The 57671-nt window shown below is 56.8% G+C and carries 48 protein-coding genes (1 of these 48 running past the window's edge); 23 read left to right on the forward strand and 25 right to left on the reverse strand.

Features of this window, described 5'->3' with window-relative positions; translation table 11 throughout:
* Nucleotides 1–829: 829 nt before the first annotated feature.
* Nucleotides 830–3253, forward strand: coding sequence for a T9SS type A sorting domain-containing protein (locus IEX74_RS18100; protein WP_188815440.1), 2424 nt, complete (start codon nucleotides 830–832; stop codon nucleotides 3251–3253).
* Nucleotides 3254–3399: 146 nt separating this feature from the next.
* On the opposite strand, the gene IEX74_RS18105 is transcribed toward IEX74_RS18100, so the two are convergent.
* From IEX74_RS18105 to IEX74_RS18145, 9 genes are all read right to left on the reverse strand, one after another.
* The gene (locus tag IEX74_RS18105) at nucleotides 3400–4359 is read right to left on the reverse strand and encodes a transketolase family protein (RefSeq protein ID WP_188815441.1); all 960 of its coding nucleotides are present in this window, start codon (nucleotides 4357–4359) and stop codon (nucleotides 3400–3402) included.
* 43 nt (nucleotides 4360–4402) lie between these two features.
* Nucleotides 4403–5128 (reverse strand): phytanoyl-CoA dioxygenase family protein, encoded by a 726-nt coding sequence (locus IEX74_RS18110; RefSeq protein WP_188815442.1) that lies wholly within the window; start codon nucleotides 5126–5128, stop codon nucleotides 4403–4405.
* A 62-nt stretch (nucleotides 5129–5190) separates the two neighbouring features.
* The gene (locus tag IEX74_RS18115; protein ID WP_188815443.1) at nucleotides 5191–6588 is read right to left on the reverse strand and encodes a vWA domain-containing protein; all 1398 of its coding nucleotides are present in this window, start codon (nucleotides 6586–6588) and stop codon (nucleotides 5191–5193) included.
* A 200-nt stretch (nucleotides 6589–6788) separates the two neighbouring features.
* A complete protein-coding gene (locus IEX74_RS18120; protein ID WP_188815444.1) occupies nucleotides 6789–7694 on the reverse strand; it encodes a transketolase in 906 nt (301 codons plus the stop codon).
* Nucleotides 7695–7849: 155 nt separating this feature from the next.
* The gene (locus IEX74_RS18125) at nucleotides 7850–9313 is read right to left on the reverse strand and encodes an MFS transporter (RefSeq protein WP_229755364.1); all 1464 of its coding nucleotides are present in this window, start codon (nucleotides 9311–9313) and stop codon (nucleotides 7850–7852) included.
* Nucleotides 9314–9467: 154 nt separating this feature from the next.
* Complete coding sequence (gene bcp / locus IEX74_RS18130; RefSeq protein ID WP_188815445.1) at nucleotides 9468–9914, reverse strand: thioredoxin-dependent thiol peroxidase; 447 nt, start codon at nucleotides 9912–9914, stop codon at nucleotides 9468–9470.
* 176 nt (nucleotides 9915–10090) lie between these two features.
* Nucleotides 10091–10648, reverse strand: a complete 558-nt coding sequence (locus IEX74_RS18135; protein WP_188815446.1) for a lipocalin family protein — start codon at nucleotides 10646–10648, stop codon at nucleotides 10091–10093.
* 317 nt (nucleotides 10649–10965) lie between these two features.
* Complete coding sequence (locus IEX74_RS18140) at nucleotides 10966–12996, reverse strand: M23 family metallopeptidase (protein ID WP_188815447.1); 2031 nt, start codon at nucleotides 12994–12996, stop codon at nucleotides 10966–10968.
* A 7-nt stretch (nucleotides 12997–13003) separates the two neighbouring features.
* Complete coding sequence (locus IEX74_RS18145) at nucleotides 13004–13618, reverse strand: fumarylacetoacetate hydrolase family protein (protein ID WP_188815448.1); 615 nt, start codon at nucleotides 13616–13618, stop codon at nucleotides 13004–13006.
* A gap of 339 nt (nucleotides 13619–13957) precedes the next feature.
* On the opposite strand from IEX74_RS18145, the gene IEX74_RS18150 reads away from it, so the two are divergent.
* A complete protein-coding gene (locus IEX74_RS18150) occupies nucleotides 13958–14749 on the forward strand; it encodes a M48 family metallopeptidase (protein ID WP_188815449.1) in 792 nt (263 codons plus the stop codon).
* A 26-nt stretch (nucleotides 14750–14775) separates the two neighbouring features.
* Complete coding sequence (locus IEX74_RS18155) at nucleotides 14776–15348, forward strand: hypothetical protein (protein WP_188815450.1); 573 nt, start codon at nucleotides 14776–14778, stop codon at nucleotides 15346–15348.
* A 150-nt stretch (nucleotides 15349–15498) separates the two neighbouring features.
* On the opposite strand, the gene IEX74_RS18160 is transcribed toward IEX74_RS18155, so the two are convergent.
* The gene (locus IEX74_RS18160) at nucleotides 15499–16881 is read right to left on the reverse strand and encodes a UDP-N-acetylmuramate--L-alanine ligase (RefSeq protein ID WP_188815451.1); all 1383 of its coding nucleotides are present in this window, start codon (nucleotides 16879–16881) and stop codon (nucleotides 15499–15501) included.
* Between the two features lie 225 nt (nucleotides 16882–17106).
* Here IEX74_RS18160 and dnaB point away from each other — a divergent pair, with 225 nt between their 5' ends.
* The 3 genes from dnaB to ygiD all read left to right on the forward strand — a co-directional run bounded on the left by dnaB (nucleotide 17107) and on the right by ygiD (nucleotide 21428).
* Entirely contained in the window at nucleotides 17107–19746 is a 2640-nt protein-coding gene (gene dnaB / locus IEX74_RS18165; protein WP_188815452.1) for a replicative DNA helicase, read from the forward strand.
* A gap of 131 nt (nucleotides 19747–19877) precedes the next feature.
* Entirely contained in the window at nucleotides 19878–20459 is a 582-nt protein-coding gene (locus IEX74_RS18170; protein WP_188815453.1) for a Crp/Fnr family transcriptional regulator, read from the forward strand.
* 138 nt (nucleotides 20460–20597) lie between these two features.
* Entirely contained in the window at nucleotides 20598–21428 is an 831-nt protein-coding gene (ygiD, locus tag IEX74_RS18175) for a 4,5-DOPA-extradiol-dioxygenase (protein ID WP_188815454.1), read from the forward strand.
* A 174-nt stretch (nucleotides 21429–21602) separates the two neighbouring features.
* On the opposite strand, the gene IEX74_RS18180 is transcribed toward ygiD, so the two are convergent.
* Complete coding sequence (locus IEX74_RS18180) at nucleotides 21603–23528, reverse strand: rhamnogalacturonan lyase (protein WP_188815455.1); 1926 nt, start codon at nucleotides 23526–23528, stop codon at nucleotides 21603–21605.
* Between the two features lie 159 nt (nucleotides 23529–23687).
* The gene (locus IEX74_RS18185) at nucleotides 23688–25259 is read right to left on the reverse strand and encodes a rhamnogalacturonidase (RefSeq protein ID WP_188815456.1); all 1572 of its coding nucleotides are present in this window, start codon (nucleotides 25257–25259) and stop codon (nucleotides 23688–23690) included.
* A gap of 71 nt (nucleotides 25260–25330) precedes the next feature.
* On the opposite strand from IEX74_RS18185, the gene IEX74_RS18190 reads away from it, so the two are divergent.
* The 4 genes from IEX74_RS18190 to IEX74_RS18205 all read left to right on the forward strand — a co-directional run bounded on the left by IEX74_RS18190 (nucleotide 25331) and on the right by IEX74_RS18205 (nucleotide 29781).
* Complete coding sequence (locus tag IEX74_RS18190) at nucleotides 25331–25513, forward strand: hypothetical protein (protein WP_188815457.1); 183 nt, start codon at nucleotides 25331–25333, stop codon at nucleotides 25511–25513.
* A 30-nt stretch (nucleotides 25514–25543) separates the two neighbouring features.
* Nucleotides 25544–26590, forward strand: a complete 1047-nt coding sequence (locus IEX74_RS18195) for an acetamidase/formamidase family protein (RefSeq protein ID WP_188815458.1) — start codon at nucleotides 25544–25546, stop codon at nucleotides 26588–26590.
* Nucleotides 26591–26773: 183 nt separating this feature from the next.
* Entirely contained in the window at nucleotides 26774–29236 is a 2463-nt protein-coding gene (locus tag IEX74_RS18200) for a M1 family aminopeptidase (protein WP_188815459.1), read from the forward strand.
* Between the two features lie 197 nt (nucleotides 29237–29433).
* Nucleotides 29434–29781 (forward strand): hypothetical protein, encoded by a 348-nt coding sequence (locus IEX74_RS18205; protein WP_188815460.1) that lies wholly within the window; start codon nucleotides 29434–29436, stop codon nucleotides 29779–29781.
* A gap of 109 nt (nucleotides 29782–29890) precedes the next feature.
* Here IEX74_RS18205 and IEX74_RS18210 read toward each other — a convergent pair whose 3' ends face one another.
* Nucleotides 29891–30331, reverse strand: a complete 441-nt coding sequence (locus IEX74_RS18210) for a winged helix-turn-helix transcriptional regulator (protein ID WP_188815461.1) — start codon at nucleotides 30329–30331, stop codon at nucleotides 29891–29893.
* Between the two features lie 99 nt (nucleotides 30332–30430).
* On the opposite strand from IEX74_RS18210, the gene IEX74_RS18215 reads away from it, so the two are divergent.
* The 3 genes from IEX74_RS18215 to IEX74_RS18225 all read left to right on the forward strand — a co-directional run bounded on the left by IEX74_RS18215 (nucleotide 30431) and on the right by IEX74_RS18225 (nucleotide 35442).
* Entirely contained in the window at nucleotides 30431–31291 is an 861-nt protein-coding gene (locus tag IEX74_RS18215) for an SDR family oxidoreductase (protein ID WP_188815462.1), read from the forward strand.
* Between the two features lie 488 nt (nucleotides 31292–31779).
* Nucleotides 31780–34410, forward strand: a complete 2631-nt coding sequence (locus tag IEX74_RS18220) for an MGH1-like glycoside hydrolase domain-containing protein (RefSeq protein WP_188815463.1) — start codon at nucleotides 31780–31782, stop codon at nucleotides 34408–34410.
* Between the two features lie 249 nt (nucleotides 34411–34659).
* On the forward strand, nucleotides 34660–35442 hold the full coding sequence (locus IEX74_RS18225) for a S1/P1 nuclease (protein WP_188815464.1): 783 nt from the start codon (nucleotides 34660–34662) through the stop codon (nucleotides 35440–35442).
* A gap of 75 nt (nucleotides 35443–35517) precedes the next feature.
* On the opposite strand, the gene IEX74_RS18230 is transcribed toward IEX74_RS18225, so the two are convergent.
* The gene (locus tag IEX74_RS18230) at nucleotides 35518–35715 is read right to left on the reverse strand and encodes a hypothetical protein (RefSeq protein WP_188815465.1); all 198 of its coding nucleotides are present in this window, start codon (nucleotides 35713–35715) and stop codon (nucleotides 35518–35520) included.
* A gap of 268 nt (nucleotides 35716–35983) precedes the next feature.
* Here IEX74_RS18230 and IEX74_RS18235 point away from each other — a divergent pair, with 268 nt between their 5' ends.
* Nucleotides 35984–36691: a dienelactone hydrolase family protein gene (locus IEX74_RS18235; protein ID WP_188815466.1), complete on the forward strand. Its 708-nt coding sequence runs from the start codon at nucleotides 35984–35986 to the stop codon at nucleotides 36689–36691.
* An 85-nt stretch (nucleotides 36692–36776) separates the two neighbouring features.
* On the opposite strand, the gene IEX74_RS18240 is transcribed toward IEX74_RS18235, so the two are convergent.
* From IEX74_RS18240 to IEX74_RS18270, 7 genes are all read right to left on the reverse strand, one after another.
* Nucleotides 36777–37226, reverse strand: a complete 450-nt coding sequence (locus tag IEX74_RS18240) for an ankyrin repeat domain-containing protein (protein WP_188815467.1) — start codon at nucleotides 37224–37226, stop codon at nucleotides 36777–36779.
* Nucleotides 37227–37399: 173 nt separating this feature from the next.
* Nucleotides 37400–37990, reverse strand: a complete 591-nt coding sequence (locus IEX74_RS18245) for a DUF4202 domain-containing protein (protein ID WP_188815468.1) — start codon at nucleotides 37988–37990, stop codon at nucleotides 37400–37402.
* Between the two features lie 143 nt (nucleotides 37991–38133).
* A complete protein-coding gene (locus tag IEX74_RS18250; protein ID WP_188815469.1) occupies nucleotides 38134–39201 on the reverse strand; it encodes a bile acid:sodium symporter family protein in 1068 nt (355 codons plus the stop codon).
* 107 nt (nucleotides 39202–39308) lie between these two features.
* On the reverse strand, nucleotides 39309–39608 hold the full coding sequence (locus IEX74_RS18255; protein ID WP_188815470.1) for a DUF3861 domain-containing protein: 300 nt from the start codon (nucleotides 39606–39608) through the stop codon (nucleotides 39309–39311).
* A gap of 42 nt (nucleotides 39609–39650) precedes the next feature.
* Nucleotides 39651–40922, reverse strand: a complete 1272-nt coding sequence (locus IEX74_RS18260) for a PepSY-associated TM helix domain-containing protein (RefSeq protein ID WP_188815471.1) — start codon at nucleotides 40920–40922, stop codon at nucleotides 39651–39653.
* 113 nt (nucleotides 40923–41035) lie between these two features.
* Nucleotides 41036–43609: a TonB-dependent receptor gene (locus IEX74_RS18265; protein WP_188815472.1), complete on the reverse strand. Its 2574-nt coding sequence runs from the start codon at nucleotides 43607–43609 to the stop codon at nucleotides 41036–41038.
* A 194-nt stretch (nucleotides 43610–43803) separates the two neighbouring features.
* A complete protein-coding gene (locus IEX74_RS18270) occupies nucleotides 43804–44841 on the reverse strand; it encodes an LLM class flavin-dependent oxidoreductase (RefSeq protein WP_188815473.1) in 1038 nt (345 codons plus the stop codon).
* A 346-nt stretch (nucleotides 44842–45187) separates the two neighbouring features.
* On the opposite strand from IEX74_RS18270, the gene IEX74_RS18275 reads away from it, so the two are divergent.
* Nucleotides 45188–45952: a sulfite exporter TauE/SafE family protein gene (locus IEX74_RS18275; RefSeq protein ID WP_188815474.1), complete on the forward strand. Its 765-nt coding sequence runs from the start codon at nucleotides 45188–45190 to the stop codon at nucleotides 45950–45952.
* A 255-nt stretch (nucleotides 45953–46207) separates the two neighbouring features.
* Here the strand turns inward: IEX74_RS18275 and IEX74_RS18280 are convergent, their stop codons facing one another.
* On the reverse strand, nucleotides 46208–46702 hold the full coding sequence (locus IEX74_RS18280) for a DUF4890 domain-containing protein (RefSeq protein ID WP_188815475.1): 495 nt from the start codon (nucleotides 46700–46702) through the stop codon (nucleotides 46208–46210).
* A gap of 193 nt (nucleotides 46703–46895) precedes the next feature.
* Here IEX74_RS18280 and IEX74_RS18285 point away from each other — a divergent pair, with 193 nt between their 5' ends.
* The 8 genes from IEX74_RS18285 (at nucleotide 46896) to IEX74_RS18320 (ending at nucleotide 52183) form a co-directional block, all read left to right on the forward strand.
* The gene (locus IEX74_RS18285) at nucleotides 46896–47930 is read left to right on the forward strand and encodes an SDR family NAD(P)-dependent oxidoreductase (RefSeq protein WP_188815476.1); all 1035 of its coding nucleotides are present in this window, start codon (nucleotides 46896–46898) and stop codon (nucleotides 47928–47930) included.
* A 191-nt stretch (nucleotides 47931–48121) separates the two neighbouring features.
* Nucleotides 48122–48862, forward strand: coding sequence for a prolipoprotein diacylglyceryl transferase (locus IEX74_RS18290; protein ID WP_188815477.1), 741 nt, complete (start codon nucleotides 48122–48124; stop codon nucleotides 48860–48862).
* 43 nt (nucleotides 48863–48905) lie between these two features.
* Nucleotides 48906–49256, forward strand: coding sequence for a hypothetical protein (locus IEX74_RS18295; RefSeq protein ID WP_188815478.1), 351 nt, complete (start codon nucleotides 48906–48908; stop codon nucleotides 49254–49256).
* A gap of 24 nt (nucleotides 49257–49280) precedes the next feature.
* Entirely contained in the window at nucleotides 49281–49817 is a 537-nt protein-coding gene (locus IEX74_RS18300; protein ID WP_188815479.1) for a hypothetical protein, read from the forward strand.
* 60 nt (nucleotides 49818–49877) lie between these two features.
* Complete coding sequence (locus IEX74_RS18305) at nucleotides 49878–51278, forward strand: radical SAM protein (RefSeq protein WP_188815480.1); 1401 nt, start codon at nucleotides 49878–49880, stop codon at nucleotides 51276–51278.
* Nucleotides 51275–51553, forward strand: a complete 279-nt coding sequence (locus IEX74_RS18310; protein ID WP_188815481.1) for a hypothetical protein — start codon at nucleotides 51275–51277, stop codon at nucleotides 51551–51553. The genes IEX74_RS18305 and IEX74_RS18310 overlap by 4 nt, the downstream gene beginning before the upstream one ends.
* 20 nt (nucleotides 51554–51573) lie before the next feature.
* On the forward strand, nucleotides 51574–51852 hold the full coding sequence (locus tag IEX74_RS18315) for a hypothetical protein (protein ID WP_188815482.1): 279 nt from the start codon (nucleotides 51574–51576) through the stop codon (nucleotides 51850–51852).
* Between the two features lie 64 nt (nucleotides 51853–51916).
* Complete coding sequence (locus IEX74_RS18320) at nucleotides 51917–52183, forward strand: hypothetical protein (RefSeq protein ID WP_188815483.1); 267 nt, start codon at nucleotides 51917–51919, stop codon at nucleotides 52181–52183.
* A 41-nt stretch (nucleotides 52184–52224) separates the two neighbouring features.
* Here IEX74_RS18320 and mutM read toward each other — a convergent pair whose 3' ends face one another.
* The 3 genes from mutM to IEX74_RS18335 form a co-directional block, all read right to left on the reverse strand.
* A complete protein-coding gene (mutM, locus tag IEX74_RS18325; RefSeq protein WP_188815484.1) occupies nucleotides 52225–53058 on the reverse strand; it encodes a DNA-formamidopyrimidine glycosylase in 834 nt (277 codons plus the stop codon).
* 308 nt (nucleotides 53059–53366) lie between these two features.
* Nucleotides 53367–54260: a PhzF family phenazine biosynthesis protein gene (locus IEX74_RS18330; RefSeq protein ID WP_188815485.1), complete on the reverse strand. Its 894-nt coding sequence runs from the start codon at nucleotides 54258–54260 to the stop codon at nucleotides 53367–53369.
* 138 nt (nucleotides 54261–54398) lie between these two features.
* Nucleotides 54399–57671: the 3' portion of a PKD domain-containing protein gene (locus tag IEX74_RS18335; protein WP_188815486.1), read on the reverse strand. Its footprint extends 420 nt past the window's final position; only the last 3273 of its 3693 coding nucleotides appear in the window; its start codon lies beyond the right edge, outside the window; the stop codon is at nucleotides 54399–54401.

Consider the following 57671-nt stretch of genomic DNA (forward strand, 5'->3'; position numbering starts at 1 on the left):
ACCGCCGACACTCCGCACTAGGCTACCGCTCACCGCACCAATTCGAACTTGACTGCCAGATTAACTTATCTTAGCCAGCTGTCCGTTTTTACTGGACCACCCCACTAAGCTCGATAAGCTGCTGATTACGAAATCGAACGCTATCAATACAGGCCTCGGAGCAGGCAGTATTTGCGGCACGGTTACCGGAAACACTACCAGCCTGGCTAACACCGGTATTGAAGTTTATCCGAACTCAGCCAGTGATAGAATCAACATTAGGCTAGGTGCCAATCAGCTGAATGTAAGAAGATGACCTAGGTTGCGGACTGTTGGGCTACTTGAATGGGAAATAAACAATTGTATTATTCTGCTTTGTAAGAGCACCTTCTGAGTCTAAGAGTCAAAAACAGAAGTGAATCTAACAGAAGGGTAAAAGGTACAATAAGTTGTCATTGCTGTAGCTACAATCGTTTCCGGAAACGATTTCGGTACTTTAGTTTCTGCCTTTCTGTAAGAATAGCTAGCTCTACTTTAAGTAGCTGTTATCTTCCAAATAAAATGGCTCAGGGAGCTTATGAGAGCAGACCTAGCTTGCATAATACATGTTGATGATCCGGAGCATTGTAATTGTACTTTCATCGGAAACGTTTGCGAAATCCATTGCGTACCGATTATAGCCTGCCATTTGCGGACCTTTTGCGGAAATGAACTTACTGACAATTTCTCCTTCACTTCCTAATAGCATACCCGCCTATGAGTTCAGCCTCCTAACTGCCACACCTAGTCACGCCATTTGATTTTGTAGCCTTGCGCTACCAGTTGTTTAACATCACTCATTAACCAAAAAATGAAAGCAAAAAATACGCTTCTAGCTCTTTTGCTAAGCAGTGTTGGTCTGAACGTATTTGCCCAAGCGCCTCCTCTGGTGTACACGGTTGAAAATACGGGAGGAAGCTGCACCGCTCCTCCGCTGCCGACCTTCGAGCAACTACCGACTATCCAGCCCCTGACGGACCCCTTTATGTGGTCGGATGGCCGCGGACGCTCGACTAACTTCAGCGACTGGGAGTGCCGGCGCAACGAAATCAAAGCCGAGATTGAGAACTACGAAATCGGCCGGCGACCAAGCCGTCCTCAAACCATCACGGCCAGCTACGTTCCCGGTACGACGGCCGGCACCGGCACGCTGACGGTGAACGTGACGGTAAACGGCAAAACGCTGACCTTGACCTCGGCGGTGGCATTGCCCACCAGCGGTACGGGGCCGTTCCCGGCTATCATTGGTATGAACAGCGCCTCAGGCAGTGTGCCAGCCACGGTATTTACCAGCCGCAACGTTGCTCGCATCACTTTCAGCCACAACAACGTCACGACGTATGGTAATCCATCATTAAACGACCCCTACTACCAGCTGTATCCAGATCAGAACCTGGAGAACTCCGGACAGTATGCGGCTTGGTCGTGGGGGGTGAGCCGCCTGATCGATGGTCTGGAGCTGGTGCAAGCTAGCTTGCCCATCGACCTGAAGCACATCGGTGTGACGGGCTGCTCGTACGCGGGTAAGATGGCCTTGTTCTCCGGCGCCATGGACGAGCGCATTGCCCTGACCATTGCTCAGGAGTCTGGTGGGGGTGGTGCGCCGGCCTGGCGTGTGTCCGAGACCCTCGGGGCCGTGGAAAAGCTAGGTGCCACGGATTACCGCTGGTTTAAGGATGACATGAAGCGGTTCTCCGAAGCCAATGTAGCCAAGCTGCCGGAAGATCACCACGAGTTGATGGCCATGATTGCCCCGCGTGCGTTGCTGGTGACGGGCAATACCGACTTTGAGTGGCTGGCGAACCCTTCCGCGTATGTGTCAGCCAGAGCTGCGCACGAGGTGTGGAAGACCTTCGGCATTGGAGACCGGTTTGGCTTCTACATTGATGGTGGACACGGCCACTGCGCCATCCCCGCTACCCAGCAGCCCGCCGTGGAGGCTTTCGTCGACAAGTTCCTGCTCGGTAACACGACTGTGAATACTAACATCACCACGAACCCGTATCCTGGGTTGTATTACCAGCGCTGGTTTAAGTGGTGGGGCACCAATAATCCCGTTTTACCGGCGGAGCCTATTGGTAAAAGAACATGGCTGGAGGCCGAATGCGCCACGGTAGGCTCTGGCTGGAGTGTACGGTCAGGCAATGATGCTTCTAACGGCAAGTATGTGCAGGTACAAAGCGGTTTAAATAGCCCAACAACAGCACCTACTAATACATCTTCTTACCTAGTAATGCCATTTACAGCGGATAGTACCGCCGTTTATAATTTTGTTGCCAGGCAAAATGTTCCCGTCGGGGAAGACTATGGCTACTGGCTAAAAATTGATAATGGTGAATTTCAAAGTGTAACGAGTGAATTGGCAACGAACGGTGGGTTCGAAAGTGGGACTGGGAATACGTTGACGGGCTGGAGTGTTCTCAACGGAGGATCTGCCATTAGCGCTACTACTGTGCCTGCTGAGGTTCATAGCGGGAGCCGCGCAATGAAAGCGGTTAACGCTACTGCACAAACCGACTTTTGGAGATTACAAGTGACAAGTTTAGGAATTCCGACCACTATTGGTAAGCAGTATACAATTTCGTATTGGGTAAAAGCCCTTGCGCCAAATGGTTCGATCAGGATTTCTACCGGAACTAGCAATTCCCAGTTCCAGCCAGACCAAACCATCGGTACTGAGTGGCAGAAGGTTTCCTGGACCATAACGGCAAACATCGCTACTACTACCTTCTTGTTCGATATGGCCAAGGTAGCCAACACCTATTACATTGATGATGTCAGCATAAAAGAAGTAAATACAGGAAGCGGTTGGAACTGGATAAAGTTAAGAGAGGCTTCTCTTGCCGCAGGACCGCACACGCTAACCGTTGCTTACAATGCAGGTGGCGGCACGAAACTAGACAAGATGGTAGTTGCCACTTCCTTAGCTTCCATTAGCGACTTAGGTGGTACTGCTGCCACCTGCACCGTTACCGGCAACGCTACCAGTGTAGCAGCCAATGGCATCGACGTTTATCCGAACCCTGCTCAAGACAAAATCAACATCAAGCTAGGTGCTAACCAGCTCAATGTGAAGAGCATCGAGGTAGTAGATGTAGTGGGCCGAGTTATGTCGCGGGTGAATGTAGGCAAGCAGACCACGCTGAGCATTCCAAGCAATCAGCTGAAGCCGGGCGTTTACATGGTTCGCTTCAAAGGCGACACGACCACAACCCAACGCGTCGTTATTCAATAGTCCGTCAATTGGAAAAGCCCCGCTACGGTGGGGCTTTTTTACAGGACATCGGCTATTTATTAACGCCAGAATAAATAAACCCCGGCTGCTGCAAAGCGGCCGGGGTTTATTCGTTTAGAACCTAGGTTGTACAACCTAGGTCTGGCTTACTTCTGCTTGCGGGCCAGCACTTTCTCCACGGCCGCTACGATGGCCGCTTCGTTCAGCTTATACTTTTCCATGAGCTGCTCGGGGGTGCCGCTTTCGCCGAAAGAGTCGTTCACACCAACCATTTCCAGCGGCAGCGGCTCCTCGCGGGCCAGCAGCTGCGCGATGCTGTCGCCGAGGCCGCCGTTGAGCTGGTGCTCCTCCGCCGACACCACACAGCGCGTCTTGCGCACCGATTGCAGAATGGCTTCCGCATCTAAGGGCTTAATGGTGTGAATGTTGATGATTTCGGCATCGATGCCCTTCTCAGCCAGCAGCTTGCCGGCTAGGATGGCCTTCCACACCAAGTGGCCGGTGGCGAAAATGCTCACGTCGGCGCCTTCGTTGAGCAGCACGGCTTTGCCGATTTCAAACTTCTGGTCGGCGGGGGTGAAGTTGGGCACTACGGGGCGGCCGAAGCGCAGGTACACCGGGCCTTCGTGGTCGGCAATGGCGATGGTAGCGGCTTTGGTCTGGTTGAAGTCGCAGGGGTTGATGACCGTCATATGGGGCAGCATCTTCATCATACCTAGGTCCTCCAGAATCTGGTGGGTAGCGCCGTCCTCACCGAGGGTCACGCCAGCGTGCGAAGCGCAGATTTTCACGTTCTTACCCGAGTAGGCAATGCTCTGCCGAATCTGGTCGTACACGCGGCCCGTGCTGAAGTTGGCGAAGGTGCCCGTAAACGGGATTTTGCCGCCGATGGTCATGCCAGCAGCCAGGCCCATCATGTTGGCCTCAGCAATACCTACCTGGAAAAAACGCTCAGGGAAGTCTTTCTTAAAGGCATCCATCTTAAGCGAGCCGGTGAGGTCAGCGCACAGAGCCACTACGTCGGGGTTGGATTTGCCTAGCTCGTGCAAGCCGGCGCCAAAGCCGGAACGGGTATCTTTTAATTCGGAGTAAGGGAAGTCTTTCATTAAAATCAGGTAGGGACTAAAGGTCTTTGTAGGAGAGATTGGATTAAGCAAGAGCTAGCCGCTCACGCCATTGTAAACCATAGGGCAAGTCGAGCGACGAAAACTCTAGGTGAATGACACGGCGTGGCCGCAAGCTTGTGCTGCGATTAGAGGCATGCAAGGTCAATGGCTTCATCAACATCACACCGCCAGCAGGTACAGCGCACGATACCGCGTCAGCTGTATAAGCTGGTAATTCAGTGGCTGGGATGGCACCGTGCTGATGCGAACCGGGTACTACTTTCAATGCGCCATTCGTGGCATCACAATCATCAAGATGCAGGCGAATGGTGCAGATGCCTTCGGAAATAGCTCGTGGGGGCTGCACCGAAATGTCGCCTTTCTTGTCTGTCCAGGGGCCAAATTCTGGAGCACTTAAGCGTTCATTCACGCTTATCATCAAATCCTGATGCCAGGCTACCAACCAGTTCGACTGAGCCGGCTTATCAAAGTAAATGGCTTTGGTAAGGTGAGGCGTAGTAGGAAATAGTGTTGCTAGTAGCTGCCGGAGCTTGGGAGTAAATAGCAGCGCCTGTAAATTGGGTATCTCGCTGAGCAAGTTCCTAATGGCGAACAGATCTTGAGTACGGCGGAAGTTACTGGAAGTAGCCTCCGCTGCAGAGATGGTCCGCAATAGCTGCTCTACTTCGCTGAGGCTGAATACTTCAGGCAATACGGCACAACCTTGCGTTGCTAGCTGAGTAGCAGCACCTGCCAGATCATCGGCCACTAACGGCACTAAGCTAGGTAGCGTAGGAAGTGTTGAAGTCGAAGGGGCAGTTGGCTGTGACATTATTTCGTAAACATGCTCACCGACGTCGTTTGGCCGGAGCGGATGGTGAAGTTGCGCGTGTCGGTGAACTTGCTGCCGGTGCTGGTTTTCGTGCGGAAGACCAAGCGGTAGGCGCCGGGCTGCATCGGTAGGTTTATCTTACTACTGGCTTCGGGGAGGTTGTAAATCCAGGTTTGCGATTCGTCGTCGTTGAGGCGGTAGATGCTGCCGTAGCCTTTCAGATCCGTCACGATGTTGAGCGTGCCGGGTGCGTCGTAGGTCACGGTGGTTTCCTGGCCTTGCTTGATGGTGATGCGGCGCGTGATGCGAGGCAGCGTGAGCAACTCCACTTCGTAGTTGCCGGCCAGCAGCTTTTGCTTCGTGCCGAAGGGCAGGGCCACGACCGTCGCCGGATTACCCGCGGCCCGCACAACTGCCTGCACCTTGCCGTAAGGGTTCGGCGTGAGGTTCGGCGATTGAAGACCTAGGGTGCCCTGCGGCGTCTTGTAAGTTAGCACGTTGGCTTTGCCAGGGCGGATAGCTAGGTTCTGCTGTCGTACCGGCGGCACCGTGTTGATAACCAGATCGTAACTCTGCAACGCGTCGATGTCGAGCACGTCGGGTTTGCCTTGGGCGTCGCGGTAGTGCACGTAATTGTACTCGGGCTGCTCGGTCACGTTGTTCACGAAGGTCATGTTCACGTTGCTTTCCACGGGGCGGCCGCTTTCGTCGGTCAGGTTCACGCTCACGGTTGTTTTCTGGAGCGTTTGGGTGATGACGTTGTCGAGCACCGAGCGGAAGGTTTTCACATCGGCCGCGTTGTAGTACTGACCCAGGCATTCGAGCTGCTTGCCAAACTCCTTTTCCGCTCCAATGCCAATCACGAACGGCTTCAAAAACACCCGCTTGCGCTGCAATGCCAGGGAAGTCGCACACGGGTCACCTTTGCACGACTCTAACCCGTCGGTTATAAGAATCAGTACGTTACGCGCCGTGCGGTCAGCCGGAAAGTCGCCGGCCGACTGCTGAAGCGAGTAAGTGATGGGCGTGTTGCCACGACCCTGCACCGTCTGGAGCTTCTTCTTGATAGCCGCCGCATTCCGCGCCCCAAAAGGCACTTCCAGCTTCGAATCCTCGCAGTTGTTCTCCTTGGCCTCGTGCAGGTGGCCGTACACGCGCAGACCTAGCTCCAGATTGGGGTAGGTGTTGAGCGAATCGGCCATCTTGGCGAGCAGACTTTTGGCTACTTCCATGCGCGGCCGCCCTTCCCACGGCGCATTCATCGAACCCGACGCATCGAGCAGAAACAGAATGCGCGTGGTGCGCGGCTTTTCCTGCGGCGCTTTTTGGGCGCGTAAGGATGTGGTTAGCAGAAAGATGCCGAGCAGTAACCAGTAAGAGCGTACCTGTTGAAGCATACGAGTGGCCTCACCATCGACGCTCTCTCCAAAAAAGGAAAAGCCTGACGAGCTTCGAATTGGCGAGTTTTGAAGAAGGTTGACCGATGACAACGAGGCTCTGCTCCAAATTCTTATAAATCTGAGCTAACCTAGGTGCAACTTACATAACAGGTCAAACTCCGTAGCCTTCTCTACTAGCGCATCAGCTAACAGGTTGATTAATAGTCGCTGGCTTCTTCTACGCTCAGTTGCTGCAAGGCTTTTTCGAGCTGCTCGTCATTCGGCGCTACGCCGTGCCACTTGTGCGAGCCCATCATAAAGTCGACACCGAAGCCCATTTGGGTATCCATCAGCACCATGATGGGTTGGCCTTGGCCGGTGAGCTGACGCGCTTCGTTGAGGGTGGCAAGCAGCGTATCGAGGTCATTGCCGTTGGTCGACAGTACTTTCCAGCCGAACGCTTCGAACTTTGCGCGCAGGCTACCTAGGTTCATAATCTCCGACGTAGGGCCGTCAATCTGCTGGCCGTTGTGGTCGATGAACGCAATGAGGTTGTCGACTTTCTTGTGAGCAGCGTACATTGTGGCTTCCCAAATCTGGCCTTCGTCCAGCTCGCCGTCGCCCATGAGCACGTACACAAGACGGTCGTCCTGGTTAAGCTTCTTGGCTTGCGCCGCGCCGATGGCCACGCTCAGCCCCTGACCCAGGGAGCCGGATGCCACCCGAATACCGGGCAGATGCTCGTGGGTGGCCGGGTGACCTTGCAAGCGCGAGTTGAGCTTACGGAACGTGGCTAGCTCGCTCACCGGGAAGTAGCCCGAGCGCGCCAGCACCGAATACAGCGTGGCCGACAAGTGACCATTGGAAAGGAAGAACAGGTCTTCGCCGGCACCACTCATCTGAAAATCAGGGTTGTGCTTCATCACCCGGAAGTAGAGAGCTACCAACAGATCGGTGCAGCCCAGCGAGCCGCCGGGGTGGCCGGAGTTGACCGCGTGCACCATGCGCACGATGTCGCGCCGCACTTGGGCGGCAATTTGTTTCAGCTCGGCCACGGACCTTTCGGGGTGGGCCGCCTGGGTTTCGGGAGTTACGTTAGCAGTAAGGGACGTGTCCTGCGACATAGGGTAAAGAATAGGTTAAGCGGCAAAGGTAGGGTTCTGCTAATAGCAAAAAAGTGGGTTAAATAAGCTGAACTATCACAATCGATTGCACAAAAGGAATATGAAATAGAATCATAGAAACGCGCCACGGCACATCCCCGCGCTTACAACAGTACCTAGGCTGTCGCTGGTTGCGCCGTCGTTTTATCGAAAGGTGCCGACTCCTTCGTTGCACCGCGTGAGAAGGAGATAATAGCACCTAACAGCACTAAGCCGCTCATTACTAAGTAAGCGTAATGCATGCCAAGTACCTGCGCTTCCACGTTTTCTGGGGCTAGGTTGTGTGTCAGGGCGTAGCGGTTGCGGGTGCTGTACCACACCGCGGCCGCCACGGCAATGCCCACCACAAAACCTAGGTTGCGCATAAAAGCTAGCAAGCTGCTTGCCACGCCGCGCTGCGCCAAGGGTGCGGCATTCAGGGCGCTGCTGCTGTTAGGCGACTGAAACAAGCCGAAGCCGGCACTAATTAGAGCGCTGCGCCACACCACGTTTTGCCAGCCCCAATCGGGCTGCAGACGCGAGAACATGAAGTAGCCAAAAGCAGCCAGCAGCAGGCCGCTGGTCGAAATCCATCGGGCGTTGATTTTGTCTGACAAATAGCCGCCGAGTGGAGCTACCATGCTAAGTGTCAGCGGGCCGGCTAGCAACACTATTCCGGCGCGTTGGGGGGTGAAGTGCAGAAGCTGTTGGAGGAAGAACGGGATGATGAACAAGTTGGCACCCGAAGCCACAAAGCCTAGGAGCGCGGCGAATATGGCTGCCGTGTACGGATAAACGCGGAATAGCTCCAGCCGCAGCATGGGCTCTTTAACCCGTGCTTCCCAAAAAAGAAAGGCCGCGAGCAGCACAACACCGCTTCCGACTAACCCCAGCACCAGCGGATGATCCCAACCGTACTGCGGCTCGGGGCCGAAATCCAGGCCAACAAGCAGCGTCACGACACCTACCAGGAAAAGGCCAGCGCCCACAAGGTCGAAGGCTTGGTTGGGCTGTTTGGTGCTTGGGGGCAGCACCGTCCAGGCGCGCCAGATGCCGATTAGGCCAATTGGTACATTCACGAAAAAGATACTCGACCAGCCAAAGCGACCTAGGAGTAACCCGCCAATAACAGGCCCTGCACTGCTGCCCGCTGCCACGATGGTCCCGATCAGACCTAGGGCCCGACCGCGCTCCTGCGGAATGAAGGTGTCGCTGATGATGGCGGGCGCGATGGCAAAAATCATGGAGGCACCTAGCCCCTGAATAACCCGGAAGCAGACCAACGACCAGTTGTTCCAGGCTAGACCGCACAGCAAGGAGCCGCCCACGAACACGGCAAAACCGGTGATGTACAGCTGCCGACGCCCTACTAAGTCCGATAACTTGCCCATAATCAACAAGGTGCTCGTAGTGGCCAGCAGGTAGCTGAGCACGATCCACTCAACACTGTCGCCGGCTTGCAGCTCCCGCCGGATGGTGGGCAGGGCAATGTTGACGATGCTGCTATCGAGCGTGGCCATGAACGTGCCGAAGGCTAGGGTGCCTAGCACCATCCATTTGTTAGGCGCCGAGGTAGGAGGGGAGGCAGGGGTTTCGGGCACTGGTAAGAGCAAGAATAGTTGGGGATGAAAACGCACGGTCATCCTGACGAAGAAAGGACCTAGGGCCAGTTGAACGAGTCGTTGTTACGAAGTTGCTCAACTGGCCCTAGGTCCTTCCTTCGTTAGGATGACCGTCAGTACGGGTAAAACCTAGCTAGAGTAGCTGCGCCGCGTGATTTTTTGTGTCTACTTTCTCGATGATCTTCTCGATAACGCCTTGTTCGTCAATCAGGAAGGTGGTGCGCATAGTGCCCATGTACTTGCGGCCGTACATTGATTTCTCCTGCCAAACGCCGTAGGCTTCCACAATCTTTTTATCGGTATCGACCAGCAGCGGGAAAGGCAGCTCGTACTTGAGCGCAAACTTCTTGTGCGACTTTTCACCGTCGACGCTCACGCCGAGTACTTGTACGTTCTTGGCGGTCAGCTCTTCGCGGTGGTCGCGCAGGTTGCAGGCTTGGGCGGTGCAGCCGGGCGTGTCGTCTTTGGGATAGAAATAGAGCGCTATTTTCTGGCCGCGCAGATCGGCGAGGCGGATCAGGTTACCATCTTGGTCTAGGGCTTCAAAGTCGGGAGCGGGGTTGCCGGCGTGGAGTTGCATAAAGGGAAGGTAGCGCGGGCTTGTGCTTCGCGTATTGTTGAACAAAGTGGGCGCAAAGCTAACGCCCGTTTGTCATTCCGAGTAGCGCGAGAAATCTGGGCTACAACCTAGGTTGGCTAACCCAGATTCCTCGTCTCTGCTTGATGCGCAGAATGCTCGGAATGACAACCTACAACCTAGGCTTCTTCGCCTACGGGCTGACCCGTAAAAATCAGGTTCTCCACCGGGAAACCTAGGTCGTGGGCCTTGGCAATGAGCCGGTCGCGGATGGACCGCTCCAGCTGCGGCGTGCGGCTGAGCACCCACAGGTACTTGCGGCTTGGCTCACCCACCACGGCAAAGCGGTAGTTGGGGTCAAGCTCCAGAATCCAGTAGTCGCCCTCAAAAGGCCAGAAAAAGCTGACTTTCAGCTTGGCATTCGTTTGTTTATCAACGACGCGGGCCACGCCTTTGACGGTGTCTGCCGGGCCGTTTACATCGCCCTTGTGGCAGGTGTTGAACACGTCCACCTTGCCATCGGGTCGCAGGCGGTACGAAGCCGTAACATGCTCGCAATTCTTCTCAAACCGCGCGGGCAGACGGGCAATTTCGTACCACACGCCCATGTAGCGCTTCAAATCAACGTGCGGCACCACCGGCAGCGCAGCCCGACGGGCTTTCGAGTAAATCAGAGCGGAAGTAGCAACTACAGCCGTAGCAGCGGCAGCAACCAGAACGGGACGGCGAGGTTTCATAGGGCAAATAGTGGATGTACGCGCTTATACGAGATAAGCTCAACTCTTGCCATAATTTAAGTTGTCTGTCGTCCTGAGCTTGCCAAGGACTTCCCTCTGATCAGCGAAAAGCTTTATTTCAAACACAAAGCTCTTAATTAACTGCTTAGGTTCATTAAGAGCTTTGTGTTTAGAAAGGCTCTTGGGCAGTCAAGGCGCGGGTGCCGTAGGAACGCGCCACGGCGCGTTCGTCGTTGAACGATGCCGCTTCGCACCTCCTGCGCACACGTCGCCCAGACCAGAACGCGCCGTGGCGCGTTCCTACGGCACCCGCGCCTTTAAATCCTGAACCGCAGCACTTTCTTATTGCCGGCCTGGTCAGTGAGGTGCAACTCGGCGTCGCCGGCCAGCGGCACGGTGTGGTCCTGCTTATCGGTGAAGAGCGTCGCGTTCTTGTATTCGTAGCGGAGCATGCGCCATTGCCCGTTCACCAGCAAGCGGTAGCTCGCCAGCCCCGAAAGGTTGTCGCCGACCACAAACGTGACACCCGCCGCCGATTTGCTCACCAACCGCGCCGAGGGCGGAATGGTATCGGTGAGAATGCGGAACGAGCCGAAGGTTTTGATCGGGGCCGTAATTTGGTTGCCGTCCCACTTGCCGCCCTGGTAGATGCGGCCGCCGCGTGCATTGATCATGTACACGGCCGAGCGTTCTTTGTCTACGATTTCCTCGTTGGGTTTCAACGTCATACGCAGCGCCTCAAACAGCGGCGTGCGCGTGCTCTGGATCGTCCAGAGGCCTTCCTTGTAGCTGGTTTGCAGATACAGCGTGTCGAAGAGCGTGCGCGGTCCGAAAGCTAGGTTCAGCACATTGTTGGAGAAGGCAAACTCCTGCCCGGCCGGTATCATCGCTTGCCGATTGAAGCGTTGCGCCACGCGGCCGAAGCGTAAGGAATCGGGTAAGCCAGCGCGTAAATCGTAGAGGTACACGTTCTGACTCTGCACGGTGTAGCTAGGTTTTACCTCCAGCCGCCGACCGTCGCGCAGCAGTGTCAGGTTGCCACTTTGGCGTGTCGTGTCGGGGTCAGCTGCGAAAACCTTCAGAATGTTGCGCGTAATCTCGTAGCGTAGAGCCGGTTGGCGCACCGCCGCGCTGCGGGTTTTGTAATATGTCGGCTGCTGCCCACGGAGCACAAAGCGCAGCGGTGTGCTGTTGCCGTAAGAGTCGAGCAAGTTGACTTCCACGGCGTACAGCTTGCCATCTTCTACCCGCAGCTTGCCTTTCGTGAGGCCGGTGGTGTAGATCGGCAGGGTATTGCCATCGTCCACGAACAGCTTTTCCAGCGTCCGGCCATTGGTGTGCTGCCACTCGTAGTCGACATGGTCGGAAATCGTGCGCGTGTCGCTAAATGGCACACCATCAATCACATACTGATACGTCGGTTGGCCGTTCACGCGCACTTCCACGCGCTGCAAGCCGTTGCGGTTCCAGGCCGTGTCGAAGCGGTCGAAGCCCTGCACCTGCAAGCCAATCGTGCCGAAGCAGTTAATGGTATCGGGCCAGATAACCGGTACGCCCGGCCCCACGGCTTGCTTGGGCGTCAATACGGCCTTGTCGAAGCGGCCATTCACCCGCGCATCAATGCTGAGCGGCTCGACGGCAAAAGCCTGAATAGTAGGCGCTACGTGGTCCTGAATTTCGTCGAAGCCGCCCCACTGCAAGGGGTTGAGCTGCGCGTCGTGGGCGTCGCGCACTTCCCAATGTAGGTGCGGCCCGCCCGAGCCACCCGTGTTACCTGATAAGGCAACCAGGTCGCCGCGTTTTATCGGGAACTGGTCTTTGGAAAAGAACAGCTCCAATTCGAAGGTTTGCTTCTCATATTGCTTCTGCCGCATCTGATCGGCCACCGGACCTAGGAAGCGGTTGAGGTGACCGTACACCGTCGTCAGCCCATTCGGGTGTGTGATATACAGCACGTTACCGTAGCCGAAGCTCGACTGCTTCATGCGCGAAATGTAGCCATCAGCGGCCGCATACACCGGCAAATCCACCCGACCGTCGGTCTTGATGTCGAGGCCGCCGTGGAAGTGGTTGGGGCGCAGCTCACCCATGCTGCCAGCCAGGTAGTTCGGCTTGCCCGGCTTAATGGGAAACAGGAAGTAGCCCTTCTCCACGTTGGGGTGCGTGGGTGGGCCAGCTTCTTGCCCCGCAGTGCCGGCGCCGCCAGACCTAGCCTTACTAGCCTTAGTGAGGTCCTCCGGTGGTTCCTGGGCGCCAAAAGGTACGGGGCGCAGGCCAGTCGTGGTGAAGAGCAGCATGGCGCCCACGGCTAGCTTATTCAGGGAAAGAACTCGTACGCGAACTGACAAAAGCAACTTATTTAACCGCAACATCCAACAACTTCTCGTCCTCAATATACCCCGTCAACTGGTCGCCAATCTGAACCGGACCCACGCCGCTGGGTGTGCCCGTAAAAATTAAATCGCCCATTTTCAGCGTGATAAAACGCGAAATGTACGAGATAATTGCCGCGAACGGGTGCAGCATCAGGCTGGAGTTGCCCTGCTGGCGCACCTGCCCGTTCACCTCTAGCCGGAAGTTAATGTTACCTAGGTCCGCGAAATCAGAAACAGGCTTGAAGGTGGTAGAGAGCGGGGCTGAGCCGTCGAAGCCTTTGGCCAGCTCCCACGGTAAACCCTTGCCTTTGAGCTTACTTTGCAGGTCGCGGGCCGTGAAATCGATACCCAGGCCGATGGCGTCGAAGTAGGTGTGCGCAAACTTCTCCTCGATGTTCTTGCCGTTCTTGCTGATGCGCAATACCAGCTCGATTTCGTGGTGAATATCCTGCGAAAAATCGGGGTAGAAGAACGGCTGGTTGCGTTGCAGCAGCGCCGTATCGGGCTTGGCGAAGATGACGGGCGCGTCAGGCGTTTCGTTCTGAAGTTCGGCAATGTGTTCGGCGTAGTTGCGGCCGATGCAGAGTATTTTCATCTGATGAGTTTCGTGCTTAGTGCTTGGTGCTTAGTGCCTAGGCTTTGAGCAGGGTGTTTAGAAGCCACTACAGAGAAATTCCTGCGTTCTATCATTCTAAGCACTAACCACCAAGCACTAAGCACTAAACTGCCGCCAAAGTAACGGTTAATTCGCGGCCTGAAAAGGTAAAAACCTGGCCTACGCGTGCTACTTCCATGCGGTTGCCGGGATTGGCATATAGGAAATTAAACATTTTACCCAGCGCTCGTCGTATAGCTTATTAGCGCTAGGCTAGGGTGCTTTGGATTAGAATCGACCTAGCTCTGGCGACATCTCTCCAAAGTCTTTCTCCTCACTATGTTCAAGAAAATCCTCTTAGCCAGCTCCTTACTGATTGCCGCTGGCTGTACTACCGTTCCCATCACCGGCCGTCGTCAGCTCAGCTTAGTCTCTGATAGCGAAATGCTGACGCTCAGCACGCAGGAATACCAGAAAACGCTGAGCGAAAGCAAGCTCTCCTCCAACGCCACTCAGACGGCCATGGTGAAGCGGGTGGGCCAACGTATTCAGCACGCCGTGGAAGAATACATGGCGCAAACCAACAATAGCAGCCAGCTCGCCGGCTACCAGTGGGAATTTAACCTCGTGGAAGACAAGCAGGTGAATGCCTGGTGCATGCCCGGCGGCAAAGTGGTGGTGTACACGGGCATTCTCCCGATTACGCAGGACGAGAATGGCTTGGCTGTAGTACTCGGCCACGAAATTTCGCACGCGGTAGCCAAGCACGGCAGCGAGCGAATGAGCGATCAGCTTATTGCGCAGTACGGTGGCGCAGCGTTGCAAACCGTGACGGGCGCTAATCCATCAGTAGCCGGCAACATGCTCATGACGGCTGTAGGCGCCGGCTCGCAGCTAGGTTTGTTGCATTTTAGCCGCCAGCAGGAAAGCGAGGCCGACCACCTAGGTCTGATTTTCATGGCAATGGCCGGCTACAATCCGCAGACCGCTGTTTCATTCTGGCAGCGCATGGCGGCTCAGAGCCAGGGCGGCACGCCGGCCTTCCTTTCCGATCACCCCGCTGACGCCCAGCGTATTGCCGACATTCAGCGCTTGATGCCGGAAGCGCAGAAATACTACAAGGCCCGCTAGTGGACCTTGTTCTTTGTAGAACGCTGATGAAAATCTCTAACTCCGTAGCGCGCTTTGTACTGCTTGCCGGCCTAGGTTTGGGAGGGCTGCTCACGGCCTGCGAAACCAGCAAGCACGGCTTCCCCGAGAAAAGCATGCCCGCCGAAGACCCGGATGCTGCTGCGAACCAGCGCAAGCGCGAAGCCGTGAGCAAGCAGGTCGCCACCATCAACGAGGGCAAAGTGGAATACCTAGTGCCGCGCAATCAGCTGGCTACGGCCTTCATCCGGCTGTTCGGCGATGGGACGGTGGTCGATAAAACGTCGATTCAGAAGGTGCAGGAAAGCAAGAAAGACAAGCCCATGTACTACCTGGTGGGCGTGGGACTGCGCAACGGCATGTACCGGGCCATGGCGCTGCCGCTGCAATCGTCTTCCGACAACAGCTTGTACCTGAGTTCCAACGCCGAACGTTATATCCTGACTAGTGTGGGCTGTCCGTTTTGTTCGTTTTCCTTTGAGAAGAACCGTATCGTCGGGACAAACTGCGAGGAAAACAGCGGCGGCAGTCGTTGCGATTTAGTCGTGAAAGAGTACAACGAATTTTTCCTCCGCCAATGAACCGCAAATGGATTCTGCGCCTGACCCTGACGGCTCTGGCGCTGCTGCTGACCACCGACAAGCGACGGCCCAAACCGGCAAAGCTGACCGAAGAGAAATAACAAAGGCCCGCGTGAGCGGGCCTTTGCTGCGTTTAGGAAGAAACGTTGCTTACCGAACAACCTCCTCCGCCAGCTTACCTAGGTCTAGTCCGTCGAAGGTGCCTGACGACATCATCAGCAGGTTGGCGTTATCCCAGTTCTGCTGGTGCAGGAAGTCGGCCAGCGCTTTGCTGTCGGTAAATACCTTCAAATCACGCCGCCCGAAAGCAGCTTGCACCGCCTCAGGAGCTAGGGGCGGCAGGCGCTTGTGTTCCAGTACGTGCGGGTTGAAGTACACCACTGCCAAATCGGGCGCGTCGAAGGTGTGGGCGTATTGCGGCAGGAAGGCCGGGTTGAGGCTGCTGAACGTGTGCAGCTCCAGGCAAGCCACCAGCCGGCGTTGCGGAAACTGCTGCTTCAGAGCGGTGGCCGTGGCCTTCAGCTTGGAGGGCGCGTGGGCAAAATCCTTGTACACCACCGAATCCTGACCGGCGCGCACCAGTTCCAGCCGACGAGCGGCGCCTTTGAAGGTAGCAATGGCTTCGTAGAAATCCTTGCCTTTGATGCTCAGCTGCTTGCAGACTTCCCGCGCCGCCGAAATGTTGCGCAGGTTATGTTCGCCAAACACCTGAATCGGCACTTCTTCATCCTTCTTGTTCAGCAGATAGGTGCGCCCTTGTCGGATAACGTGCTCGTGCGGACCGTAGCCGATGTACTTCACATCCGGCGAGCTAGGTACGGTCACGAGCTGCACCTGCTCGTCGTCCTGGTCGTAGATGAGCACGCCGGCTTTGGGCGTCATCTCGGCGAAAATGCGGAACTGCTCACGGTAGTCTTCCTCGGTCGGAAACACGTTGATATGGTCCCAGCTGATGCCGGAAATCACGCCAATGTGGTGCTGATACAGGTGAAACTTCGGCCGCCGGTCGATGGGCGAGGAAAGGTACTCGTCTCCTTCGATGATGATAATGGGAGCGTCATCGGTGAGCTGCACCATCAGGTCGAAGCCTTCGAGCTGGGCGCCCACGGCGTAGTCGAACTTGCGGCCGTGGTAGCGCAACACATGCAGAATCAGCGAGGTAATGCTGGTTTTGCCGTGCGAGCCGCCAATGACGATGCGTTGCTTATCCTTGCTGGCTTCGTAGATGAACTCCGGAAACGAGTACACCCGCAGACCTAGCTCCTGGGCGCGCAGCAACTCGGGGTTGTCGGCGCGGGCGTGCATGCCCACAATCACAGCATCCAAGTCGGCGGTTATTTTCTCGGGGAACCAGCCTTCTGCCGCCGGTAGAATTCCGGCGTTAGCTAGTCGTCCGCGGGCCGGCTCGAATATTTCATCGTCGGAGCCCGTGACCTGCGCCCCGCTGCGGTGCAGGGCCAAAGCTAGGTTGTGCATAATGCTGCCCCCGACGGCAATCAGGTGCAAGCGTTGGAGAGAGGGAAGGGTGGCCATTCGGAAGCGGTAAGCAGGGAAAGGGCCGTAAAGGTAAGAACCGGCAGGCTAGAGTTCGGCTTGCCATTTTGGGAAAAGCACGTCCGGTTTCCGGAATACAGAGTAAAAGCCCAACCTAGGTATTCTAGCAAGATACCGAAAAGAAAGGATTAAGACACGCTGCTAAATCTAAGCCGTAGCCGCTAGCTTTGTGCCCCTTTTGCGTTAGATTTGTTGAGTACCCCTATGAGTGACCGAATGGATGACCGCCTGAAACAATCGGCCTCGCGGGCCAAAGCCACTTGGAACAGCCGCCCGCCCGTGTTGGCCCTGGCTTCGCCTACTGGCAAGCTGCCGCCCCAGGCCCGCGAACTGGAATCGGCCGTGCTAGGCGCGCTGATGCTGGAAAAAGATGCCCTAACTACGGTTATCGATATTCTGAAGCCCCAAAGCTTCTACGACGATAAGCACCAGCGCATCTTCAAGGCCATCCTGAACCTGTTTGATAAGTCGGAACCCATTGATATTCTGACTGTCAACCATGAGTTGCGGGAGATGGGCGAGCTGGAGGCGGCCGGCGGCACGCACTACGTAGCCAACCTCACGTTCAAAGTCAACTCGGCGGCCAACATTGAGTATCACGCCCGCATCATCACCGAAAACGCCATCAAGCGGGAGCTGATTCGCATTGCCAGCGACATCCACCGCGACGCGTTTGAGGATACAACGGACGTATTCAACCTGCTCGACCAAACCGAACAGGCGCTGTTTGAGGTGTCAGAGTCGAACATCCGTAAGAACTTCGACGACATGCGCTCGTTGATGGGCAAGGCCATTAAAGAGCTGGAAGAAAAGAAGAATCAGAAAGATGGCCTCACCGGCGTACCCAGCGGTTTCTCGGCGCTGGATCGGGTAACGAGCGGCTGGCAACCATCTGACTTGGTGATTATTGCGGCTCGCCCCGGCATGGGTAAGTGCCTGGGCAAAGGCACCAAAGTGCTCATGTACGACGGCACCCTTCGCAACGTAGAAGACGTGCAAGCCGGCCAGCTGCTGATGGGCGACGACTCTACGCCGCGCCGGGTGCTGAGCATTGCTCGCGGCCAGGAACGGATGTATTGGGTGCGCCAGAACAAAGCTGAAGACTACCGCGTCAACGAAAGCCACATTCTTTCCCTCAAGCGCAGCCGTAACGAAGGCAAGCACCGCAACGGTGACGTGCTGAATATCACTGTGAAGGAGTGGCTGGCGAAGTCGGAGAAGTTTCGCTCTAGCTACAAGGGCTACAAAGTGCCGGTTGAATTTGCGGAGCAGGAGCTAGCTATTGATCCGTACTTTCTGGGCGTTTGGCTAGGTGATGGTAGCTCCGACAACTGCCGTATTACCGCGCAAGACGAAGAAATCATTTCTTACCTGCACGAGTACGCCGAAGCGCTTGACATGCAAGTGACTGTGGGTGTGGTCGAAAACCGCTGCAACAGCTACGGCATCACGCGTGGTCGGCAGGGCGGGAGCATCGCGCAGTATTCGTTGCAGGATGAATTGCGCCAGCTAGGAGTGCTGGGCGACAAGCATATTCCCCAGCACTACCTGATCAATAGCACTGAGAACCGCCTGCGCCTGCTGGCTGGCCTGATTGACTCAGATGGGCACCTGAACGTGGTCAGCAACGGCTACGAAATCACCCAGAAAAACCAAAAGCTAGCTCGCCAGATTAAGTTTTTGTGCGACTCCCTAGGTTTCCGTACTGCACTCAAGAAGAAGCGCGCGGTTATTACCAGCCGCGGCTACGAGAGCCAAGTGTACCGCGTGCGTTTCTACGGCGACGTAAACCGCATTCCAGTGCGCGTAGAGCGGAAAAAAGCTAATCCGTGGAAGAGCGAAGTTGACTGGCGAATGACCGGCATTTCGGTCGAGTTCGACAAAGAAGACGATTATTACGGCTTTGAAATCGATGGCAACCGGCTGTTCCTTTTGCAGGATATGACGGTGACCCACAACACGGCGTTCGTGGTATCAGCTATGCGCAACGCAGCTGTCGACCACAAAAAGCCGGTGGCTATCTTCTCGCTGGAAATGTCGTCCATTCAGCTCGTCAATCGTCTGATTTCGGCCGAGGCGGAGCTGGATTCGGAGAAGATTAAGAAGGGCAACCTGGCCGATTACGAGTGGGCCCAGCTGAACCACAAGATTTCGTCTTTGTCGTCGGCCCCGATTTTCATTGACGACACGCCGGCGCTGAGCATCCGGGAGCTGCGCACCAAGTGTCGCCGCCTCAAGGCCCACCACGACATCCAGATGATCATCATCGACTACTTGCAGTTGATGACGGGCAACGCGGATGGGGGCAAGGGCGCCGGTAACCGCGAACAGGAAATTGCGTCTATTTCGCGGGCGCTCAAGGGCATAGCCAAAGAACTAAACGTGCCGGTGCTGGCGCTGTCGCAGCTCTCGCGCTCGGTGGAAACCCGCGGCGGCGACAAGAAGCCGCAGCTGAGTGACCTTCGTGAATCGGGTTCTATCGAGCAGGACGCCGATATGGTGGTGTTCTTGTACCGTCCTGAATATTACAAAATTACGGAAGATGAAATGGGTAATCCCACGCAAGGCATGGGTGAGGTTATCATTGCTAAGCACCGAAACGGCTCGCTCGAAACCGTGCAGCTCAAGTTCATCGGCCGCTTCACCAAGTTTGCTGACCTCGACGGCGGCGGTTTCGGTGGCGACGACTTCAATACCGGCGCTTTCCCCACCAGCACCTTCGATGATGACGCGAGTGGCTTCGCGCCTAACACCATCCGCCTAGGTTCGCGCATCAACAACGACACACCGCCGCCCCAAGCCTTTCCACGCAGCAACTTCGGCAACGAAGATCCGCCGTTCTAAAAACCTATTTACAAACGCAAGAAGCGCCCTCGGGAAACCTTTGGGCGCTTTTCTTTTTAACTTCTTTAAAGCCTCAACAGAAGAAAAATAAAACCTAGCTCGTGGTGCCGCACTCGACCAACAGTCTCGCTATGTATGAACGCTTGCGGGCTTATTTTCAGAATAAGCTCGCCATGTCGGAGGCGCAGTTTGAAGCAATCAAGCAAGTACTAACCCCGAAGAGCGTGCGCAAGCATGAGCTGGTAGTTTGGCAAGGCGAAGTTGAGCGGCACGGGGCCTTCGTGGTGAAGGGCTGCTTGCGCAGCTACGTCGTGGCTGATAAAAAAGGGAAGGAGCACATTATCCAGTTTGCGCCGGAGAATTGGTGGATATCGGACCAACATAGTATGTTGCGCGGCTTGCCCGCTATGTTTTCCATTGATGCCGTGGAAGACGCAGAAGTTTTGCTTTTCGGTCCCGACTTCTTTCCGCTGCTGCAAACCCTAGGCTCAGATTTCCAGGCGTTCTTTCACACGCTCTTGCAGAATAGCATGGCCGCCATGCAGCGGCGCTTAATCTCGACGCTCAGCGCCACCGCCGAAGAGCGTTACCTGGAGTTTTTGCAGATGTACCCGACCCTTGTGCAGCGCTTGCCGCAGCGCATGATTGCGGCCTACCTAGGTGTCACACCGGAGTCGTTGAGCCGGATTCGGAAGGAGTTGGCTAGGTCGTAGGCAATGGCTCATTTCTTACCCTACATCAAGGCGCCAGCGTTCCGGTAACGGTAATTTTGTAGGGTAATCAGAAGGATAGCTGGCATGCAACGCAGTTATTTCCTGAAGGTGCTAGTCGCCCTGTCTTTTGCTTCGACCATGAAACTGAATGATTTATATTCCACTGTTACTTCTTTCCGGAAGAGCGACAAGATGCCGGTGCTGTTTGTGGGGCACGGCTCGCCAATGAATGCGCTGGAGGATAACGCCTTCACCCAAACCTTGCAGAACCTAGGTCAGCAGCTGCGGCTCGATCATCCGCCGACGGCTATTCTGGTGGTGTCGGCGCACTGGCTCACGAAGGGTTCGTTTGCTACGCTGAACCCTATGCCCGAAACCATCCACGATTTCGGCGGCTTTCCCCAAGCGTTGTTCGACATGCAGTATCCGGCGCCGGGTTCGCCGGAGCTAGCCCAGCAGCTTATCGATAGGGTGCCCGACGTGCACGGCTCCGACGAATGGGGCCTCGACCACGGCTCCTGGACCATCCTGCACCACTTGTTCCCGAACGCTGACATTCCGGTGTTTCAGCTCAGCCTCGATTACACCAAGCCACTGGCGTATCACTTCGAGCTAGCCCAGCAGCTGCAGTTTCTGCGCGAGCGGGGCGTGCTGATTACTGGTAGCGGCAACATCGTGCACAACCTGCGCCTGAGCGTGCCCAAGCTGATGATGAACGATAATACGCCGCACGACTGGGCAGTGGAGTTCGACTCGTGGGTGAAGAACAAAATTAACCAGCGCGATTTCCGCAGCCTCGTGAACTACCACCAAATCGGCCAGGCTGGCGCCCTATCTGTGCCCACCGTCGACCACTACCTGCCCATGCTCTACAGCCTAGGTGCTACCGATGCGAAGGAGCCAATCAAGCAGGTGTTTGAGGAGGTGTCGTATGGTGGTTTGAGCATGCGCACGTTTATGGCAGGATAGCGCCGACGGTAATAGCAGGAGCAATAGAACGTCATCGTGCGGGCACTCAATAGCCCAGGGTTTAAACCCTGGGCTATGCAGCGGCCTGGCATCAGCAATATCATTTGGGCGCGAAGCGGCAGAGATGCCTCGGCAAGCTCAGCATGACGTTCTGATAAGTTAAAGCTTGATTCTTTATGGAAGCGTCTTCGCCCCCGGCAGTACAATTTTCGGCTGTGGGGGCTTTTTCATGCCAGCACCTAGGTAGAAGCCGGGGTGGGGTGGCTGGTTGTAGCTGGTGTTTTGCCAGGCAATGCTGAGCCGGTATTGCGGGTCGTGCATGAGGGTGTAGAAGCGGTGCTCGGTGGGGATGGTGGTGGAGTAGATGCGGAGCTCGTGGCTGTCGGGGGTGCGCCAGATGACTTCCTCGCGCCAGTCACCCAGGATGTCGGCGCTAAGAGTGGGCGTGGCTTTCGTGCCGTTGTTGGCGACGCAGCCTTCGGCGGTGAGCAGGTTGCGGGTCTCGGCTTTGGTCCAATTCCACTTGTCGATGCGGTTTTTGTCGAGCAGCTCGCGGGTGAGGTCACCGTCCCACCACACCAAGAAGTTGGTGGAAGACGGCGTCTTTTCGGTGATGGTTTTGCCGTGCACGTCGCGCAGGCCGCCGGGGCCGCCCCAGTTCTCAAAACCTAGGTGCGTGGGGTCAATTTCGGCCGCTACACCACGCCCAACGTCCACGCCGGGACTTTGACTGAAGAGAATCTTGCCGGTTTTAGCGTCGAACATGGCCACGCCGGGCGTGTTTAGGGCGAGCGTTTTCTCCTCGCTTTCGTGAATGCCGAATACCTCCAGACCAGGATGCGTCGGGTCCATATCGGTGAGGTGAATGGCGTCGCCGTGGCGCAGGCCGGTGGTGTAGAGGCCCTGGCCGTTGTCGTCCACCGTCATGGCACCCACGCAGATTTCGTCGCGCCCGTCCTGGTCTACGTCGGCGACGGTGAGGTTGTGGTTGGCCATGCCGGAGTACGGATTGCTGCCATCTTTCGAGTCGAAGATCCAGCGCTGGGTGAACTTGCCCTGGCGCCAATCCCAGGCCGACAACACCGTGCGCCCGTACCAGCCGCGCACAAACACCACGCTCGGATGCACGCCATCGAGGTAGGCCACGCAGGCGGTGAAGCGGTCGGGGCGGCCACCGTTGACGTCGTTGCCGCCATTACCCCCGATACCGCCCCAGCCATCGAGCGGGTAGCGGGTGGGCGTGTAGGGCTGAGAAGCCAGGGCCGCACCAGTCAAGCCATCGAACACGGTGAGGTACTCCGGGCCGTCCACGATTTTGCCGTACTTCGGGTCAGTAGCAGAAGCTAGGGTACGCCAATCTTTGTTGGCGTCGCCGATAGGTTTGCCAACGCCGTCGGCAGTGCCATCAGCCGTTTTGCAAACCAGCTCAGCCCGGCCGTCGCCATCGAGGTCATACACCATGAACTGCGTGTAAGCCGCGCCCGAACGGATGTTCTTACCTAGGTTAATACGCCATAACCGCTTGCCTGCCAAGGTGTACGCATCCAGAAACGTCGGGCCAGTAACGCCGGGCTGCGGTGGGTTTTTGCCATTTGATGGGTCCCATTTTAGAATGATTTCGTACTCGCCGTCGCCATCCAGGTCGCCCACGCTGGCGTCGTTGGCGCTGTAGGTGTAGGCGCTACCTAGCTCCTCGCCGGGTGGCGGCACCTGAAGCGGTACGGAGAGGTAAGGCCGCGCCGGCGTATTGGCCGCTAAGGTAAAAGCGGCGCTGGCAGCTTGCTCGGTGCCTTTCAAAACAGGCTTCACGAAGTACGACCTAGGTTCGCTGGCGCTGGCCTTCGTGTCGAAAAAACCAGTGCTCTTCGTGAGCGGCGTGTTATTCAGCTTAACCGGCGCTTGGCTGCCCGTCTTGCGGTACAAGTTGAAAGCAACATCCTCTGGATCAGTACCAAGCAACCGCCAACTGACAAACGTTGAATCGCGCCCTTTCTGAACGGCTATTACGCCTCGACCTAGGTTCTCCATCTGCCGCTGCGCGAAAGTTGGTTGGCTGGCAGAAGCTAGGAGGGTAGCAGCGGAAAGTATAAAGCGTTTCATGAAAGCAGATTGAGAGGAAGTTTTTCCTGATTTAAAGAAAAGAGTACGTCATGCTGAGCTTGCCGAAGCATCTCTACCATATTGCTAACTTCTAATGTCAGCAATGAAGCGGTAGAGATGCTTCGGCAAGCTCAGCATGACGTTCTGAAATATTGCTGATTACAGCTCCGTGTGCGTAGCTTTCTTCACCTTCTTATCCTTCACCGACGTAGACCGCAGCACGCTGAAATCTTCCACCTGATCAAGCACATAGCTAGGTACACCCGCGGCCTTCTTTGTCTTGATGGATTCGAAATCAATCTGTTGCACATCGTTCAGCATGATGGCGGGACGCTGGTCGGGCGTGATGGGGGTGAGGTCGACGTTGCGCACGGTCACGTTTTTGGCGTGGCGAATGAAGAAGCCGTAAGCCGGCAACTCGCCGAACATAACCGGGTCTGGATAGTCTTTCTCCGCTTCGGGCACCTTGAGCTTGGCTTGCGCCGCCGTGCCGCCGCCTGCGTAGTAGATCTTGATATTGCTCAAACTCACGTCCTCAATCGGGTGGCCGGGGATGCCGCTGATGATGGACGCGTACCGAGGGTCGGCGTTGTACACCACGACGTTGCTGATGTTGATGCGGCGCAACGCACCGACCGGCGTACCAGCCGGGCCGCGCATTCGGGCACCTAGGCGCAGGAAAATGGGCGAGCTGGAAAGGTCGCGCATGGTGAGGTTCGTCACGCTGACATCTTCGAGAATGCCGCCATCCACGGTTTCCAAGGCCAGGCCGCGGCAGAACTCGAACACGCAGTTGGAGATGGTCACGTTCTTGAAGCCGCCGTTCGACTCAGTGCCGAACTTGATGCGGCCGGTCACACCGTCGTGGTCGGGCACGAGGTCGGCCTCTTTGCGCTCGTAAGTGCCTTTCAGCAGTGTGCCGCGGTCGTAGCCGCTCACCTGGCAGTTCGTGATGGTCACGTTTTCGGTGGCGCGGGCATAGCCTAGGCCGTAAGAGCTTTTGAGGCAAATGGCATCGTCGAAGGGCGAGTTCACGGTGCAGTTCGACACGCGCACGTTGCGGCAGCAGTCAATATCAAGGCCGTCGCGGTTGGTGTCGATGCGTAGGTTGTCGATGGTCATGTTGTCGACTCCGGTGGCGAGCAGCACGAAGTGGCCGCCATAGAGCACCGTAAAATCGCGCAGCAACACGTTGCGACACAGCTTTAAAGCAATGGTTTTGTTGCCAATGCCGGGCTTGTTGGGCTTCTCGCGCGTCAGGCCCTTGGTGCCGTCGATCATGCCCGGACCTAAGATGGACACGTTTTCCAGGTTCTCGCCCCAGATCAGGCTGTTGTGCCAGTGGCTGTGGCCGAAATCCTGGTATTGGTCCGAAGCGTTGGGCTCGGCCAGGTCGTAGAGGCCCTGACCTAGATTGGGGTCGGCGGCCAGGAGGGTAGCGCCTTGCTCTAAGTAGATGCAAATGTTGCTTTTAAGCCGAATGGAGAACGAAGGATAGGTGCCGGCCGGGAAGTATACCTGCCCACCGCCAGCCGCGGACGCAGCTTCGATGGCGCGGTTGATGGCTGGCGTATCAATGGTTTTTCCGTCGCCCACGGCTCCGTAGGCTTTGATATTGTAGACGGTGGTGGGCGGGGTTTTTAGCGTTTGGGCGGAGAGGCTGGGGGCAAAGCAAAAAAAGCTCAGCAACAGCCAAAGCCTGCAAGGCGAGTAGTTTTTAGAAAGGCTCATTATGTGGTAAGGTGTAGCACAACCGCGTGAGTGGAAAAGCTAGGTTGTGCGTCAATATTAAACGGCTAGGCTTGAACGGGTCTACTGTACTGTGCTGGACTACTGTAGGAACGCGCCGCGCCACGGCGCGTTCGGCACCCGCGCCAACCGAGCCGCCTGAGCGACCTAGGTTAGCGGTGCTGTTTCGTTCAACGATTGAACGCGCCGTGGCGCGTTCCTACAAGCAACGCTACGACCGATCCTCCTGTCTGTAGCTTGATAACGCAAGCTCATCAACCTCCCGCATGAAAAACCGCTACCTGCCGAAAACGACATTCCTGGTTTTAAGCACCTTCGCGCTCCTGACCACCGGCGCGCACGCCCAGCCAAGCAAACCAACCACGCACCAGCTAAAAGTGACGCCTAGCACCGTTGCCTGGGGCTACTACGATGCGGCCGCCAAGCCCGTACTGCGCATCAAATCCGGCGATGCCGTCGACGTGGAAACGCTTATTACCAACAGCCCCACGCGCCTGGAAGGAGCCGGCGTGAAGCCCGAAGACGTCGAGCAGTCGTTGCGCGACATTTACAAAGATGTAACCAACAAAGGCCCCGGCGGCCACATCCTCACCGGCCCGATCTACATCGAAGGCGCGGAGCCGGGCGACGTGCTGGAGGTGCGCATTAGAAAAATCGACCTAGCTATTCCCTATGCTTACAACGCGTTCGGCCCCACCAGCGGCTTCATTCCCGAAGACTTTGGCTACGCCAAAATGAAGATCATTCCGCTGGATAAGAAGAAGAACGTGGCCCATTTCTCACCGGGTATCGACATTCCGTTGCGGCCATTTTTCGGCAGCATGGGCGTGGCGCCACCGCCGGCGTCGGGCCGTGTCAACAGCGCGCCTCCCGGCATTCACGCCGGCAACCTCGATAACAAAGAGCTGGTAGCCGGCACCACGCTCTACATTCCGGTGCACGTGCCGGGCGCCTTGTTTGAAGTAGGCGACGGACACGCCGGCCAAGGCAACGGCGAAGTGGATATCACCGCTTTGGAAACCTCACTGCGCGGCACGCTGGAGTTCATCGTGCGCAAAGACATGCACCTGACCTGGCCCCGCGCCGAAACGCCCACCGCCTACATCTCAATGGGCATCGACGAGGACCTGACGAAAGCGGCCAAGATAGCAGTGCGCGAAATGGTGGATTTTCTGATGAAGGAAAAAGGCCTCTCCCACGACGACGCCTACATGCTGGCCAGCGTCGCCGCCGACCTAGATGCTACGCAGGTAGTCGACGGCACCCGCGGCGCCCACATGATTATCCCGAAAAGCATTTTCAAGAAGAAGTAGGAACGCGCCACGGCGCGTTCAATCGTTGAACGACGCGGCACCGCTAACCTAGGTCACTCAGACGTCTCGATTGGCACGAGCGACGAATGCGCCGTGGCGCGTTCCTACAGCGGTAACGCAGCCAGAACGGTGATATCTAGCTTGCTATGTTACCTTGCCGTGCCAATTGGCTCGCCATATTCCATGAAGAAACTCTGTCTGCTCGTTGTTGCTGCCACGATCGGGGCTTCCGCTTTAGCTCAGCAACCTAGCTCTGCGGCTGCCAGCAGCTACCGCGCCACACCTACCAAAGTCAACGCCCTGGTACACACCAAGCTCGAGGTGCGCTTCGACTACGCCAAGCGCTACCTCTACGGCAAAGAGTGGGTGACGCTCAGGCCGCACGGCTACGCTACCGATTCGTTGCGGCTGGATGCCAAAGGTATGGACATCAAAACCGTAGCCTTGGTGCAGAATGACAAGCAGTTGCCGCTCAAGTACGACTACAACCAACAGCAGCTGCTCATCAACCTAGGTCGAGCGGTGAAGGTAGGGGAGAGCTACACGATTTACCTGGAATATACCGCCAAACCTGATGAGTTGAAGGTACAAGGCAGCGCCGCCATTAGCGACGCCAGAGGCTTGTACTTCATCAATCCCGACAGCACCGTGGCCGGTAAGCCGGTGCAGATCTGGACGCAGGGTGAGTCGGAGTCGAACTCGGCGTGGTTTCCGACCATCGACAAGCCCAACCAGAAAACGACTTCCGAAATCAGCATGACCGTGCCCAGCAAGTACGTCACGCTGAGCAACGGCAAACTCGTGTCGCAAACGCCCGCCGGCGCGGGGCTGCGCACCGATACCTGGAAGATGGATCAGCCGCATGCGCCGTATCTGGTGATGATGGCCGTTGGTGACTTCCGCATCACGAAAGACCAGTGGCGCGGCAAGGAAGTGAGCTACTACCTGGAGCCGCAGTACGCCGCCCAGGCCAAGCAAGTGTTCGGCAAAACACCGCAGATGCTGGAGTTCTTCTCCAAGAAGCTAGGGGTGGAGTTCCCCTGGAATAAGTACTCGCAGATTGTGGTGCGTGACTACGTGAGCGGCGCCATGGAAAACACCACGGCCTCGCTGTTCGGCGAGCAGGCCCAGGGCACCGCCCGCGAGCTGCTCGATTGGGAGTACGCCGGCGTGGAGCGCGAAATTGCCCACGAGCTGTTCCACCATTGGTTTGGCGACTACGTGAGCTGCGAAAGCTGGAGTAACCTGACCGTAAATGAGTCGTTCGCCAACTTCTGCGAAACCATCTGGGCCGAACACGCTTACGGCACCGACGCCGCCGAAGCGCAAGGCTACCGCAGCCTGTCGACGTACTTCCGCAACCCCGCCAACTTCACCAAGCCGCTCGTGCGGTTTCAATACGCCGACAAGGAGGACATGTTCGACGCCGTGACTTATCAGAAAGGCGGCAACATTCTGAACATGCTGCGGGTGTACCTAGGTAACGAGGTGTTCTTCAAAGGCCTAAACTTGTACCTGCGGCAGAATGCCTTTGGCAACGGCGAAGCCCAGCAGCTGCGCCTGGCGCTGGAAGAAGCTTCAGGCCAAGACCTGAACTGGTTTTTCAACCAGTGGTACTACCGCGCCGGCCACCCCATTGTCACCATTGACTACCGCTGGGATGCCGCGCGTAAAATGGAAGAAGTAACCATCAAGCAAACCCAAGCAGGTCAACCGTTTACCTTGCCTTTAAAGGTAGATGTGTACGTGAACGGCAAACCCGAGCGCCACGCCGTGTGGCTGCGCGAGGCCGTAACAACGCTCCAGCTTCCTGCCGCCGCCAAGCCCGATCTGGTGAACGTCGACGCCGAGAAAGTGCTGGTTTGGCAGAAAACCGACAACAAGACCCTGGCCGAGTACGCCTACCAGTACGCCCACGCCCCGCGCTACCTCGACCGACTCGAAGCCTTGAAGGCGAGCAAGGAAAAGCAAACCGACAAGCTAGCTCGCCAAACCATAGTGGCTGGCCTCAGCGACAAGTTTTTCAACATTCGCGTCGCCGCCATCGAAAACCTGGATGTGAAGAACAGCGCCACCCGTAAAGCCGCTGCGCCCACGTTGCAAAAGCTAGCTTTGGCGGATTCGTCGGTGAAAGTGCAGGCGGAAGCGCTAAAAGCGCTGGCTGAGTACAGGAGCAAGCGCTACGAAAAGGTGTTCGCGCAAGCCTTGCGGAGCCAATCGTACGCGGTGCAGGGCGCAGGGCTGGAAGGTCTGGCTGCTATTGACCGGAAGGAAGCGCTGGCCCAAGCCAACGCCCTCGAAGCTGATAGCAAAGGCGCACTTATTCAAGCAATTGTGGGGGTTTATGGGCAGAGTGGCGAAGTCAGCAAGTGGCCCTTTGTACTGGCTCGGTTTGATGCCGGCAGCCCAAACGACCGCTTCAACATGCTGCCAGGTTTCAGTGCCTTGCTAGGTCGGGTGCAGGACCCGGAGGCGTTTGCCCAAGGCGTGCGTCGCATCAAAGACATGGCCGTGAAATACAAGCCATACGGCATAGATAAGCAGCTGCTGCCGCTGCTGGAATCCTTGAAATCGGACAAAGCAGGCAATGCCGCCGCGCAGCAAGTGGTAGAGCAAGCCATGAACGAGATACAGGCGGCGAAGTAGGCAAGAAGGATAAAGTATTAATAGGATTATCGTAATATTGTAGCGTAGATTATTTCACCCTTTTACTTTAAAAATAACTTGTGAAAAAAGTTATATTCTTCTTAGCAGCAGGCTTGTTGCCTGTGTGCGCATCTGCTCAGGCATCTGTTGTCGCAATTACTCGTTTTGCCGGAAATGGTATTACGATAGCCTCGCGTATGCACAACTCAAAAGCTAGGTCGGCTAAACCAGATGCCACGGTGACGCACTTTCGGGCCGGCAACAAGTCCATCCCGCAGAAGCGCACGCCCGAAAATGAAATTCGCGGCCGAGCAGCCGAAGACATCAAAACGCTGGAAGGCTTCCTGGCGGCTGCGCAAACGGCCTATATCCGACCCGAGGAAAAGAACGTGTGCCCCGATCCTTCGTTGGCGCAAGCGCTCATCAACAATATCAAGAAGTTACAGCCTTCGTGGAGTGTGATTCCTTACCAGCAGGAGCTAGGTTTTTACATACAGGAGCAAAAGCGGCGGCAACAGCCCGATCCAGCTACCGTCACGCCGTAAGGTTGCTTCCCAGCTTGGAAAATAAAATAGCCCAGGGCTTCCGCTCTGGGCTATTTTATGCATGACACATGCGTTCTATTAAGTTCGTAATGATCTTAAAGACAATAACTTAATTTTCCACTTCCACCTTCTCCCTGGCTGCAAACGTCTTGCGGGCTTGCGCAATGGCGGGCGCGTGCTGGCTGGCCCAGTTGCCAAACTCAATAACAGCTCCCAGCAAACCATGACCTAGCTCCGTCAGGCGATACTCCACGCGGGGCGGCACCTCGGCGTACACGGTGCGCGTCACGAGGCCGTCTGCTTCCAGCGCGCGCAGCGTCACGGTCAGCATTCGTTGGGAAATGCCGTCGATGCGCTTACGCAACTCATTGAACCGCAGGCTGCCGTCGCTACCTAGGTGCAGGATAGAAAACAACGACCACTTGTCGCCGACGCGGTCCAGAATGTCGCGCACGGGGCAGAGGCCGGGGCCGCTTTCCGGGATGGCGAGGATTTTCTGCGCGGCGGCCGCAATTTTATCTACTTGATTATCAGCGTTAGTTACGTACATGTGCCTTAGGAAGAGAAACATGCCTTCTTGTGCCGGGCACGGGCGGCAAATACCTTTGAGTTACTAAAAGTAACCATTGAAACTTAACCATCCAAGCACATGCTAGCTATTACCGGTGCCACCGGCCACCTTGGCCGCGCTACCATCGAGGCCCTGCTGCCCAAAGTTGCTCCCGATCAGATCGTTGCGCTCGTGCGCGACCCGCAGAAAGCCGCCGACTTCAGTCGGCAAGGTGTGCAGGTGCGCCAAGGCGACTACAACGACCTAGCTTCACTAACGGCCGCTTTCCAAGGTGTTGATACCGTATTGCTCATCTCGGGCGACGACCTGGCGGCTCGCACGCAGCAGCACAAAAACGTGATTGACGCCGCCAAGCAGGCCGGCGCAAAGCACATCATCTACACCAGCGTGGTGAAGCCTTCGCGCACGTCGCACTTCCCCGCCTCGCCCAGCCACGTCGATACGGAAGAATATCTGCTGGCTTCGAGCCTGACGTACACGCTGTTCCGCAATGCGCTCTACCTCGATTTTGTGCCGATGATCGTGGGGCAGGATGCGGTGGAAAGCGGCAAAATCTACTCGGCCGCCGGCGACGGCAAGGTGAGCTACGCGCTCCGCACCGATATTGCCGCGGCGCTAGCGAATGTGCTGACTTCAGCCGGGCACGAAAACCAGACCTACGACATCAGCCTCGGTACTGCATATTCCATTCAGGATGTGGCAACTGCGCTGAGCGAAGTAACAGGCAAAACCATTGAGTACGTGCCGATTTCGAGCGACGACATGGCCGCCGGTATGCGCCAGCACCAAGTGCCCGAGCCGGTCGTGTCGATGATGGTGGGCATGACCGAAGCCATGAAGCAGAACGAGTTCAATGTACCTAGCTCCAATTTGGAGAAGCTGCTCGGCCATAAACCAACCGATCTGAAGCCGTTCCTGACCAGCGTGTACGGGAAGTAAGCCTAGCTGTCATTCCGAGAAAAGCGAGGAAGCTGGGTTTAGCCACCTAGGTTCATTACTCAGATTCCTCGCTTCTCTCGGAATAACAATACCGAGCCCCAGCGGGACGACACCATCGTTTCGGCGACCGGTGTCGTCCCGCTGGGGCTCAGTTCGTTTGTTCCGAGGCGGAGTTTGCTACTTGACGCTCTTGTTTTTATAAAAATCTTAGGATGAGGTAGTAGCTTTTAAAGGAGGTTGCCGCTACGTGCCGGAAGCCGCAAACGCTCGGTAGAAATAATTAACCCTACCTTCACATAGCCGTATTGGCAAACCAAAAACGGCCTGGAAACTACTGCTGAGCTTGCTTTCAGCCTGAATAGCTCGCAAAATCGAACCGACGAAATACAGGCAGCAACCTAGCCTGGCTTCCGTGCTTTACCAGCTCACGAGTCCGGATGCTAGCTGCTCAGGCTAGTTTCCGGACTGCGCGTCCCCACCTACGTTGCATGACACAAGAACAACTACGCTTAGCTGAAACCAAGACCAAAGAAATAAACTGGCAGCGCTTTGGGCCTTATCTCACCGAGCGCCAATGGGGTACCGTGCGCGAAGACTATAGCGCCAACGGCGACGCCTGGAACTACGTGACCCACGAAGCAGCGCGCAGCTATGCCTACCGCTGGGGCGAAGAAGGCATCGGCGGCATCTGCGACCATCGGCAGCTGCTGTGCTTTTCGGTGGCGCTCTGGAACGGGCAGGATCGAATTCTGAAAGAGCGCCTGTTTGGCCTGACCAACAACCAGGGCAACCACGGCGAAGACGTGAAGGAGTGCTACTACTACCTCGACAGCACGCCCACGCACTCCTACATGAAGATGCTCTACAAGTATCCGCAGCGGGAGTTTCCCTACGTGCAGGTGCGCGATGAGAACCTGCGGCGCACCCGCCAGGAGCCGGAGTTTGAGCTGATGGATACGGGTATCTTCGACGATGGCCGCTACTTTGACGTGTTCATTGAGTACGCCAAAGCTGGCCCCGAGGATATTCTGATCAAGATAACGACGCACAACCGTGGCCCGGAAGAAGCGGCCGTGCATGTGCTGCCGCAGCTCTGGTTTCGCAACACCTGGGCCTGGGGCTACGACAGCTACCGCCCGCAGCTCAGCGCGCCCATGCCCGGCATGGTGCAGATTGACGAGCGGGAGCTAGGTCGCTACCATCTCTACTGCGACCAGGCGCCCGACCTGCTTTTTTGCGACAATGACACCAACGGCCCCAAGCTCTACGGCCTCGACCCGGACAGCCATTATTTCAAAGATGGCATCAATGATTACCTCATAGAAGGTAATACGGAAGCCCTCAACCCCGAGCAGCAAGGCACAAAAGCCGCCGCACATTACCCGCTAACAGTGGCGGCAGGCGGCTCCCAGACGGTGTGCCTGCGGCTAAGTAAGGAAGCTCATTTTCAGCCCTTCGCGGATTTTGATGCGCTGTTTGACCAGCGCTTGCAGGAGGCCGACGAGTTCTATGGGTGCATTCAGCAGGAGATAGAAGATGCCGACGCGCGCAACATTCAGCGGCAGGCGTTTGCGGGCATGATGTGGAGCAAGCAGTTCTACTACTACGACGTGTCGCAGTGGCTCGACGGCGACCCGGCCGTGCTGAACCCGCCGCCGCAGCGCCTGAAAGGCCGCAACAGCAACTGGCGCCACCTCTACAACGCCGACATCATCTCGATGCCTGACAAGTGGGAGTACCCCTGGTACGCAGCCTGGGACCTAGCTTTCCACTGCATCTCACTGGCGATGATCGACTCGCAGTTTGCCAAAAGCCAGCTGCGCCTGCTCACCCGCGACTGGTACATGCACCCCAACGGCCAATTGCCGGCCTACGAGTGGGCCCTCGGCGACGTGAACCCGCCTGTCCACGCATGGGCCACCTGGCGCGTGTATCAGATGGACCAGAAGCTCAACGGCGGCCAGGGCGATACGGCTTTTCTGGAATCGGTATTCCACCGGCTTACCCTCAACTTTACGTGGTGGGTGAACCGCAAAGACCGCCACGACCACAACATCTTCGAAGGCGGCTTCCTAGGTTTGGATAATATCGGGGTGTTCGACCGCTCGGCACCGCTGCCCACGGGCGGCTACATCGAGCAGGCCGACGGCACTTCTTGGATGGCCATGTACGCGCTGAATCTGATGCGCATGGCCCTGGAGCTAGCCAAAACCAGCCCCGTGTACCAGGATATTGCCAGCAAGTTCTTCGAGCACTTCCTCTACATCGCCGAGGCCATGACCAAGGTCGGCGACGAAGCTTTCAACCTTTGGGATGAGGAAGATGAGTTCTTCTACGACGTGCTGCACACGCCTGACGATCAGCGGGTAAAGCTGAAGGTGCGCTCCATCGTCGGGCTGATTCCGCTGTTTGCGGTGGAAGTGCTGGATGAGGAATTGCTGGAATCCATGCCCGACTTTAACCGCCGACTGAAGTGGTTTCTCGAAAACCGCCCGCACTTAGCCGAGCTGGTATCGAGGTGGCAAGACCCAGGCAAAGGCGAGCGGCACCTGCTCTCGCTGCTGCGCGGCCACCGCATGAAAAAGCTGCTTCAGCGCATGCTCGACGAAACCGAATTCTTGTCTGATTACGGCATTCGGGCGTTGTCGCGCAGCCACCTGAACAACCCCTATGTGTACCGTACCCTGGAAGCCGACTTCACGGTGAAGTATGTGCCGGGCGAGTCGGAGTCGAGCTTGTTTGGGGGAAATAGCAACTGGCGCGGCCCCATCTGGTTTCCGATTAACTACTTGCTAATCGAGTCATTACAGCGTTTTTACTTCTACTACGACGACTCTTTCCAGGTGGAATACCCCACGGGCTCCGGTGAAATGTATTCGCTGAAAGAAGTGGCAAATGCGCTGTCGGAGCGACTCACGCGGCTGTTCTTGCGCAATGAAGAAGGCGTACGCCCGGCCATGGGCGACAACCCGCTTCTGCAACACGACCCGCATTTCCGTGACTACCTCTGGTTTCACGAGTATTTCCACGGCGAAACTGGCTACGGCCTGGGCGCCATTCATCAAACCGGTTGGACGGGCCTCATTGCCAAGCTATTACAGCCCAACGGCCATGAGTAACTACGTATAAAGAGCTAAAAAGCTAGGTAGGTAAGCTAACGCTAGAAAAGTCGTTGTCATCCTGCCGAAGGAAGGACCTCATCCTGCATAAGCAAGTCGTTGGTATGTCTGACGTTCACGCGTGATAAGGTCCTTCCTTCGGCAGGATGACAACAAGGGAGGTGCGCTTTTTAACCTTCTCGCTTTTAGCTCCTAGGTTATAGCCCTAGCTTTACCCGAATTTTTGTTGCTCTTTACTAAATCCCTCACATGCTCAGAAAATACTGCGCGCTGTTTCTGTTGGCGCTGCTGCCTTTTAGCCTGCGGGCCTGGGGCGTAATGGGTCACCGCACCGTGGCCAAGATTGCCGAGAACCACCTGAAGAAGAAGACCAAACGGCAGATTGCCGCGCTGCTGGGCACCGAAACCGTGCCACTGGTAAGCACCTGGGCCGACGAAGCCCGCTACTCGCCGGAGTACAAAGAGACAGGCCCGTGGCATTTCGTTAATCTGCCGGACGGCCTAGGTTACGAGCAGTTTGCCACCCAGCTCAAGGCCATGACTATCCCGAATGCCTACCTAGCCTTGCAGCAGAATATCCAGATCGTGAAAGACCACACCAAGTCGAAAGACGAGCGAGTGGTGGCGCTTAAGTTCGTCATTCACATCGTGGGCGATGTGCACCAGCCCATGCACATAAGCCGGGCCGAAGACCAGGGCGGCAACAAGATACCCGTCAAATACCAGGGCAAGGACAGCAACCTGCACAGCCTCTGGGATTCGGGCTTGGTTGAATACCAAGGCTTTACTTATAGCGAGATGGCCCAGGCCTACGACCACATCAGCGCTAACCAGATTCAGCAGTGGCAAGCCGCCGATCCGGTGCAGTGGCTGTTCGAGTCGTACCAGATCAGCCAGCAACTTTACGCAGAAGCCGGCAAAAGCACCGATTTCGACTTTCGCTACAACCCCGCACACTTGCCCACCGTGGAGGAGCGCATCACGCAGGCTGGCATCCGCCTGGCTGCCGTACTGAACACTATTTTCAGCTAAACGCGTAGCAAACACAAAAGCTAGGTTACACTCCGCCGTTCCCTCAGAAAGAGCGGCGGAGCTGTTTTAGGCCGGTCACTTTTTGCGGTTTTGTACCATGATTACGGACTCGCCTTTGCCAACAGTGTCGACTTTAGAAGCTTGCCGCTGTTCCGGTGTTTCGGTGTGAGCCGTATGCTCCCAGGTGGCCCAGAAGAGCGCTAGAATTGCCATCACCGCCATCAACACATAGATGACCCGATTCTGCCGTGGAATGATCTCGCTCTGTTTCATTGTCGTACGAGGCTAAGTATTTTTCCTAACGGGTACAAGGCATTGAGGTTATTGCACTTTCGGAAAACAAGCGGGCAAAGTCAGGACCTAGGGTCAGGTTCTTCGCTGCCGCGCTTGGTGGTTAAGTTATCCGCAACTCAAAACAGAGAGCAGGAGTTTAGGTTTACAGCTGACAAGCGCGAACCGAAGGGGCTAGCTCAGTTCCCTTATAGTGACTTGTGACAAAAAACCGCACATAACAACCAACCCCTCAGTACCTAACTCAACTATGAGCTATCCTAATGCTGTGTCGCTACAAGTTAGCGATGGGACCGAAATGCAAGCCTATACGGCTGTTCCGCGCATTGGCGGTCCGTTTCCAGGTATTATTCTGCTTCAGGAAGCCTTTGGCGTCAATCACCACATTCGTAGCATCGCCGACCGGCTGGCTGAGGATGGCTACGTGGTAGTTGCTCCCGAGCTGTTTCACCGCACCGCCGCGCCCGGCACCGAAATTTCGTACTCCGACTTCGCCAGCGCCGCGCCGCACTACCAAGCCATCAAGCCTGAGGGTTTAACTGCTGATTTGCAAGCTGCTCACGCGTGGCTGCTGAACCATGCCGGCGTGATTACCGACAAAATTGGCAGCATTGGCTTCTGCCTGGGTGGGCGTGTGTCATTTCTGGCAAATGCGGTGCTGCCACTGGCCGCGGCAGTTTCGTATTACGGCGGGGGCACGTACCTGCTGAAAGATCGGGCCTCGGAGCTGCACGCCCCGCATCTTTTCTTCTGGGGCGGGCAGGATAAGCACATTCCGCAGACGCAGGTAGCAGAGATAACACAGGCCCTGGATGCGGCCGGCAAACCTTACATCAACACCGTCATTTCCTACGCCGACCACGGCTTCCATTGCGACGAGCGCCCCAGCTACAACCCCGCCGCTGCTCAGGAAGCCTGGGCCTTGACGCTGGCTTTCTTCACCGAAAAGCTGCGCTAACCTAGGTCATTGGAACGCTAAAAAACAAAAGAGCGTCAGGCTAGCATAGCCTGACGCTCTTTTTACGCGGCAACATTACCGTTTGCTACATCTTCTGCTGGAGCAGAGCTACGACGTCTTGCTTACCTGCTTCTTTTGCCAAGGTTAGGGCATCTTTGCCGTCGTCATCCTTGGCCTTTGCGTCGGCGCCGCTGGCGAGCAGCAGTTCCACAATGGCCTTGTGGCCTTTGCCAGCCGCTGCCATCAGCGCCGTAGCTTTGAAGGCATCGGGCTGGTTTACCTGCGCTTTATGCTTGAGCAGGAGCTTTACCACCTCAATATTGCCGCCACCGGCGGCGGTAATCAGGTAGGTAGTCGGAACGCCAGGGACAATTTCGATAGCCGCATTAGGATTAGCACCCGCCGCCAGCAACGGAGCCGCCGCCGCAGCGTTATTTTTCATGATAGCCGCGAACAGCTCCTTGTTTTGGCCCTGCGCCCGGCTGGACAGCGCCAAGCACAAAAGAGCAGCGGTCAATAATATACCTTTCTTCATCTTATAAGAATAAGTCAAATTTCGGGCGAAGTTAAACACAAATGTGAGAACCTGAGTTCTTTATTATGTTCAACTTGTAAACAATAGTCCAAATTGCAGGAGCAAGTTGCAGAGACCAGCTCAGCACCTGAAAGTGTGGGTTGCTTATTAATTAGTCGTTATTATTCTCAAACCTAGCTTAACGCCTTGGCAACCAACGTTCGCGCAAACGGTGGTAAGTTCAATTGCAAGGCTAGATGATGGCCGTGTGGCGTCATCTTGCGCCAGGTCTTTTGTACAATATCTATTACTTTCTCCTCCGGATATTGCTTGGCGAAATCGAGAAAGTAGTATTCCAAAAAAACTAGGCAGATAACGTCTTCCAGCAGCTGCATTTCGGGGTCGGTTTTGAGCTGCTGCTTTTGCAGGAGCTGCTGCACGCGCTGGATGAGGTCGGGTGCGTAGCCCACAGCCTCCAAAATCTGGCCGGCCAGCTCGGCGTGCAGCTTCTTGAGGCTGTTGCGCCATTTGTGATAACCGGCCGTGTCCATCGGAAAGGCATTGCGCGGAATGCTCCAGCGCTGAATGTGCTGACAGCGCGCCGCCAGTTGCAGTGCTTCCGACGCCTCGGGTGCCACGCGGCTCAGACAGGCGCTCATGCGCTGCCCGTACAGCAGCTCCTTTGGAAATGACTGTCCGTCAGCTTTTTCTACATTAGGATCTTCGCTGTTGGCGGCGTCGAATCGTCGGATAGCCTCCTCAAACCTAGCTTGGTCAGTAATCATAGTAGCAAGTGTTTGGGGCAAAGGTAGGTTGTAGCGCGAAGCCTGCGCTTCGCGTGTCGTTGAACGACTGGTACCTAGGTTTTACTAACGTCATCGTTCAACGATGCGCGAAGCGGGAGCTTCGCGCTACATCGTGCTACGACCTAGGTTCCTGTAGTTACAGTAGCCGCTTCCGGGTTGCGCCGACCCTGTGCGCGGGCAATAATGCTGGCAATCAGGATCTGGATGGCGTGATAGAGCATGAGCGGCAGCAGCAAAACGCCGGTAGTTGCCGCGCCAGGAAAGAGCAGGTTGGCCATGACAGTGCCATGCACCAGCGACTTTTTCGAGCCGCAGAAAACAGCCGTGATGCGGTCTTCGGCGCTAAAGCCGAGCAGGCGGCTGAGCAGCGTTACGAGGCCGTAAACCAGGAAGAACAACCCGGCCATGCCCGCGCTCAACGCAAGGATTCCGGCCGCGCTGTATCCTTCAAATACGTGGCGGGCAAAGGACTCGCAAAAGGCCGTGTAGACGATGAGCAGAATCACGAACTGGTCGGAGAGGCGCAGGGCCTTGCTGTGCCGGCCAGCAAATTCGCCCAGGCGGGAGTTGAGCAGCACGCCCGCCACTACTGGCAAAATTACCTGCACCACCAGATCCATGATCAGGCCACCTAGGTTCGCGCCTTCGGTGTTGGTGTGCAGCACCAGGCTCGTCCAGAGCGGCGTGGCCACGATGCCTAACAGGCTGGAAATGCTGGCGTTGAAGATAGCCGCCGGAATGTTGCCCCCCGCAATCGACACCATCACCACCGAGGTGGAAACGGTGGAAGGCAGCGTGGTCAGGAAGAAAATGCTGCTCCAAAGCAGCGGGTTATCTTCGTTATTGAAGAACGGCCGTACGGCCAACGCCAGCAGCGGAAACAACAGAAACGTGGTGAGCTGCACGACCACATGCAGGCGCCAGTTGCGCATCCCTGCCTGTAGCTTTTCCAGACTGAGCCGCAGCCCGTAGAAAAAGAAAATCAGCCCGACGCCAATGGTAGTCAGGCGGTGCCAGGGCACGGGGCTGGCGTAGCTGCCGATGCCAGGTGCCAGGTAAGCCAGCCCGACCACGCCGGCCAGCGCCAGCAGAAACGGATCGAGCCCGACGCGGGCCAGCAAGGTGGTAAAACGGCTTTTAGGAGCGGCCACAGTCGGGGTGGCGGATGTAGTGGAGTCGGCAGTAGGCATGAGCCATCCTACGACGGCAGGCGCGGTGCGGTTGAAAAGCAAACGCGCCGCACAAGGGTTGTAGCTCTCGTGCGGCGCGTTTGCGGGTCAGCAAAGCGGATAGAAATTTACTGCTTGTTCAAGTCTTTCAGCTTCATAATCAGGTCGCGGAAAGGACCGTGGAAGTCAGCGAACAGCGGATTGTCGCGGTAGGCGAGCTGGGCGTTGCTCAACAGCTTGACACCTATGGCAAGAGAGGCCGCATTCTGGGCATCGAGGCCGGAGTTTTGCTGCACCTTTTCCAGAATGTCAAACAGGTTATCGTGGTTGGTGAAGGTATAGGTGAACGGCTCGTGCGGGGTGTGTTCGGCGTTGGCATCCGCCAGGTGCTCCAGCGTGAGGCGGTATTCGTGATTTCGTTTGGCCATTGTAAAAGTACTTGGTAGAAGAGGGTTAGCCCTTGACCTAGGTTATTGCGGCAGCGCCACAGCCAGCTTCTTCTGTTGTTTTTTCTTGCCTTTCTTGAGGCGATTCAACCACAGAAACAAGCCGGTGATGGGGAAGGTTGTGCCCAGCAAACACACGATTACCGCAATAATCTTGGAAGGCAGCCCGAAAATGGCGCCGGTGTGTACGGGCTTGAAGGTGCTGCGCACGCGCATACCTAGGTTGCGGTCGGCGTAGGCTTGCTGCTTAACTATCTCGCCGGAGTGCTGGTCGAGGTAAAGCTCGTCGGAAGCATTTTCGTGAACGGCATCCGGGCTCAGCGTGGCTACCCGGATGGTGGCCGTAGGCTCTTTGGGCAGTTGAATAGCGTACGAAACCGCGTCCGGTACGCGCTGCTTAATCAGGCTATACACTTGGTCGAAGCCGAGCGTAGCGCCGGGCGCCGGGGCAGCGGTGGGAGGCTCGGGGCGCTGCATGGGGGAGTTTGTGACCCAATAAATGCCCTTGTTGAACCACTCAAACGACCACGCCAGTCCCGTGAAGGCAAACACGAACAGGAACAGCGCACTATAAAAACCAAGCACGATGTGGAAGTCGTGGTTGAGACGCTTCCAGCCGGCACCCCACTTCACCGTCAGGCGCTGCTGCATGGCTTTGCGCGTGGCGGGCCACCACAGCACGATGCCGGTAGCCAGGATGACGAGGAAAAACAGCGTGCTCACGCCCACAATCATCTTGCCGACCGCGCTGCCCAGAATGCCCCGGTGCAGGCTGAACATCTTGAAAAAGAACGTGTCGCGGTAGACGTATTGACCCAGCACCGCGCCGGTATAAGGGTTCACGAACACCGTAGGGCCGCCCCGCTCGCCACCACTGCCGCCTTTGCCCTCTTTGCCGCCCGTGCCGCGACCTTCGGCCCGCTGGTGCTCACCTGCACCACTGGCTTGCCCATGTCCTTCGCCACCGGCTGCCCGGCCTTCGCGGCCACCTTCGGCCCCCTTACCGGGGCCACCAGGACCGCCGCCCGCTAGGCTGACTTCTACGCTGCGGGCGGGGTCGGTGTACACTTTCACGCCGGCTACCTTGGCCTTGGGGTCGTTGGTCTGCACTGCCTGCACGAGCTGCTGCAACGGCAGGCGCTGGCTGCCCGGCGCTACGAAGTACCGCTCACGGTGCAGGGCCTGCTCCAGCTCTTTCTCAAACACAAGCACGCCGCCCGTAAAACACACAACGGCAATAACCAGCCCCGAAACCAGGCTGAGATAGAGGTGAATAGTGCGGAAAAATACCTTCATGGGGAAGAGTGACTGAGTGTCTGAGTAACGTGACCTAGGTTTTCGCTGACAACCCACCGAGCAGCAATGTGCCCGGTGGGTTGTCAGAAGGTAATAGAGGTTTCGCTAATTGTCTACAGTTTATAAGACAAAGTAGCCGAGAAGTTGCGCGGCGCGATGGGGTTCACGCTGTTGTCGTCGTGGAGGTTATAGCTCAGCTCGTCGAGGATGTTAGCTAGCTTGAGGCGCACCGAGAAACGCTCGTAGCTGTAGCCCAGCGACGCATCGAACAGCATGTAGTTAGGAATGGAGATAAGCTTGTAGGTATCCGCTGAGGCATTGATAGGCTGACCATTAACGAATGTGCGCGGATTGCGGCCCGCTACTTTGTCGCCTACGTAGTAGCCCGTCACGCCAGCCGTCAGACCACGCAGGAAGGTGTTGTCGTCGAACGAGTTGCTGAAGTTGTAGAACAAGCTCAGGTTAGCGGTATGAGCCGGGTTGTAGCGCAGGCGGCTGCCGTTCTCGTAAATGTTGCTCTTCGTGTAAGCCGTGTTGTTGTAGCTATAGCCCGCAATGAAGGTCCAGCCCAGGTAAGGCTTGCTTTGCACGTCAACTTCCACGCCCTTACTGGTGACCTGGCCAGCCAGTTCCTGTGCACTTGGCAGGTTGGGGTTGTAGTTGGGCGCACCCACCAAAATCGTCTGAACCTGGTTGCTGTTGACGATTTTATAAGCTGTTACGTTGGCCGATAGCAAGCCGTGGAACAGGTCATTCTTGATACCTACTTCGTACTGATCGATCAGGGAAGGCGGCAGAGCATTGCCCTGATTGTCGGTTGAGGTGTTCGACTGGGGCGAGAAGGAGTTGGAGTACGAAGCGAACAGGGAGGTGTTCTTCACCGGCTGGTACACCAGCCCTAGGCGCGGCGAGAAAGCATCATCGTAGCGGCGGTTTTGCTTTACCGTGATGGTCTGCGTGCCGTCGGTTGCTTTCGCGTAGGTATACACGTCGCTGGGCGTCTCTTGGTAGCTCCAACGCAAGCCAACCAGTGCTTTCACTTTATCGCTGAAGCTCAGCAAATCCTGGGCGTAGAACCCGGCGCGGCGCGTGTTGCCCAACGTGCGCTGGTTGTAAGCTAGCTTATCAAAGCCACTGGCGCGGTTGGCCGGAGCCCCTAGCTCTTTGCTGCGGTCCAGAATATTGATCGAGTCGTACGCCTGTGCCGTGTACGACAGGGAGTTAGTATTGTATTGATCGGCATCGGCGCCAACCAACAAGGTATGCCCCAGGAACCCGGTGCGGAAGTTTCCGGTCAGGTCTAGCTCGGCCAGGTAGTAGTTCTCCGCCGTTTTAGAGCGGTTGAGGCTACGCTGCATATCACCATAAAGGCTGGCTTTGGAGTGAGCCGGCGAAACCACGGTAGTACCTCGTCTGATTTCTGGCATGGTGCCGTTGTTGATACCAACAGGCCGCGAGCCACTGCGCTGCTCGTTATCATAGCGCTGGAAGCCGGCTACGCTCCGAATCTGCCAGGTGTCGTTCAGGCGGCTGGTAAGCGTTGCCGTGGCGCTGGTTTGGGTTGTAGCGTTCTTGGCGCCCGGCACGTTCAGGAAGCGGCTACGCGACTCTATGATGTTGTAGTCGATGGCCCCAATGCCAAAGTCGGGCGTGCGGCTGTCGCGCAGGTAGTCGCCTTCCAGCACGAGATTAGTCTTCGGCGTGAGCTTGAACAGCAGGGAAGGATTCACGTACATCCGGTTCGACTGCACCCCATCACGGTAGCTATCGGCGCGCTCGTAGGTGCCATTGAGGCGGTAGGCTACTTTTTCGCTCTGGCCTACAGCGCCGTACACATCAACTATCGGCTTCACCAACCCGAAGCTGCCCGTGCGGAAGCTTACCGAGCCGCCGCGCTCAAACCTAGGTTTCTTGGTCACAAGGTTCAGTACGCCGCCAGGACCTACGTTGCCGTACAGGATAGCCGCGCTGCCTTTCAGCACTTCCATGCTTTCCAAGGAGCTAGCTTCCGGCATCACGCCGTTGTTGAAGCGCACGCCATTCTTAAAGGTGTTGGTGCTGCCGTAAGCAAAGCCACGGCTGCCTAGCTCTTCCTGCGTGCCGCCCGTGGTGCTGGTCACGTAGATGCCGCTTACGTTCACGATGGCGTCGCTCAGACGCAGTACTTGCTGCTGCTCAAGCGTTTCCTGATTCACCGTCACCACACTCTGGGGCAGGTCGAAGGGGCGCACCGGCATCTTGCCCACGCTGGTGGGGCGCTGGTTGATGGTGCGCGTTTCGGTTACGGTTACTTCAGAAAGCTGCTGGGCGCTCTGGGCGAGCTGCATGGTGGGCAGCGTCAGGGTTTCGCCGGCCACTATCGTCACGTTGAACTCCTGCGGTGCTACGCCTAGGTAGCTTACTACTACCACTTGATTGCCAGCCGGTAAAGCCAGTCGGAACCGTCCGTCGGCGCCCGTGTTAGTGCCCAGCGAAGTGCCTTTGATCAGGATGCCGACCTGCTCGGCAGGCTGGCCGTCGTTCGTCGTCACCTTCCCCGCAAGGATGCCCTTGTTCTTGTCCGGTACTTCCGAGTGGTCGATTACGCGCGAAGGCGGAGTAATCATGGCCAACTCGTGCTGGGCCTGAGTGGCCAGCGGCAAACCTAACAGAAGAAGGAAGGGCAGAAGGGGCGTAGAAGACGGCATAGGTTATTTAGACTGCTTAAAAACAATGCAAAAGAACGGTCTATTTAGATTCCTTCAAAATAGGGGGTGTTAATTTTTAAGATTATTTCTAAATAAGCTAAGGCCAATCGATGCTGAGCAACCTAGGTTTGCATAAAAAAAAGCGCCCGGCAGTGCTGCCGGGCGCTTCTAAATTGCTGACCCTAAGAGGTTTTCTACACCGAAACGGCCACTTGTGCCATCCGGGGCGTAAGCTCGAATACCTGGGCCAGCAGCTCATAGGAGCGGAGACGGTCGGCGAAATCGTGGGTGATGGTAACAGCCATTACCTCATCAACGCCATAATCGGCGGCCAGTTTGGTGAGCTTGGCGTGCACCTGCTCGGGCGTGCCGCTCACCACGCGCTGGCGCTGGTAGGCGAGGCGGTCCAGCTCGGCGGCGGTGTAGCGGTAGTCTTTAATTTCGTCGTAAGGAGGAAAGCCAACCCGTTCACCGCGTTCCAGACGCATCATTTGCAGCACCAGGGTGTCTTCGAGTTGTTTGGCTTTTTCGGCCGTATCGGCGCAGAGCACAAAGATGGCGACGTTAGCCTGGGGCGTGCGCAACAACGGCGAAGCGCGAAACTTCTCCTTGTACATGCGCATCATCTGGGGGCCGCCGTTTGGGTTGATGAAGTGCGCAAATGAAAACGCCCAACCTAGGTACGCCGCAAACAGCCCGCTTTGCCCACTAGAGCTAAGCAGCCAGCGCTCCGGCACCGTATCAGTAATGGGCGCAGCCTGCACAAACGGACCTTCGCCGTGCTCGTCGGTAAGGTAGCGGTCGAGGTCTTGCAACTGATCGATAAAGTCGTTTTCGTCGAATTTATTGGCCGGGTTCAGGATGGACGCCGTGAGCCGGTCGCCGCCGGGCGCCCGGCCAATACCTAGGTCGATGCGGTTCGGGTAGAGCGTTTCCAGCATCCGGAAGTTTTCGGCTACCTTCAGGGCGCTGTAGTGGGGCAGCATCACGCCACCCGAACCCAGGCGCAGGTGCTCGGTTTCGGCGCCCAGCCGCGCCAACAGCACCTCCGGCGTAGTGCCCGCCAGCGAGCCCGCGTTGTGGTGCTCCGACACCCAATAGCGGGTGTAGCCCAAGCGGTCGGCAAGGTGGGCCAGCTCAATGGTATTCTGAATGGCCTGCCGCGCCGTAGTGCCTTGCGGTATAGGCGATTGATCTAAGACGCTAAGGCTGATTTGCTTCGTGGATTCCATGGTAATAGAGCGTTATACCTAGGTAAACAAGCAAGGAGGGCTAGGGTTCAACAGGCGCCGGTTTGGCCAGCAGTACGAGGGCAAAGTGGGGTAAAGGAAAATGATTATCTACGCAGAAGCTGCCGAAAGTTGCCCCTTTTTGCCTGAGCAGTAGCGCGAAAATCCGTTTCGCGACGAGCAGCGCGAGTTCTGCCACCTAGGTACTCGCTTTGCTCGTCGCGAAACGGATTTTCGCGCTACCGAACGGTGATTGTCTACAGACCTCAGGGTGTCGGACCGGCAGGCAGCGCGTTTACTTGGCCGCATTCGGGTTAAAACCCGCGGCAGCCCTACCTTCGCCGCTACTATGACCCTCACGCTTCTACTGCTCTGCTGTTTTGCCTTTCTGGCCGGTTTCATCGACTCTATTGTGGGCGGCGGCGGCCTGATTCAGACGCCTGCCATGCTGCTGCTGTTGCCGGCCGTGCCCGTGCCAACGGTGCTTGGAACGGGCAAAGTGTCCTCTATTTCCGGCACGGCTATGGCCTTGCAGCGCTTCGCCGGCAAGGTGCCGATTCGCTGGCGCTCAGTGGGCGTAGCGGCCGTGGTAGCCGGCGTGATGTCGTTTGTGGGCGCGCGGGTGGTCACGCTGCTACCCTCGGAGCTGCTGCGGCCGCTGGTGCTGGGGCTGCTGGTGGTTATTGCCATCTACACCTTCTGGCGCAAAGATTTCGGCGCTATTCACGCACCCCGCCTCGACGACCGCCGGGAGGTACTGTTTGGCATCGGCATTGGCCTAATTATCGGGTTCTACGATGGTTTTTTCGGCCCCGGCACGGGCAGCTTCCTGCTGTTTGCCTTCGTGGGCCTTTTCGGCTACGATTTCCTGAGCGCGTCGGCTTCATCGAAAGTCGTAAACGTGGCTACTAACCTCACCAGCCTGGCCTACTTCGCCTATACTGGCCACATTATCTGGCACATCGCCCTGCCGATGGCGGCGTGCAACGTGACAGGCTCCGTGCTAGGCACCCGCGTGGCGCTGAAACGCGGCGTGGGGTTTGTGCGGGTGCTGTTCCTGGTGGTAGTCTGCGGAATAATCGTGCGCCTGGCCTGGGACACGTTTTTCAAGTAAGTAAAAACGTCTGTCATCCTGAGCGGCGCGCAGCAGAGCGAAGGACCTCCCTCTCTTACACGCAAAACCATTTTAAACGCCCTAAACCTTAGATAAGCCCAAGTCTCTAAAGCTAGGTTTGGTACCATACCAAAGAGGGCTGTAGGCGTATTAGTTGAGTTTTGGGCATTTAAAAGGCTTTTCGCTAATCATAGGGAGGTCCTTCACTCCGCGTTGCTGCGTTCAGGACGACAAGCGGTTTTTGTTACTTTTAACCTACTCTTCGCCCCGGCTAGCAGGCAGACCCGGCGCCGCGTTGCCCTGCGCACCGCGGGTGCTGGGCACGCCCATTTTCTGCTCGCGCTTCTGCTGGTAACGGTTGAACTGCTCCGGCGTGAGGACGTCCTTCAGTGCCGCGACGCGCGAGGCACCGATGTCCTGCGCCATGCGGTTTAGGTTGGGTAAGTCGGCTTTGTAGCGGTTGCTGGCGGTTTCCATGTTGCGCACGCTAGTTAGGTTGATCTGGCGTACCTTTTCCACCTGCTGCGGCGTGAGCGCCAGGCCCTGGCGCATGTTTTCGGTGAGAGCGTTGGCACGTTCCTCAATCCGGGCTGAGCTAGGTGCCGGCGTCGCGCTGGCCGTCGGCAGCGTGGTTTTTGTTTTTTCGGAAGGACCGTTGGCAGGTTTAACTTTGGTCTTAATGGTTGTCTGCGCCTGTCCGGCCACGGCAGCAGCCAGCACAAACGACAAGGCAAGGAGGGAAGTCTTCATTAGATAAAAAGCAGCAAAAGAGGAAGTCAGGCTGAAAAACGGCGAAAGTCAGGGGAAAAACGGAGCAATTTGCCGCCAAAAGTAACAGCGTTTCGTCGCTAACGTTCCCAAATAGCACTTTCATACGCTGTCGTGCCAAAATCTGTGATGGCCGAAGCGCAACCTTTCCGCCCCGGTTTCCTTACAAGTTGGTATGAAGCGAGAAAACCGAACTAACTGGCTCGTGGCTGCTGCGGCCGGAGCTGTCTTTGCCGCCGCCACCGTGTGGCGCAACCGCCGTGGCTCCTACGACCTCGACGGCCGGGTGGTACTCATCACGGGCGGCTCGCGGGGGCTAGGTCTGGTGCTGGCCCGACAAGCCGTGTCCGAAGGCGCGAAAGTAGCCATCTGTGCCCGCGACGCCGAGGAGCTGGAGCGCGCCCGTCAGGAACTGGCGGCTGATGGCGCCGAAGTAATTGCCCTTTCCCGCGACCTCACCGATGCCGACGCGGTGCGCACCATGGTGGCGGAAGTCCAGCAAAAGCTAGGTCCTATTGATGTGCTGGTCAACAACGCCGGCATCATCACCGCCGGCCCGCTCGACAACACTGAGCTGCGCGACTACGAAGACTCGATGGATACGCACTTCTGGGCACCGCTGCACGCCATGCAGGCCGTGCTACCCTCCATGCGCCGCCGCGGCGAAGGCCGGATTGTGAATATTGCTTCCTTGGGTGGCAAAGTGGCTATTCCTCACTTGGCTCCTTACAGCGCGAGTAAGTTTGCGCTGGTGGGCTTGTCGGAAGGTTTTCGGGCGGAGCTGTCGCAGCACGGTATTGTTGTCACCACGGTTTGCCCTGGCTTGCTGCGCACGGGCAGCGCCCGCCACGCCATCGTGAAAGGCCAGCATAAAAAGGAGTACAGCTGGTTTACCATCGCCGATTCGATGCCGTTCTGGACGCTCAGCGCCGAAACGGCCGCCCGCCAGATCTGGAACGCCTGCCGCCGCGGCGACGGCGAAATCATCCTGAGCGTACCGGCCAAGGTGCTGGCCGCCTTCCACGGCCTCATGCCCGGCGCCGCTACCGACATCCTAGGTTGGGTAAACCGCAGCCTGCCCGGCCCCAGCGAACGAGGCAACGAACGCCGCCACGGCTACGAAAGCGAAACGCCCCTCACCCAGTCATGGCTTACCACGCTCACCCGCAAAGCTGAGAAGCAGAACAACGAGCTGAGCAGCAATCGGTAGGTAGAAAGGACAAGGCTATAGGAACGTCATGCTGAGCTTGCCGAAGCATCTCTACCGCCAAAGTAAATCTGATTACTACAGCAGTAGAGATGCTTCGGCAAGCTCAGCATGACGTTCTTTATATCGGTTGCATTTATATAGTTGCGCTTTCAATACCTTGGGCAGATAAACGCTTATCTGCCATTTCCTCCGTGACGTTTCCCGTTCAACTGGCACTTGGGCCGTTGATCTTGCCGGTGCATTTACTTTGCGAGGTGCTGGCGTACTCGCTCGGCTACCGCCTCTACAATCGCCTGCGTAATCCTGCCCAGGACCGCATCAGCACCGAACACCGGCTTTGGATATTCGTGGGCGCGGCGGCAGGGGCGCTGTTTGGCTCACGTATCCTAGGTTTGCTCGAACACCCTGATTTACTGCTGCATCCGCCAGGCGGCTTTACGTATTATCTCACCAATAAAACTATTGTCGGTGGTTTGCTGGGCGGCCTGATCGGGGTGGAGCTAACCAAGAAATACCTAGGTGTCACGGCATCCTCCGGCGACCTGATGGTGTACCCGTTGCTGCTCGGCATGGGGCTGGGTCGCGTCGGGTGCTTTCTCAGCGGCCTCGAAGATGGCACCTACGGCACGGCCACCACGCTGCCCTGGGGCCTCGACTTCGGCGACGGAATACGCCGCCACCCCACTAATCTCTACGAAATCCTGTTTTTGCTCGCCCTCGGCCTAGGTTTGTGGCTCCTGGAGCGCCGCCGACCGCTCGCTGATGGTATCCGGTTTCGGCTGTTTCTGGCTTCGTACCTGTTGTTTCGGCTACTGGTGGAGTTCCTGAAGCCTACGCCACCGCTACCGGGGCTAGGTCTCACGGCCATTCAGTGGGCGTGCGTGGCGGGGCTGGGGTATTATGCGTGGCTGTTTGGGCGGGAAACCCTGTAGGAATTATACCAAATTATCTAGTATAGAAGTAGCTTGCGAAATAATGAGCCGCTTTAAGAAAATGTACATGACTTGTTGGACAAGAGAAATAATCAGAAGTAAACTACAAGAATGGCAAGCTGATAAGTTAAGTAGTAGCCAAATATGCGAGTGGGCACAGAGTGAATGGTGGCCACTACAAGATGATTATGACGATATTGAAAAGAAAGATAGCTCTTGGGAATCAGTTTGCAGAGATGTATTATGGATGCTCGAAGACATGAAGGCATACTGTCTCTTCAAAGAAGATATCCCCGCACTTTTATCTTATTTAGATACGCAGGTAGGAGGATATTTTGATGGCAAGAATAAGTTTGATGCTTATATGACTAAGTCCAAGTGGTCTGTAAAATAAAATACATCTTTTTGTATTATAGTTATGGGGTTCGGTTTTAATTTATTTGTTGCTTTTATATTATTTCCTCTTACTGTAATATGTGGCTTGATATGGCTATTTACAAGAAAAAAGGTGTTTTTGCAGTTTATTGGTGTTATCTGGGTGTTGATAGTGTCGTTGATTGTCTTTGTTATGATAACTAAGGTCTTATTTGGTAATAGAAACATTGAACGTGATGATCTTTATGGAGAGTATATAATTGATAGAAGTAAGTTCCCCGGTAGACAAGCAGATTGGCAATACAATCATTTTCGGTTTCAAATTACTAGGGATGATAAATTTTACTTTTACTTAATGGAAGAGGGTAAAGTAGTCAAGGTGTACACAGGTGCCGTTAGCTTTCTAGAAGATTACGTAAGGCCTAGGCTCGTTTTACAAATTAATACACCAACATATCATATAATAGAAGACAATCCAACGCTTTACTACACAGGTTCTTCTTTTTATTATGTCTTTAATTCTCCGAAATTCGGCAACGTGTTTTTTGTAAAGGGAGACTGGAAGCCTATAGATGAATAGCTAGAGCAGCTTATAGTGACTTTCTCAACTTCAATTGCTTTCTCCATTAGCTATAGTCACATGCCCGAACGCCCCTATACCTACTACGACTTTACTCTAAGTCTCTGCCCGCACTGCCTGCGGCGCGTGGAAGCCAAGATTGTATTTGAAGACGGCGGCGTGTACATGCTCAAGCGCTGCCCTACGCACGGCCGGCAGAAGGTGCTCATTGCCACTGATGTGGAGTACTACAAGAGCATCCGCAACTACGTAAAGCCCAACGAAACGCCGCGCCGCTTCAACACCGCTACGCACTACGGCTGCCCTTACGACTGCGGCCTCTGCACCGATCACGAGCAGCACAGTTGCCTTACCGTCATTGAGATAACCGACCGCTGCAACCTGACCTGCCCCACCTGCTACGCCGAATCGAGTCCAACGCACGGGCGGCACCGCACGCTGGAAGAGGTGGAAGCCATGGTGGATGTGCTGGTGGCGAACGAAGGCGAGCCCGACGTCGTGCAGATTTCCGGTGGCGAGCCGACGCTGCATCCGCAGTTCTGGGAAATCCTGGACATGTGCAAGCGTAAGCCCATTAAGCACCTGATGGTGAACACAAACGGCGTGCGCCTGGCCAAAGACGAAGCCTTCGTGGCGCGGCTAGCCACCTACGTGCCGGCCTTTGAGGTGTATTTGCAGTTCGATTCGTTCCGCAAGGAAGTGCTCGAAACCATGCGCGGCCGCGACCTGCGCGAGGTGCGCCTGCAAGCCCTGGAGCACCTGAACAAGTACAACCTGAGCACCACGCTCGTCGTGACGTTGCAGAAAGGCCTCAATCACGACGAAATTGGCGAAATCATCGACTTTGCCCTGAAGCAGCGGTGCGTGCGCGGCGTCACGTTTCAGCCCACGCAAGCCGCCGGTCGCCTCGACCACTTCAACCCCGAAACCGACCGGTTCTCGCTCACCGAAGTACGGCAGGAAATTCTGCGCCAAAGTCCGCTGTTCACCGCCGCCGACCTGCTGCCCGTGCCCTGCAACCCCGACGCGCTGGTGATGGGCTACGCCCTAAAGCTAGGTGGCGAAGTGTTCCCGCTCACGCGCTACATTCAGCCCGCCGAGCTGCTCCAAAATTCTGGCAATACCATTGTGTATGAGCACGATCCGCGCCTGCGCAACCACTTGCTGCGCCTGTTCAGCACCGCCAATACGGTGGATACCGTCACGCCCGAGCTGAACCAGCTGCTCTGCTGCCTGCCGATGGTGCAAGCGCCTAACCTGCGCTATGAAAACCTGTTCCGTGTCATCATCCTGCAATTCATGGATGCCTGGAACTTCGACGTGCGCGCCGTGAAAAAGTCGTGCGTGCACATCGTGAGCAAAGATCTGAAAATCATCCCGTTCGAGACGATGAACATCTTCTACCGGGATGCGGAGAAGGTAACCAGGTTACAGGAATTGCGCGATATTCCGATGCTATGATGGAGCCTGCCAAACCAAAAAGCCACTTCGGCCGCGTGCTGCTGATTAACCTAGGTTTAGTGTTGCTGCTGCACCTGGGTCGCACGCTGCTAGCGCCCGAATCAGGAATCTACGGCGCCTTGTTCTTCCTGGCTATCGTCGATTTTATGTTATTTTTAATTGCTTTGATAAGCAGGAGAGGCGAAACCGGCCTTGCGCTTCTACTTTCAACGTTGCTGGTATTTATGATTGGCTTTAGCGATTGTGGCACTCATTTTCACCTGGATGTGCGTTAATTAACCTAGGTTTTTTTGCTATGGCTGAGCCAACACCCAACAACCACATTTTGCGCAACAATCTGTTAGGCGTGCTGATAGGGGCGGTGCTGGCGGGTTCACTAGCCCACGTTACCGAAGGCGGAATAGCTTTCGTATTTGCCCTCGCGTATGGCCTTCAGGTCCTAGTAAATCTGATCCTAGGTTTTGCGCACCTAAAGAAAGGCGCTGCGCCCTATTTCCTGAGCGCATTGCTGGTGCTGCTCATCGGCTTTGGCGCGTGCTCGGCGATGGTGATGATGACGTTGAGAATTCATTAAAGTAATAAAAGCCCAGCTCTCGAAATCCGGCCGAGCAGAACCTACACAATAATCTAATAGTGTTTTGGAATCCTTTACCAAACGTGTACTTGTCTTCAACCTACTGATTCTCATAGGTACCGCAGCTTTTCTGCGCCTGATCATGCGAGGTAGTGAGGCTAGCCTGGGCTTTGTGATTTCAATGGCGTTTGCAATTTTACTACTGGTGTTTCTAAACCTAATTGGTGCAGCATTCAGTAAAGGCCACAGCAAAGATTTTATGTTAGGTGCACTGCTGGTATTGTTAATAGGCTTTGGTACATGCTTCGGTGTTTCTGCTACATATCGTTAGCTAGCAGATTGTTGCACTGTACTGTTCTAGTCACTGGTTGTCTAGTTGCGCTCTTCCGCTGGTGCGGGCTGGCAAACCGGGCAGAAATACGTCGCGCGGCCGCCCACGTACTCCTTCTCAATCTCGACCTTAGGGTGGCGCGGGCAATACTTGTGCTGGTCGGTGCCGGGCGTGGCGGAGGTGTCCCACTCACGGGCGTGGATGAGAAAGGAAGCGGGGAAGTGCCGGTAGGTAGCCTCGTGGCGGATGGCGGTGGTGAGCACCAGCTGAATGGCCCCGCGTAAATCCTCGAACTCTTGCTCCGTCAAGGTGTTAGCGCGACGCTCGGGGTGAATTTTGGCCTGGAACAGCACTTCATCCACAATCCAGTTGCCGAGGCCGGCCGTGATGCCCTGGTCGAGCAACAGCGGCTTAATCAACTGCTTCTTCGCACCGAGCACCTTCTGCAAGTGCGCCGTCGTGACGTCGAGGGCATCCGGACCTAGCTTTTTGGCTTTCTGATATTGCGCTACACTGTCGGTCAGGCGGATGCGGCCGAACTTGCGCGGGTCGATGAAGGCGATGCGCAGGCCATCGGCCAGGTGCAGGGCCACGCGGGTGAAGCGCGGCGCGTCGTGGTCGTCGCGGTAGGCGCCTACGTCGCCGGTCATGCCGAAATGCAAGGCCAGGGCCGTGCCGTCGGAAAGCTCCAGAAAGCAGTTTTTGCCCAGGCGGCGAGTGGCGATGACGTGCTGACCAACAAGGCGTTGGCGCAGTGTGTCTTCATCCACGGCTAATACGTGGGCATCGTGCACCTCAACGGCCGTGATGGGTTGGTGCAGCACCAGCTCATTCAGAAAGCGGCGGTAAGTTTCGACTTCGGGTAGTTCGGGCAAAGGAAAAGCTAGGTTTGAAAGATGGTCCTTGGTAACACCATTTTGGCGCCTGAAGTTGCTTTAGTAGCTCAGCTGTTGTGCGAGTGGAAGCCGCCAGCTAAGAGCGTATCCGGAAGTTCAGAGCGCTGCCAGAACGTCATTCCGAGCTATGCGAGGAATCTCGCGTGCTGAGGTGGTGGTAATTTCCGAACAATTGGAGCTAGCATGGCACGCGAGGTTCCTCCTCTCGTCGGAATGACGTTCTGGCAAATCGTGTAGCCATCACCAGAGGCAAGTCGCTCAACGATACGCGAAGCACAAGCTTCGCGCTACAGCGCCAGGGTTCCTTCCATTACCACCACGGCCGGCCCGCCGATTTGCACCGCGTCGATGTTGTCGCGGCTTCCCCTGATAATGACCTGCACGGTGCCGGGGCGGCCCATCCAGTGGCCTTGCTCGGCAACAAACTGCGGGTGCTCCAGATAGCCGTAGTGCCACAGGTAAGCGGCCATACCTCCTGTAGCTGAGCCCGTTACGGGGTCTTCGGAAATGTCGGGCGGCGTGCCGAAGTGGCGGGCGAAGGTGTGGCCGGCTTCCGTTGCGCCACCCAGGCAGAACAGGTGAGGGCTGAAAAAGTCGCTGCCAGCACGGTAGCTACCCAGGCCGGCGGCATCGGCGACGTGGGCGCGGCGGAGGGCGTCGTGGTCGCGCAACAGAATCATAAGCTGGGGCGTGCCGGTGCTCACGGTTTGCACGACGGCGCCGGGCAGCACGTCGTCGGGGGAGAGACCAAACAGGGGTAGCACCACGGCCGGGTCGTGGATGGCCCCTAATACCGGCCGCCGCTGCGTCATCCAGATTTGCGGCAGCTGCCCGGCTTCCGACGTGCTTACCTCTACCTGGATAGGTCCTTCCAGCAGCTCCAGCTGCAACGTGGTGCGGGCGCCCGTGAGCGGCAGGCGGCCCGTGTGTACCAGGGCCGCCACGGTGGCAATAGTTGGGTGCCCGGCCAGCGGAATCTCCTCGGCGGGCGTGAAGTAGCGCACGCCAAACTCGGCCACCGCTGAGCGCCGCACAAAGGCCGTTTCCGACTGGTTGAATTCGCGGGCTAGGCGCTGCATCAGCTCGGGCGTGAGGTCGTCGGCGTCGAGCACCACCGCGCAGGGGTTGCCACCAAGGGCCGTTTCGGTGAAGGCATCGACGAGGAGAAAAGGGTGAGGCATTGGGGCTAGGTTGGAAAGCCAGGAGGAAGGAAAACAGCCAGCGTTAAGAAGCTAGACAGGCAGCAAAAGCCAACAAAAAAGCCGGCCTCTCGGTTTGAGAAGCCGGCTTTTAAAAGCACTTAGAAAGCTAGGTTGTGCTTAGTTTACCACCACGCGGCGGGAGAAGAGCTGTCCATCGGCGGTGCGGCAGAGCAGCACGTAGATGCCGGCGGCCCGTACGCTGCTGAGCGTATAGGTGGTAGCGGCTGCGCCATTCAGCTCGACTTGCGCCTGCCAGCACTGGCGACCTAGCCCATCCACCAGTTGCACGGAAGCCGCGCCTTTCACGGCAGGCAGCTGCAAGGTGAGCTGGGCGCCGCCCTGTACCGGGTTGGGGTACACTTGCAGCGCCGTCGATTCTGCGGTGTTTTTCGTCGCCAACACGATGTTATCCAGGCGCACATTGCTCAGGTACAAGTCGTTGCCATATTGGTTGAACCCAACAAAGCGCAGGTAAACTGACTGATTGGCATAAGCCGAAAGGTCCGCGTTTTCCTGGCGCCACTGGCTGGCGGCCGTCGGCACAAACTTGGTTTCCTGCGCGGGGGTAGTGCCCAGGCCCGTTGCCGATGATTTCAGATAAACCCGGCCCAAACGGGTAGTGGAGCAAGCCGCGTACACATACACCGCCAACGAGTCGTTGTAGGTGTTGTCGATGGGCGAGTACGCTACGTCGAAGTGCAGGCCCGCGCCCGGCTGCGAACCTAGGTTGAAGGTCTGCGTTTGCAGGGAGTCTTTCTGGCCGGTGGCGGCATAGTCGTAGAAGGGCATGAACACGGCCCCGCCTTTACTGCCGTCTTTCAGCGTGATGTCCGAGGCGGCCGTCCAGGTCAGGCTGTTGTCGGGGTTGAGCACCGTCCAGGAGCTGGGAATACCGGCGGCAAAGTTCTCCGCGAACGGTATGGCCGTGGGCGCCTGCACCCGCACCGTCATGGTTTTGGTGCTGATGCCATTGGTGCTCGTGGTCGTGAGCGTGACGGTGTAAGTGCCAGCGGTAGCGTACGTTACCGTCGGGTTGAGGGCCGCGCTGGTAGCCGGCGTGCCGCCCTGGAAGGTCCACTGATAGCTAACCGGGCACTGTTCGGAAGTGTTCGTGAATGTAATGGAATTGCCGGGACAGATGGGCGTCTGGCGGAAGGTGAAATTCGCCACGGGCGGCGCCGACGAAATCGTAATGACGTTCGGGATGGTGCGGGTAGCGATGCCGTTGGCGTTCGTTACTTGCAGCGTCACGGCGTAGGAGCCCGCCGCGGGGTAAGTCACGATGGGGTTAGCCAAGGTGCTCGTGGAAGGCGTGCCGCCGGGGAAGGTCCACTGGTAGCTGGTTGCGCCAAACAAGGAAGCATCCTGGAACTGCACCGCGGTGCCGGGGCAAACCGGGGCGTTCGAAATAGAGGCGGTAAACAGCGGCACCGGCACAGCGGTATCCGTTGGGCCGCTCACCAGAATATCGTCGAAAGCCCGGCCGCCGCTGCGCGCAGGCGTGTAGGGGTCTACCTGGCCGCTGCCGGCGCGCTGGAAGCGGATGCGGGTATCAGCAGTCAGCGTCAGGCCTTGGGCCAGTGCAAACTGCGTCAAGTTCACGCTCACCGTCTGGTAGTTAGTCGTGGCCGCCGTGCCGGTCAGGTCCGCGAGGCGGTACCAGGTGGTGCCGTCTACGCTCAACGCTACGCCATCGGTGGCGCTGGTGGTCGTGAAGGTGGTCGGCATCACTTGATCCGTCTCGCCCACGAATCTTTTGTGTCGGAAAGTCAGGACCGCGCCGCCGGTGGGAGCCGAAGCTAGGTTCACGTGCAGCGTCGCTTCCGAAGTGCCAGTGGTGTAGTAAGGCAGAATGTTATCGAGCACCAACTGGCCAGGGGCCGAGGCGGGGTTGTAGTCGGAGCGCGTGAGGGTGCGGGAGGCACCACGGCCGCCTACTTCCCAGGCCTGACCTAGGGTCAGCGCATCGAAGGAGTCGAACAGCGGCAGAGCCGCCGCGACTGGATTACCGAAAATTGCCCGGTACGCGTTGATCAGACCAACCCCGGTCAGCTCATCGAAGCCGGCCGTGTTGATGTCGAGCGCCGTGGCTTTTAGCTGGTTGATGAGCTGCGTATTCGTATAGCTAGGTTTGGCCTGCCAGATAAGTGCTGCCACAGCTGCCGCGTTAGGAGCCGCCGCCGAAGTGCCCGCGAACAGGAAGCCATCCTTGGGGTCGGGCGTAGCGGAGCCGAAGAACGTCGTGCTGGTGTTGTCAACGGCTGTGAATTCTGGCTTGGGCCGCAGGCTAGGCGTGGGAAGCGGCACGCCCGTTGGGCTGAACAGGATAGTCGGCGAGCCTTTCGAGGTGAACGACTCGGGCGTGAGGCGATTATAAGAAGGTGCCGCCCCGACAGCCGCTGCGCTCAGGGCCGCCGCGTGACCCGTAATGGTACCACTGTGGGTCCAATATTCGGTAGGCGCCGCCGAGTTGCCATTGTTGAAAATGATATACTTGATGCGCGCCGGATCGGCCGTGTTGGCCCGGCGCCGAATCACTAGATCAAAAGCTGTGTTGTTGCCGGTGTTGTTGTAGTAAACGTATTCCGAGGGCGTCTGATTGGTGAGGTTAGAATCGGTGCTGCGGGCTACCGTGTCGCCAGTAGTTGTCAGCAGGTACGCATCCAGGTCGGTTTTAACTCCGCTGGTCGTGTAAAATGGGTCGCTCCATTGCAGGATCAGACGAAATGGAACGCCGCGCGGAATGCTGAAGCGCTGGCGGGTATCGGTGGTGCCCGTCGGGTTGAAGTTCAGCTCCGCGGCACTGTTGGTCGCTGGCGTAAAAACCGGCGAAACGTACTCGGAGGCATAATCGGCATTGTTGCCGGCCGAGGAGAAATAGGCTACGCCCTGCGCCGTAACCTCTTCCACGGCCTGCGCCACCACGCCATCCTGGAAGAACGGCTCCTCAAAGTAGCTGATATCGTCCACCAGAATTTTGCAGTTGCCGATGCTAGGGTTAGCCAGCTTGCGAATGATGTCGGCGAAGTCACCTTCCGTTTCGTAGGCCGTGCCAAAAGCCAGACCCGCGCCCGGCGCAATGTCGTGCACCAACTCCAGCATCCCGCGGCCCTCGTCGGTGCCGTTCGGAATATCCTTGATAACCTGGAGGTTGGCGGGTAAGTCGCCGGAAGCCACGCCCGCGGTTGCGCCGCCGAGAGAGTTGTAGGAGTCGCTCATCACGCCGATGCGCATACCCGTGCCGTCGTAGCCGGTGGGCATGGCACTACGCACCCGGTTGGCTTCCAGAATGTAGTCGGCCTGGTTCTGCACCCGCCCAACGTGGTTCATGGGGCGTGCTACCGCACGCACGCCGAGCAGCCCTTTGGAAGATAAGGCACTGATGCCCGC

Origin of the sequence: Hymenobacter cavernae (assembly GCF_014641455.1) — a bacterium.
Classification (GTDB): Bacteria; Bacteroidota; Bacteroidia; order Cytophagales; family Hymenobacteraceae; genus Hymenobacter; species Hymenobacter cavernae.

Bases quoted from the DNA above. Each gene is read 5' to 3' on its own strand.
- IEX74_RS18100 (WP_188815440.1), top strand. From the start codon at position 830: ATGAAAGCAAAAAATACGCTTCTAGCTCTTTTGCTAAGCAGTGTTGGT.
- IEX74_RS18105 (WP_188815441.1), bottom strand. From the start codon at position 4,359: ATGAAAGACTTCCCTTACTCCGAATTAAAAGATACCCGTTCCGGCTTT.
- IEX74_RS18115 (WP_188815443.1), bottom strand. From the start codon at position 6,588: ATGCTTCAACAGGTACGCTCTTACTGGTTACTGCTCGGCATCTTTCTG.
- IEX74_RS18120 (WP_188815444.1), bottom strand. From the start codon at position 7,694: ATGTCGCAGGACACGTCCCTTACTGCTAACGTAACTCCCGAAACCCAG.
- bcp (WP_188815445.1), bottom strand. From the start codon at position 9,914: ATGCAACTCCACGCCGGCAACCCCGCTCCCGACTTTGAAGCCCTAGAC.
- IEX74_RS18135 (WP_188815446.1), bottom strand. From the start codon at position 10,648: ATGAAACCTCGCCGTCCCGTTCTGGTTGCTGCCGCTGCTACGGCTGTA.
- IEX74_RS18145 (WP_188815448.1), bottom strand. From the start codon at position 13,618: ATGAAAATACTCTGCATCGGCCGCAACTACGCCGAACACATTGCCGAA.
- IEX74_RS18150 (WP_188815449.1), top strand. From the start codon at position 13,958: ATGTTCAAGAAAATCCTCTTAGCCAGCTCCTTACTGATTGCCGCTGGC.
- IEX74_RS18155 (WP_188815450.1), top strand. From the start codon at position 14,776: ATGAAAATCTCTAACTCCGTAGCGCGCTTTGTACTGCTTGCCGGCCTA.
- IEX74_RS18160 (WP_188815451.1), bottom strand. From the start codon at position 16,881: ATGGCCACCCTTCCCTCTCTCCAACGCTTGCACCTGATTGCCGTCGGG.
- dnaB (WP_188815452.1), top strand. From the start codon at position 17,107: ATGAGTGACCGAATGGATGACCGCCTGAAACAATCGGCCTCGCGGGCC.
- IEX74_RS18170 (WP_188815453.1), top strand. From the start codon at position 19,878: ATGTATGAACGCTTGCGGGCTTATTTTCAGAATAAGCTCGCCATGTCG.
- ygiD (WP_188815454.1), top strand. From the start codon at position 20,598: ATGAAACTGAATGATTTATATTCCACTGTTACTTCTTTCCGGAAGAGC.
- IEX74_RS18180 (WP_188815455.1), bottom strand. From the start codon at position 23,528: ATGAAACGCTTTATACTTTCCGCTGCTACCCTCCTAGCTTCTGCCAGC.
- IEX74_RS18185 (WP_188815456.1), bottom strand. From the start codon at position 25,259: ATGAGCCTTTCTAAAAACTACTCGCCTTGCAGGCTTTGGCTGTTGCTG.
- IEX74_RS18195 (WP_188815458.1), top strand. From the start codon at position 25,544: ATGAAAAACCGCTACCTGCCGAAAACGACATTCCTGGTTTTAAGCACC.
- IEX74_RS18200 (WP_188815459.1), top strand. From the start codon at position 26,774: ATGAAGAAACTCTGTCTGCTCGTTGTTGCTGCCACGATCGGGGCTTCC.
- IEX74_RS18205 (WP_188815460.1), top strand. From the start codon at position 29,434: ATGCACAACTCAAAAGCTAGGTCGGCTAAACCAGATGCCACGGTGACG.
- IEX74_RS18210 (WP_188815461.1), bottom strand. From the start codon at position 30,331: ATGTACGTAACTAACGCTGATAATCAAGTAGATAAAATTGCGGCCGCC.
- IEX74_RS18215 (WP_188815462.1), top strand. From the start codon at position 30,431: ATGCTAGCTATTACCGGTGCCACCGGCCACCTTGGCCGCGCTACCATC.
- IEX74_RS18220 (WP_188815463.1), top strand. From the start codon at position 31,780: ATGACACAAGAACAACTACGCTTAGCTGAAACCAAGACCAAAGAAATA.
- IEX74_RS18225 (WP_188815464.1), top strand. From the start codon at position 34,660: ATGCTCAGAAAATACTGCGCGCTGTTTCTGTTGGCGCTGCTGCCTTTT.
- IEX74_RS18230 (WP_188815465.1), bottom strand. From the start codon at position 35,715: ATGAAACAGAGCGAGATCATTCCACGGCAGAATCGGGTCATCTATGTG.
- IEX74_RS18235 (WP_188815466.1), top strand. From the start codon at position 35,984: ATGAGCTATCCTAATGCTGTGTCGCTACAAGTTAGCGATGGGACCGAA.
- IEX74_RS18240 (WP_188815467.1), bottom strand. From the start codon at position 37,226: ATGAAGAAAGGTATATTATTGACCGCTGCTCTTTTGTGCTTGGCGCTG.
- IEX74_RS18245 (WP_188815468.1), bottom strand. From the start codon at position 37,990: ATGATTACTGACCAAGCTAGGTTTGAGGAGGCTATCCGACGATTCGAC.
- IEX74_RS18250 (WP_188815469.1), bottom strand. From the start codon at position 39,201: ATGCCTACTGCCGACTCCACTACATCCGCCACCCCGACTGTGGCCGCT.
- IEX74_RS18255 (WP_188815470.1), bottom strand. From the start codon at position 39,608: ATGGCCAAACGAAATCACGAATACCGCCTCACGCTGGAGCACCTGGCG.
- IEX74_RS18260 (WP_188815471.1), bottom strand. From the start codon at position 40,922: ATGAAGGTATTTTTCCGCACTATTCACCTCTATCTCAGCCTGGTTTCG.
- IEX74_RS18265 (WP_188815472.1), bottom strand. From the start codon at position 43,609: ATGCCGTCTTCTACGCCCCTTCTGCCCTTCCTTCTTCTGTTAGGTTTG.
- IEX74_RS18270 (WP_188815473.1), bottom strand. From the start codon at position 44,841: ATGGAATCCACGAAGCAAATCAGCCTTAGCGTCTTAGATCAATCGCCT.
- IEX74_RS18275 (WP_188815474.1), top strand. From the start codon at position 45,188: ATGACCCTCACGCTTCTACTGCTCTGCTGTTTTGCCTTTCTGGCCGGT.
- IEX74_RS18280 (WP_188815475.1), bottom strand. From the start codon at position 46,702: ATGAAGACTTCCCTCCTTGCCTTGTCGTTTGTGCTGGCTGCTGCCGTG.
- IEX74_RS18285 (WP_188815476.1), top strand. From the start codon at position 46,896: ATGAAGCGAGAAAACCGAACTAACTGGCTCGTGGCTGCTGCGGCCGGA.
- IEX74_RS18295 (WP_188815478.1), top strand. From the start codon at position 48,906: ATGAGCCGCTTTAAGAAAATGTACATGACTTGTTGGACAAGAGAAATA.
- IEX74_RS18300 (WP_188815479.1), top strand. From the start codon at position 49,281: ATGGGGTTCGGTTTTAATTTATTTGTTGCTTTTATATTATTTCCTCTT.
- IEX74_RS18305 (WP_188815480.1), top strand. From the start codon at position 49,878: ATGCCCGAACGCCCCTATACCTACTACGACTTTACTCTAAGTCTCTGC.
- IEX74_RS18310 (WP_188815481.1), top strand. From the start codon at position 51,275: ATGATGGAGCCTGCCAAACCAAAAAGCCACTTCGGCCGCGTGCTGCTG.
- IEX74_RS18315 (WP_188815482.1), top strand. From the start codon at position 51,574: ATGGCTGAGCCAACACCCAACAACCACATTTTGCGCAACAATCTGTTA.
- IEX74_RS18330 (WP_188815485.1), bottom strand. From the start codon at position 54,260: ATGCCTCACCCTTTTCTCCTCGTCGATGCCTTCACCGAAACGGCCCTT.